The organism is Bradyrhizobium macuxiense, from assembly GCF_001542415.1.
In the GTDB taxonomy this organism is placed as follows: Bacteria; Pseudomonadota; Alphaproteobacteria; order Rhizobiales; family Xanthobacteraceae; genus Bradyrhizobium; species Bradyrhizobium macuxiense.
In genome coordinates, this window is record NZ_LNCU01000080.1 from 16317 (window position 1) to 71906 (window position 55590).

Here is a 55590-nt window from a genome sequence, read left to right on the forward strand (position 1 = left end):
GTCGATTTCATCGACTAACACTTAAGGCGGCACCGTCCGGCTCGGGTGCGGATCGTGAGGTACCTCACCAAAGACGACACGCGCTTCTGATAGCCGGATCGGTGTTGGAAATACCAAGTCCTGAACACGAAGTCCTGGAAGTGTCGCCATGCATGGGCCTGGGCTGCTCAAATTGAATCGATTGGTTCTGGCCGTCGCGGCCTTGCTGCTTCTCGTCTGCCAGCCGGCCTTCGCCGAGAAGCGGGTGGCGCTGGTGCTCGGCAATTCGGCCTACCAAAACGCCCCGCGGCTGGCGAACCCGGTCAACGATGCCGGGGCGATGGCCGCGATGCTGAAGAGTGCCGGTTTCGACTATGTGGATTTCCGCCGTGACCTGCCGGCCGCCGAGACCCGGCGCGCGCTGCGCGAGTTCGCCGATCGCGCCCGCAATGCCGATATCGCGGTGGTCTACTATGCCGGCCACGGTATCGAGGTGGATGGTGCCAACTATCTGGTCCCGGTCGATGCCAGGCTCGAGCGCGATACGGATGTCTACGATGAGGGGCTGTCGCTCGACCGCGTCCTGGTCGCGATCGAACCGGTCAGGAAACTGCGGCTCGTGATTCTGGATGCGTGTCGCGACAATCCGTTCGCCAAGAGCATGAAGAGGACGCTGGCGACGCGAGCGATCGGGCAAGGCCTTGCCAAGGTCGAGCCGACCAGCCCGAACGTGTTGATTGCCTATTCCGCGAAGGCCGGCTCAACCGCGGCCGACGGCGATGGCAAGAACAGCCCGTTCACGACCGCATTGTCGAAATACCTGCCGATGCCGGGGCTCGATGTCCGCCGTGCCTTCGGCTATGTCCGCGATGATGTGCTGAAGACGACCAACAACCGGCAGGAGCCGTTCGTCTACGGCTCNCGCTCGGCGGCGAGGATGTCCCGCTGGTGCCGGCGCCGCCAAAGCCTGCTCCCGCCGTCGCCGCAGCTGCTGCGCCGGTGCCCCCAGCGCAGTCCGATGTGCGCCGCGACTATGAGCTTGCGCTGCAGATCGGCAACAAGAGCGCGATGAACGCCTTCCTCGCTCAGTATCCCAGCGGCTACTACGCAAACCTCGCCAGGTTGCAGCTCGAGAAGTTCGCGGCCGAAGAGACGCGCGTCGCCGCCACCGAGAAGGCGCGGCTTGCCGAGCAGGAGCGCGCGCGGCTGGTCGCCGAGGGCGCGCAGACAGCGCAGCAGGCAAAGGCCGAGGCGGATGCCAAGGCGGCCGAGCAGGCGCGCCTCGCGGCGGAACAGGCCAAGCAACTCGCCCAGGATCAGGCCGCCGCCGCCGAGCAGAAGCGGCTCGCCGCGGAAACGGCGCCGGCCGCGCCTGCGCCGCCGGCTGCGCCCGTGTCCGATGAAAAGACCACGACCGTGGCTGCGCTGACCACGGGATCACCACAGGCCGACGTCACCAAATCGGTGCAGACCGAATTGCGCCGCGTCGGCTGCCTGGCCGGCGCGGTCGATGGCGATTGGAACGCGGCCTCGCAGCGCTCGCTGACACTGTTCAACCGCTATGCCGGCACCAAGCTCGACATCAAGACCGCGAGTGTCGATACGCTCGATGCGATCAAGCTGAAGCCGTCCCGGGTCTGCCCGCTGGTCTGCGAGCACGGCTTCAGGGCCGATGGTGACCGCTGCAGCAGGATCGTGTGCGCCGAAGGCTCGTTCCTCAACGACGACAATGAATGCGAGAAGCGGCGTGAGAAGAGGCCGGTTGCCAAGCGCGATACGGATGACCGGCCGTCGCGGCGCGAGCGTGAACGCGCGTTCCGTCCGGAGCGCGAACCGTCGATCCCATCAGCCGCCAACCCGCGCCCGCAGGGCCGTGCGAGGGCGGAGAGCGGCAGTGGCCAGATCATGTGCGATGCCTATCTGTGCCGCCCGGTCAGGCATGGCTGTCACCTCGAATACCGCGGCGGTGGCGGCCCCGGTCTCGGCGTCGGCAATGTCGAGGTCTGCAACTAAGGCGGGATGAGTTTTGGTTGAATCGGCTTGGCGGTCTCGGTTCACCTCTCCCCGTTGGGGAGAGGTCGGATTGCGGCTGGCGATGCGAAGCATCGTCCAGTGCAAGCCGGGTGAGGGCTCTTGCTCTCTCGATAGACCGTAACCCCTCACCCGATTTGCTACGCAAATCGACCTCTCCCAAGGGAGAGGTGAACTTTCGACGGCGTTCCAGCTCAACCTAATCTCATCAGACTTTAGCGCGACGCCTTCAGGAGAGGCTGGAGGCTAGATCACGCTCGCTGCGATGTTCACCATCAACGCCAGCAGCGCTGTGTTGAACACGAATGAGATGATGCCGTGCACGGTCGCGGTGCGGCGAATGATCTTGTCGGTGATGCCGACATCGGAGACCTGCGCGGTCATGCCGATCACGAACGAGAAGTAGACGAAGTCCCAATAGTCGGCGTCGGCACGCTCGTCGCCGCTTGGAAACTGCAGGCCGCCGGGCGTCTTGCCGCGATAGAAGTCATGGGCGTAATGCAGCGAGAATGCGGTGTGAACCACCGTCCATGACAGGGCGATAGTAACGACTGCAATGGCCAGAGCCGTTGGATTGTCCTTCGCCGCGCCGAGTTCGGAGACGATGGCGGCCAGACTGGCGAACGCGCCAAGGGCCGTCAGCAGCAGGATCAGGAAGCGCCCGTCGTCCTGCACGATCGCATTGCGCTTGATGTGGCCGATATCACAGCGCAGCATCATCACATAAGCGAGCACGAGATAGAGTGCGGCAAAGGCGTCCCAGCCGGCGAGCAGGCGCGTCACGGTGTGCGCCGATCCCGGCGCCAGCAGCGCCACCAGGATGCCGAACAGGATCGAGACGAACGTGCGCGGCCGGCCCACGATCACGCGGACCGGCATCGGCAGCTTGCGGAAACGAACAAGGCGCGCTTCGAACTCCCTGCTCATTTCGCGCGTCGCATCCGGCTAGTTCTTGCGCTCGGCGACGAAGCGCGAGGTCGCCCGCAGCACGTCGCCCCGCACGCCGAAGATCGATAGCGCGGCGTCGGCACGCGCGAGCAGGTCGCGCACGCGCTGTTTCGCGCCGTCGATGCCGAGCTGGGTGACGAAGGTGGTCTTGCCGAGCGCCGCATCCGCGCCGGCCGGCTTGCCGAGCGCCGCCGCGTCGCCTTCGACGTCGAGCAAATCGTCGGCGATCTGGAAGGCCTCGCCCAGCGCCTTGCCGTAATCGTCGAGCGCCTGGTACTCCTTCTGCGAGGATTGGCCGAGGATGGCGCCGGCGATGCAACCGAAGCGCAGCAGCGCGCCGGTCTTCATCTGCTGCAGGCGGGCGACGTCGACCGGCTCGCGATCGCCGAAGCGGCCTTCGCCGGCGAGGTCGAGGATCTGGCCGCCGGCCATGCCGCCGACGCCGGAGGCGCGCGCCAGCGCGCGGGTCAGCAGCAGGCGGACATTGGCGTCCTTGTGGACAGCGTCGCGGGTGATGATGTCGAAGGCAATCGTCAGCAGCGCGTCGCCGGCGAGGATCGCGGTGGCGTCATCATAGGCCTTGTGCAGGGTGGGGCGGCCACGGCGCAGGTCGGAATTGTCCATCGCCGGCAGATCGTCGTGGATCAGCGAATAGCAATGGATGCATTCGAGCGCAGCGCCAGCCATCAGGGCGGATTCCCTGGGCACGCCGAACACGGCCGCGCTCTCGACCACCAGGAACGGGCGGAGCCGCTTGCCACCGCCGAGGCTGGAATAGCGCATCGCTTCGATCAGGCGCTTCGGGCGCACGATCTCGTCCGATTCGGTCGCGTCGGACAGCAATTTCGCGAGCAGGGCTTCGGTATCCTCCGCGGTCTGGTCCAGCCGCTTGGTAAACTCTGCAGTACCGGTCGTCATTAAGAATTGCTCCAGATCGATTTTCGGCCGGACAATCGTTGATGGCACCGGCTTCGTCAATTCCACCCTGCGACGGAATGCGCCTTAAAAGTGCTGGAAAAACCGTGAATTATCACACAGACGTCAGGTTGCGCCGGCCATGTTCTGGCGGGTGCGGGCCCCGTCCGAGCCGGAACCTCCGTTTTGCGCATCGTCCGAATTTTATTGCTGCTTTTGCTGGCCCTGCTGTTGCTGCCATATCTGGTGACGCCGTTCTACCGCACCGGCCACCCGGTCTCGGCGCTGATGGCGTGGCGGACTCTGAAGGGCGCCCCGGTCACCCGGCATTGGATCGATTTCGGTACGATTTCGCCTTATCTACCGCGGTCCGTGGTCGGCTCCGAAGACGCCCATTTCTGCACCCATCGCGGGGTCGATTGGGGGGCACTGCGCGAGGTGATCGACGACGCCGAGGACGGCGAGGCGGCGCGCGGCGGATCGACCATCACCCAGCAGGTCGCCAAGAACCTGTTCCTCTGGTCCGGGCGCAGCATGATCCGCAAGGGCTTGGAATTGCCGCTGGCGCTCTGGATCGATTTCGTTCTGCCCAAGCAGCGGATCCTGGAGATCTACCTCAACATCGCCGAAATGGGCCCGTCCGGGCAGTTCGGGGCCGAAGCCGGGGCCCAATATGCCTTCGGGCGGTCCGCCGCAGCGCTGTCACCGCGGGAAGCGGCGCTCTTGGCGGCGATCCTGCCGAATCCGGTCAAACGGAGCGCGCGGAACCCGGGTCCGGGGGTGCGCCGGCTGTCCGGCACCTACATGGCCCGGGCCAACCACGTCAGCCGCTGCTGGCGTGAAAATCGCGGATCCTGAGCTGATTTCAGGCGCATTTTGCTCCTCGGGACCCTAGATTTACGTTGGCCCTTCCTCTATAAGCGCGGCCTTACCGGCATCGCAGCTGGCGCTTTGAAGCGCTGTGCGCTCGTCCCCATTTCGGACGATGCCTCCGCAACACCCCTAGAGGACACCGTCATGGCCGTTCCCAGAAGAAAAACCTCGCCGTCGCGCCGTGGCATGCGCCGTTCGGCCGATGCGATCAAGACCCCGACCTATGTCGAGGACAAGGACTCCGGTGAACTGCGCCGTCCGCACCATCTCGACCTGAAGACCGGCATGTATAAGGGCCGCCAGGTCCTGAAGGCCAAGAAAGAGTCCTGATCGGACCTTCGGCGTGCGCCGCTAACGAAGCGATGCTGCGCCTGAATTCGGCCAACGAGTGCGGTCAAGACGGGCGCGTCTGCGGCGAAGCCAAGGCATCGCCGCATTGCATGATTCTCCCTGAATAAGGCGCAAGCCCCGATGGTCGGTTTCCCGCTGCTCCTCATTCCGCTCGCCGTCTACAACATCATCGCCTTCCTGATGCCCGGCGTGTCCTTCACGGATCCGCTGATCAAGCTGACATTGATGTCGGGCGAAGTCTGGCAGATCACGCTGAGCGACATGTTGCTCGCCGCCGGCGTGCTGCTGTTGCTGCTCGAGGTCATCAAGGGCGCGCGTCCCGGCGCGAAATATCTCACCGATCATCTGCTGTCGCTGATCGTGTTCGGCGCCGCGGCTGCAGAATTCGTGCTCTGGCCGAAATTCGGCACCTCGACCTATTTCCTGCTCGCGCTGCTTGCGCTGGTCGATTTCATCTCGGGAATTGCGCTGCGCACCCGCCGCCGCGCCGTGGCCGTGCTGGCGACGCAGAGCGCCCGCGTGAACCGGTATGATGAGCCCGCGGCTAGGGAGACGCCGCAACCCCAGCCCGCCGCGCCGGCGCCCGCTGCTGCAGCACCGCCTGCCGTTGCGCCGGCCCCCGCTGCAAATGCGCCAGCAACATCTGCACCCGCCGCGCCAACGCCGGCCGCGCCGGTTCCGCCGGCGGCATCGGTGGCGGAATCCGTGCTGCTCGACCAGGCCGCGCCAAAGCCCGCTGTTGCCTCTCCGGATTTGCAGCCGGGCAGCCATCCGCCGTCGGATACGCCGAAGACCTGACGTTAATCCCTAGATGATCTGCCGGGTCCGCCGCGCGACGCTGCGGCGCTCGTTGAGGTGCGGACCGTAGGCGGTCTGCGCATCGGCCAGTGATCCTCGCCGCAGCACGCGCGTTTGCGGTTCGTGCTCGGCGGTCGCGATCAGTTGGGTGATGAAAGAGGGGTCGGCATTGACGAGCGGGATCTTCGGCGCCCAATAGGTCGTCGCGGCAAGCGGCACCAGCGCCCGGCATTCGGCCTTGCGGTCGCTTGTGGCCTCGCCGTCCTGGACTTCCGGTTGATCGATATCGAAAATTGCCAACGGCATCCCGCTGAATCGTTGCATTTTGGGACACTGCGTCCCTCAATAATCTCCTTACGGCAAGGGTCATGCCGATCGCGGCCGATCCGTTCCCGGGCATCGCCAAATGTGGTTTCCGGATTATTTATCAACTTCACCTAGCGTTGGATTCGCCGGAACCACTATGTTTGAGACGTAGAATCAGCGAGTGCTGTTCCGAATTGAGGCAAGCCTGATGCCCTCTGTCCCGCCAGCTGCCAGCATCCTCGCCTCGCTCGGCCAGGCGACATTCGCCTGGGATCTCGCGACCGATGCGATCGCCTGGAGCGACAACGTCGCGGCGGTCTTTCCCGACATCCCCGCGGCGGCGCTTGCCAGCGGCGTGGAGCTTGCGAAGCTGATCGAGCCGTCGCGCACCGTGCGCCGCGACGCGCTCGGCCAGGCCGCGCCGGCGCAGAGCGGTGAGGTGGTTTCCTACCGGATCGAGTATGGCGTGCGCGCCGTCACCTCCGCGCCCGTGATCTGGGTCGAGGAAACCGGTTGCTGGTTTGCCGGTGCCGACGGCAGGCCGGTGCGCGCGCAGGGAATCGTTCGCGTCAACAACGAACGCCACGCCCGCGACGAGCAGCTTCTGAAGCTGTCGCGGCACGATCCGCTGACCAATGAACTCAACCGCACCCATCTGATCGCCTCGCTTGCGGAGACGATCGAGGAGTGCACGCGCTTCCGCACCTCCTGCGCCTTCATGCTGATCGGCATCGATCATCTGGCGCGGGTCAACGACGCCTTCGGCTTCGACGTCGCGGACGCCGTCATCGCCGAGGTCGCGAAGCGGATTCGTGCACGGCTGCGCAGCGGCGACATGCTCGGCCGTTTCTCCGGCAACAAATTCGGCCTGATCCTGCGCAATTGCACGGTCGACGACACCAACGTCGCGACCGAACGATTCCTGGCCGCGGTCCGCGACGAGGTGGTGCCGACCCGATCCGGCCCGGTGTCGGTGACGGCCTCGATCGGCGCCGTCACCATCCCGCGCCATGCGAGGTCGGCGGAGGAGGCGGTCAATCGCGCCCAGGAGACGCTGGACGCCGCCAAGAGCCGCCGCGCCGGGTCGTTCGCGTTGTGGAAGCCGAATGTCGAGCGCGACGCCCAGCGCCGCGTCAACATCCGAGTCACCGACGAGATCGTCACCGCGCTGAACGAGCGGCGAATCGTGATCGGCTTCGAGCCCGTCGTCGATGCGCGCTCGCGCCAACCCTCATTTTACGAATGCCTGGTTCGGATGGAGCAGGATGACGGCCGTGCGCTGCTCGCGCCTGATATCGTGCCGGTCGCCGAGCGGCTCGGTTTGATCCGGCTGGTCGATCACCGTGTGCTGGAGCTTGCGATCTCCGAGCTTGCCGCCGCGCCCGGCGTTCAGCTCAGCCTCAACATCTCGCCGGATACCACGATGGATCCGGACTGGTGGACCACGATCGAATCGCTGATGCGCGCGCATCCCGGCGTCGGCGAGCGGCTGATCGTCGAGATCACCGAGACGGTCGCGATCCAGGATATCGATGACGTCCGGGGCTTCGTCACCCGGCTGAAGAATTTCGGTAGCCGCATCGCGATCGACGATTTCGGCGCGGGCTACACCTCGTTCCGCAACCTGCGCAAGCTCGGCGTCGATATCGTGAAGATCGACGGCGCCTTCGTGCAGAACATCGTGCACTCGGCCGACGACCGTGCCTTCGTGCAGACGCTGATCGATCTCGCGCGGCGGCTCGGGATCAAGACCGTCGCCGAATGGGTGCAGGACGAAGAGGCCGCCGTGATGCTGCGCGAGTGGGGCTGCGATTTCATCCAGGGCCGCCTGATCGGCCTCGCCTCGCCCGAGCGGCCGTGGAGCGCGAACGCCGAGAAGGCCGTGCCCGCTGCGAGCTGAAGCGCGACGAAGCTCCAAGCTGATCTCGTCGCGCTCACGTCGCCCGTTCGTCAGCTATCGCCGCCGGCGAAGACGTCCTTGCGGATCACGGCATGGACGCCCCAATTGCCGTCGACCACCTGGGTCACGCCGAAGTCGACGCCGAGCGAGATCAGGGAGATCGCCTCGTCCTCGGTCAGCTTCTTCGTCGTCATCAGGAATCGGCGCATTTTGCGGAAGGCATCGCGCAATGCGAGGTCGACCGACGACTTCTTGTAGATGTCGGTCTGCGCGCTGGACCCCAGCTCGCCGAGATAGTTGGCGTAGCTGAAGCCGTGCACCAGCCATTCGTCCTGGGTCTCGAGCATCGGGTAGTCGAGTGACTCGAGCGCGGTGCCTGCGAGGTCGGCCTTCTTGTGCAGAATGATCTGGAAGGTCCCGTTGAGCGAGCATTCGATCGCGGTGCCGCACAATTCGGAATCGCCTTGCGAGGCGTGGGAGTCGCCGACCGACAACAGGCCGCCTTCGACCGCGACGGGGTAGTACATCGTCGCACCCTTGCCGATGCGCCAGTTGTCGATGTTGCCGCCGGTGTAGCTCGGCGGGATGGAATCAACGAAGTCGGCCTCCTTGGGCGCAAGGCCGATCACGCCGAAATGCGGACGCACCGGGATGCGCACGTTCTTCAGGATGCCGTGGTTCTCCTTGACCGTCGAATGATCGACGGGAACGCCGGGATAGTCGATGGTCTTGTGCACCACGCCGAACGGATCGGTCTGCGGCGTCCAGGTGAAATTATAGACGGCCCGCGCCCAATTGCGTTCGCCGGTGGCGTCGACCTCGTAGATGGTGACGACTTCGCGCGGCTTCGGTTCGGTGAGCAGGTCCTTGTAGTGGAAGCCCCATGATGCGGCGGCGTTGCTGCCGAATGCCTTGCCTGCATATTTCGGGTTGGCGCTGGGCCGCGGCGCCACGTCGATGATGCGCACTTCGAGTACGTCGCCTTGCTCGGCACCGCGCACGAACACCGGCCCGGTGCAGATGTGCACGCCGAGACCTTCGCCGGCGCCACGCCCGAAGAGCGAAGCATCCATCGGGCCGGCGCCGCGCCGGTTGACGCCCTTCTTGTCCTTGGTCCAGAGGTACACGCTCTCGACGCCGGGGTCGCCCTTGACCATGCGCTCGGCATCGTCATTGGCATGGTGCGTCAGCGCCTCGATCGTGATGAAGTCGCCGGAATCGATCTCGACCTGAGGCTTTAGCGTCTTGCTGAAATAGCCCCAATGCACGGTGTCGGCATTCGCCGGCAGGTGGTGATAGGAGCGCTGCGCAGGCTGATGCTTCTCCGCCGCGGCCGCCATCTTCGGCGTTACCAGCGAGATGCCGCCGGCAGTCATTGCGGCGGCGCCACCGGCCGCCGCAAAGCTCGAGCGCAGGAACGAACGGCGTTCCCGGTCGAGCGTGTCCTTGAATTGTCGATGATGCAGTTCGAAGTCCGGGCAGTTCTTATCGTCGCCAGCACACATCTCGCTCTCCTGCGGTTCGATGAGTGCTTGCGAGACTGCCGCGCACGGCGCGGCTTCGACATGACCACGCGCGCCCAATAATTTGCCGGCAGCATGCTTTCATTGCTGCGCACAACGCGCTGTGGCGTGCAGCGCAAAGCGCTGGCGATAGCTGGGTTGGCATCGCAGTACGGCCGCCGTGGTCAAGATTTTGGGCGTATTCGCGCAAATCCGGCAGCGTCCGTTTGCGGGCGGCCCATCGTCAGCCGGAGATCGTCGCGGCGTCTTGCACGAATGCTGGGCATTGTGTGCTGCTGCAACACGCTTGCCGCCTCACTGCAATCGGTGCACGCTGCTTTCACGGCCATGTGACTTGAAGACCGCGGTGCGACGGCCTGGAGGGGTGATGGTCGCCACGACCTATCGGATTTCGATCGATGCGATCCCGCGGCAAAACCAGCGGGAGGTTTGGCGCGAGGCGCTGGCCGGGCTGTTGCTTGACTGCAGATTGCCGGAAACCGGGCCGTTCCAGTTTGGCGAACTGACCGCGAAGCGCTCATCGACCGGCGCGCAGTTGGCGCTGCTGCGTTCGAGCGCGCAGCAGATCGTCTGCAACGGCCATCCGGCGTCACCGGCGGCACCCGCCCGGGTCGCCATCATCTTCCATGGTTACGGACGCGGCAGCATCGCGACCGGCCAGCGCAGTTGCGAGCTCGCCGACAACGACGTGTCGGTGTGCGACCTGCAGTCGGCGTGGTGCATGACGTTGCGCGAGGATTTCGAGATCCTGCTGCTCGAGCTGCCGCGCGAACGGCTGCTCGGCCGGCTCGGGCACAACCGGCTGCGGCTTCCGATCGTGCTTGGAGCGACGATTGCCGCCGCGGCCGTGCGCCCGGTGATGCGGACACTGGCCGGGAACTTTTCGATTCTGGACAAGGCCGATCTCGCCACCACCGAAGTCGCGGTCACCGAGCTCGTCGCCGGTGCGGTGCTGGGCGAAACACGGCTCGATGCCGAGGCCATGACGCAGGTTCAGGCCGGGCATTTGCGGCGGGTCGATGCCGCGATCGAGGCGCAGCTCGGCAATCCCAATCTGGCGATCGCCGACATCGCGCGCCAGGAGGGCCTCTCGCAGCGCTATCTGCAGCGGCTGTTTGAACGCCAGAGCACGACGTTCTCGGCCTATGTGCGCGAGCGGCGGCTGGAGCGTTGCTGCAACGATCTGATTGACCCGAACTATGCCGACCAGCGCATCGCCGAGATCAGCTACCGTTGGGGATTTACCGACCAGGCCCATTTCAGCCGCATGTTCAGCGCAACCTACGGCACCTCGCCGCGCGAGTTTCGCAAGGCGGTGCCGCGCGATCCGGAAACCGAACGCACGCGGGGCCGGCCGCGGCTGGCGCGCAGCACCGCGACGGTGCTGCGGCTCGCGCCGGGTCCCGTGCTGCGGGACGTCGCAGCGCCGAGCGAATCGAATGCACTGACCGAGCCGGCGACAGCGCCGCCGGAAATGCGAGTCTCATCGCATCATCTCGAGGTTTCGAAAGAGACCACCCATTGGGGCTATCTCAGCCGCGCAATCCCGCCGGTGATGTGCGTGGAGCCCGGCGCAGTGGTGACCATCGAGACACTGACCCAGCACGCGTTCGACGATTACGAACGCATGATCAAGGGCGATCCGGGGGCCGAGAGCGTGTTCCGCTGGACCGCCGAGGGAAAAGCGGTCGAGCGGCGCGGCGCCGGTCCGATGGACGGCTCGATCTTCGGCCGCGGCGCCGGCGAGGGGTTCGGCGTGCACATTTGCACCGGCCCGGTCTATGTCCGTGGCGCGGAGCCGGGCGATGTGCTCGAGGTGCAGATCCTCGATATCTGGCCGCGGCCCTGCGCCAATCCGGCCTTCGCCGGCAAGTCATTCGGCAGCAACGCCGCTGCCTGGTGGGGTTTTCAGTACAACGACCTGATCGATCCGCCGGCGAAGCGCGAGACCATCACCATCTTCGAGACCGATGCGCGCGCCGAGTGGGCGCGTGCGGTCTATTCCTATCGCTGGACGCCGCAGACCGATCCGTTCGGCGTGCGTCACGACACCATGGATTATCCCGGCGTGCCGGTCGATCACACAAGCATCGAGAAGCGGCCCGGCGTGCTCGCCGGTGTGCGCATTCCGTCGCGGCTGCACTTCGGTTTCATGGCGGTGGCGCCGCGCGAGTCCGACATCATCGATTCGATTCCGCCCGGCTATTTCGGCGGCAATGTCGACAATTGGCGGGCGACCAAGGGCACCACGCTCTATCTCCCGGTCGCCGTACCGGGCGCACTGTTCTCGATCGGCGATCCGCATTTCGCGCAAGGTGACGGCGAGGTCAACGGCACCGCGCTGGAGCTTTCGCTCACCGGCCAGTTTCGCTTCGTCCTGCACAAGAACGGGCAGGGGTCCAAGCCGCATGTGGAAGGACTTGCGCATCCGCTGCTCGAAACCGCGGATGAGTGGATCCTGCACGGCTTCAGCTACGGCAATTATCTGCGTGAGCTCGGCCGGAATGCGCAGTCCGAGATCTACCAACGTTCGTCGGTCGATCTCGCACTGCGCAATGCGTTCCGCGCGACGCGCAAATTCCTGATGGAGGGTTACCACCTTAGCGAGGATGAGGCGCTGGCGCTGATCTCGCTGGGTGTCGATTTCGGCGTCACGCAGGTCGCCGACGGCAATTGGGGCGTGCACGCGATCGTGCGCAAGAAACTGTTCGATCAGGCCGCCGACGCGTGACGTCGGCGCGAGCCTGCGTGGTCAGGATATTGCGACAGCAACGACGATCGGTCGGCCTTGCCGACCGGCAGCGTTACTCGTCCTTCTTCGGCTGCGACATGCGCTCGAGGCGTTCCTGCATGTCCCTCATCTGACGACGGAGGTCGTCGATGTTGTTGTCCTCCGCTGCGGGCTCCGGCACCTTCTCCGGCTCGGTGCCGCCACGCTGCGGCACGAATGGCTTGAACATCGAGAAGGTCTGCTGGAACAGCTCCATGTTGCGGCGGACCTGCTCTTCCAGCGGCGCAAACGGCGTGCCGCTCAGGGCGCCCGCGATCTGCTTGCGGAACTTCTCCTGCTCCCTGGTCAGCGTCTCCAGCGATTGCTCGAGATATTTCGGCACCACCATCTGCATGCTGTCGCCGTAGAAGCGGATCAGCTGCCGCAGGAATGTGGTCGGCAGCAGGTTTTGCCCGGCCTTGTTTTCCTGTTCGAAGATGATTTGCGCCAGGACGGAGCGGGTGATGTCGTCGCCGGTCTTGGCGTCATAGACGAGGAAATCCTCGCCTTCCTTCACCATCGCCGCGAGATCCTCAAGCGTCACATACGTGCTCGTACCGGTATTATAGAGCCGCCGGTTCGCGTATTTCTTGATCGTGGTCGGTTGTTCAGATTTTGCCATGGGCTCTCACTTCAACACCGAAGGACCTGGAACCCGGCAGCATTGCCGCAGGGCTAAATGCAACGCATCGCAGCAAAGGAAAGCACTTTCAAAGCGGTTCGGCTACCGTTTTGTGCTGTAGGGTTAAACCCAAAGCATAGGGATTGCTCAGGAAACTGCCAAGAGCGTCATTTTGAGTGCGTCGCGGCGCAATTTGGCCCACTGTTCGATTGACAGGTCCCGCGCAGCTTTACAGGATGAGTAACTAAGAGACAGGCCCGCCAACCGGCCGCCCGCCGTCGAAAAAACCCAAGCTATAACCAACAGGAGATGTCCATGTCAGACGATGTCGTCATCGTCAGCGCCGCCCGCACCCCGGTAGGCAGCTTCAACGGCGCGTTCGCGACCACGCCGGCCCATGACCTCGGCGCAATCGCCATCAAGGCGGCCCTGGAGCGTGCAGGCGTCGAGCCGGGTCAGGTCTCGGAAGTCATCATGGGCCAGATCCTCACGGCAGCGCAGGGCCAGAATCCGGCCCGCCAGGCCTCGATCGCGGCCGGCATCCCGGTGGAAAGCCCGGCCTGGGGCGTCAACCAGCTCTGCGGCAGCGGCCTGCGCTCGGTCGCGCTTGGCTACCAGGCGCTGGTCAATGGCGACTCCTCGGTCGTCGTCGCCGGTGGCCAGGAATCCATGAGCATGGCCCCCCACGCGCAATATCTGCGCGGCGGCGTCAAGATGGGCGGCCTCGAGCTGGTCGACACCATGATCAAGGACGGTCTGTGGGATGCCTTCAACGGCTATCACATGGGCAACACGGCGGAGAACGTCGCCAAGCAGTACCAGATCACCCGCGCGCAGCAGGATGAGTTCGCGGTCGGTTCGCAGAACAAGGCCGAGGCGGCGCAGAAAGCCGGCCGGTTCAAGGACGAGATCGTCCCTGTCACCATCAAGAGCCGCAAGGGCGATATCGTGGTCGACGCCGACGAGTATCCGCGCCATGGCGCCACCCTCGATGCGATGGGCAAGCTCCGCGCGGCCTTCGAGAAGGACGGTACCGTGACCGCCGGCAACGCCTCGGGGATCAATGACGGCGCTGCCGCCGTGGTGCTGATGACCGCCAAGGAAGCGGCGCGGCAGGGCAAGAAGCCGATCGCCCGCATCGTCTCCTGGGGTCAGGCCGGCGTCGATCCCAAGATCATGGGCACCGGTCCGATCCCCGCTTCGCGCACCGCGCTGAAGAAGGCCGGCTGGAACGTCGCCGACCTCGATTTGATCGAGGCCAACGAGGCGTTCGCGGCGCAGGCCTGCGCGGTCAACAAGGACCTCGGTTGGGATGCCGCCAAGGTCAACGTCAACGGCGGCGCAATCGCGATCGGTCATCCGATCGGTGCGTCAGGTGCGCGCGTGCTGGTGACGCTGCTGCACGAGATGCAGAAGCGCGATGCCAAGAAGGGCCTCGCGACGCTCTGCATCGGCGGCGGCATGGGCATCGCCATGTGCGTTGCACGCGACTGAACAAAAGGCAGCGAGGCGGGTTAGTTGATGAAAAGATCATCTGTCCACCCCGGCGCGAGCTGATAAATAAAATGCCCGGCCACGCGCCGGGCATTTTTGTTTTTGCGGTGCGAGTGAGTGCAAGAAAACCGGCATCATTCCGGTTTACAAAAGGCGGCCAAGGAGGAGACGTACATGGCACGTGTTGCATTGGTGACGGGCGGTACCCGGGGAATCGGAGCTGCGATCAGCAAGGCGCTGAAGGCGGCTGGCTACAAGGTCGCGGCGAGCTACGCCGGCAACGACGCCGCGGCGGAGAAGTTCAAGGCAGATTCCGGGATTCCCGTCTACAAGTGGGACGTCGCATCATTCGACGCCTGCGCGGCGGGCGTGAAGCAGGTCGAGGCTGATCTTGGCCCGGTCGACGTGCTCGTCAACAATGCCGGCATCACCAAGGACACTGCATTCCACAAGATGACGGTGGAGCAGTGGAACGCGGTGATCAACACCAATCTCGGCTCGCTGTTCAACATGACGCGCCAGGTGATCGAGGGCATGCGTGCCCGCAAATTCGGTCGCGTCATTTCGATCTCCTCGATCAATGGCCAGAAGGGTCAGTTCGGCCAGGTCAACTACTCGGCGGCAAAGGCCGGCGACATCGGCTTCACCAAGGCGTTGGCTCTGGAGAATGCGAAGGGCGGCATCACCGTGAACGTGATCTGCCCCGGCTACATCAACACCGAGATGGTGCAGGCGGTGCCGAAGGACGTGCTCGAGAAGAACGTGATCCCGCAGATTCCGGTTGCCCGGCTTGGCGAGCCTGAAGAGATCGCGCGCGCCGTGGTGTTCCTTGCTGCCGACGATGCCGGTTTCATCACCGGCTCGACACTGACCGTGAACGGCGGCCAGTATCACGCCTAAATGCTTCGCGTCGTCGCGCCGCAGGCGCTGACAACAAAGTGGTGATGCCCGGCCTTGTGCCGGGCATTCACGTCTTTACAAGGGTGAGCCGAAAGCGACCCCCGTGCATGATTGCGGCACATCACGCGAAGATGCGCTTCGCGCCTGGGCCGGGCCACCGGAAATGTGCTGATGACGACCCGTACCGCAACCCTTGTTGGATTGACCGCCATCCTGATGTGGTCGCTGCTGTCGGTCATGACTGTTGCGACCGGCCGGATCCCGGCGTTCCAGCTCGCCGCCATGACGTTTGCGATCGGGGCGGCGGTGGCGTTCACAAGTTTCCTGTTTCGCCCGTCCGCCTTTGCCGCATTGAAGCAGCCGCTGGTTGCCTGGGTCGTCGGCGTCGGCGGGCTGTTCGGCTATCACGCGCTGTATTTCCTGGCGCTGCGCTTCGCGCCGCCGGCTGAAGCGGGACTGCTCAACTATCTCTGGCCGCTCCTGATCGTGCTGTTCTCCTCGCTGCTGCCGGGCGAGCGGCTCGCGATCCATTACATCGTCGGCGCGTTGCTGGGCCTCGTCGGCACAGTGCTGCTGTTCGCCGGCAATACCGGCAGCTTCGCGCGGAGCCAGATTCCGGGATTCGCGGCCGCCTTTGTCGCGGCCTTTGTCTGGGCGACCTATTCGGTGATGTCGCGCCGCCTCAAGGCGGTGCCATCAGATGCGGTGGCGGGTTTTTGCCTCGCCACCGCAGTACTCGCTGCACTCGTGCACATGATGGTCGAGACCACGGTGTGGCCGGCGACGTCGCTGCAATGGCTCGCTGTCGTCGGCCTGGGCATCGGCCCGGTTGGAGCTGCGTTCTTCGCCTGGGACATCGGCATGAAGCGCGGCGACATCCGCGTGCTCGGTGCGGCGTCCTACGCCACGCCGCTGTTGTCGACCGCCTTCCTGATCCTTGCAGGCTTTGCAAAGCCCAGCGCCAACATCGCCATCGCCGCGATCCTGATCGCCGGCGGCGGCCTGATCGCGGCCAAGGATATGGTGTTGAGGAAGCGAGGGTAGAAAGTAGGATAGGTAGAGCGCAGCGAAACCCCATCGATCGTCACATGCGGAAGCATGATGGGTTTCGCTGCGCTCTATCGATCCTACAAGCTACCAAGAAGGCTCCCAGCCCTTTGGCGCCAGCTCGAAACTCGCGAACTCGAATCCCGGCGCGACGGTGCAGCCGACCAGCGTCCAGTCGCCGCTGCTTTCGGCGGCCTGCCTGGCATCCGCGGGCACGATCGCCTGCGGCCGTTCGCCGCTGGCGACATCCGGACCAAGCGTGACCGTGTGCCTGCCGCAGGTCTCATGAGCGATCTGCAGCGTCAGCGGCGCGCCAGCGTAATGGTGCCAGACCTCGACTGCGTCGATGCGATGCCAGTGCGAGCGCTCGCCGCGGGCGAGCAGGAAGTAGATCGCGGTCGAGCAGGAACGACCGCTGTCGTCGCAGCGCTTGTCGCGAAACGTCTCGCGATAATGTCCGCCTTCCGGATGCGGCTTCAGCTCGAGCCGCGCGATGATCTCGGCAGCCGAGGGCTGTGGCATCAGGACTTGTTCTTGCGCTCGCGGAGTTCGCCGAACACCTGGGCCGGGTCGGCGCCCTTCATGTGCAGCTTCGCCGCGACCACGGGCTCGTCGGCACGCAGGAACACGTTGGCCTTCTTCTCGTCGCCGAGCAGCACCGGAATCGTCGGCTTGTTCTCGGCGCGCAGTTTCGTCACTTCCGCCGCGCGCGCTTGCAATGCCGGATTATCGGGCTCGACGGTGAGTGCGAACTTGACGTTGGAGGCGGTGTATTCATGACCGCAATAGAGCCGGAAGTCGTCCGGCAGCGAGCGCAGCTTCAGCAACGAATCCCACATCATGAGATAGTTGCCTTCGAACACCCGGCCGCAACCGATCGAGAACAGCGTGTCGGCTGCGAACACCGCCTTCTCGCCGTCGAACACATAGGAGATGTGGTCGAGCGTGTGGCCGGGTGTCTCCACCACGCGCGCCAGCAGGCTGCCGACCTTGATCACGTCGGCATTGGCGGCACGCAGGTCGACATTGGCGATCTTCGCCGATTTGTCGTGGGGGGCGACGACGCGGCAGCCGTATTTCTGCTTCAGCTCAGCGACGCCGCCGACATGGTCGCCATGGTGATGGGTGATCAGGATGTCGGTCAGCGTCCAGCCCTCGCGCTCCAGCGCCTTGATGATGGGCGCGGCTTCCGGCGCATCGATCGACGCCGTGGCCTTGGTCGCGGGGTCGTGGATCAGATAACCGAAATTGTCGGTGAGGCAGGTAAAGGTGCGAATTTCGGCGGCCATGATATCTCCACGAAGTGCTTAGGCGAGGACGCCGGAGCATGCTCCGACCGCGAGGGATCGCGTCATGCTCCAACTTATCGATAGGTGAGCATGATTTGATCGAAAAACCGGGTTCCCACTTTTTCGGATCATGCTCTAACACGCCAAATGTAGGTGTGAAATATGGCGTTAACGCTCATGCGGCAACGCAATTTTCCGCGCGCCGGGGCCGCGAGCGGCATGTTAGGTTGGAGCCATGGACGTCATTGACCTCCGGGACTTCTATTCGCAGCGCCTCGGCATTGTGGCGCGGCAGCTGATCAACCGCGGAATCCGTGGGCGCTGGCCCAATGCGGAGGGGCAGCGCGTGCTCGGGCTGGGCTATCCGACGCCCTATCTCGGCCTGTTCCGCGAATCCTGCGAGCGCTGCATCGCCTTCATGCCGGCGACCCAGGGCGTGCTGAAATGGCCGACCGGGCGGCCGGCGCTTGCGACCCTGGTCGATGAATTCTCGATGCCGCTGCAGGATGCCGCGGTCGACCGCGTGCTGCTGGTGCACGCGCTGGAGATGTCCGACGATCCGGAGCGGCTGCTGCGCGAGGTCTGGCGGGTGCTGGCGCCATCCGGGCGGCTGATCGCCGTGATCCCGAATCGCCGCGGTGTATGGACGCGCACCGACAACACGCCGTTCGGCCACGGCCGGCCCTATTCGCGCGCGCAGATCACGCAACTGCTGCGGCAGACCTGGTTCACGCCGACGGCGTGGAGCGAAGCGCTGTTCATGCCGCCGGTTCAGGGCGGCTGGTTTCTGCGCTCGGCGATGGCATGGGAACGAGTCGGCGCGGCGCTGTCGTTGCCCTTCGCCGGCGTGCATATCGTCGAGGCCAGCAAACAGGTCTATCGCGCGATCCCCGCGCACCGCGAGCGCACGCGGCTGATCCCGTCGCTGCGGCCGGTGCTGGTGCCGTCGTCAACGGCGACGCGTGGATAGCGCGCTCTCGAGCGAGGTGGATATAACTTCGCGTGAAGAGCTTCGGTCCTGATTCGATCAGAACCGAAACTGCTCTCGCAAAAAAGCAAAAGGGCGGGCCGCCTGCAGCGTCGCCCGCCCTGTCTTCAGAACTAAGCCGAAGCTTTACTCGCTGCCCGGATTGGCGTCTTCGTTCGAACCGGGCTGTGCGGCAATGTCGGGACGCGGGCCGTGCGGCCGGCGACGACGGCGCGGGAAGCGTTCGGCACGCTCGCTGCGCTCTCCGCCGCCATTGTTGTTCTCATAGCCGCCATTGACCTGCGGCTGCGCGCCCCCGGTGATGAAGGACGGCAGACGATCGACGCCGCCAGCGTCAGCCATTGCAGGCTGCGGCTGATTCTGCGGTTGCGGCTGTGGCTGATATTGCGGCTGCTGACGATGCTCGCGCTCTCGGTGCTCGCGCTGCTCACGCGGCTGCTGCTGATCACGCTGATACGGCTGCTGGCCGTTGTCGCGCATGAAGGGCTGCGGCACGAACCCCGGCTCCTGGCCGAAGCTCGAATAGCCGTCGCTATCATCATCGCTGTCATCGGACGGCGTTGCTTCCGCATCGGGGCGCGGCTGCTGCTGATTCTGCCGGAATTGCTCCTGGGCGGCAGCGATGATTCGGTAATAGTGCTCCGCGTGCTGGTAGTAGTTTTCGGCCGCAACCGGATCGCCTGAGGAGCGCGCATCGCGGGCAAGCTGAACGTATTTCTCGGCTACGTGGGAAGCCGTGCCGCGGATCTTGATGTCAGGTCCGTTCGATTCGTACACCCGTGTCAGGGGATTCTGGCCGCGCCGGTTGTTATTGTTGTTATTGTTGTTGTTATTCCGGTTGCGCATCCGCTTGTTGTTCTGACCGTTTCTCATCTGTCGCCTTTTATTCCAGCCCTGAAGTTATTTCCGTCCATTGCTTCGTTCGACTCGGCGCGCATTTGAGCGCACGGAATCGCACTACCGTTTGAATTGGCTTCGATGTCGCCGACCATCGCGTTCAGCAAAGACGCGTTCCCCAACCGCCGGCAGCCTTCGCCGGCGACCAAATCATTCCGCCCGTCGAGACAGGCCCAGCTCTCTTGCGTAAGTCTTCAAGCGCAATAACAGGCTTTCGTTCGCTTGGCGGTCGAGAGCAGCACAGCTCCGGCTATTGCGCTCAATATGACCTGCGTTTTGGAACCCTTCGATCGGCGGGCTCTCGTCGAGAACCCTGGTCATCACCCGTAGGCTACGGGGCCAGCACCGATGTTGTGCCCGGAACGTAGTCGTTCCCGGGGGATATTCCAAGAGGTTTTTTTGCGTTCCAATAGGACTTTATCTAGGCAGCCGGCAGGCGGAAACGGCCCTCGGAATGCCCCCAAGATCGGCTTTTGGCGGCCCGGCTGGGGATAATCCCGCGGCCGTCATCAGGGCTTCAATGTCCCCGCTTTGGCCCTGTCCGGCCTCCACAACAAGGCTGCCATTCGGGCCCAGAAGGCTCACGGATTGCGCGATCAGGGCGCGGTAGGCATCGAGACCATCCGGGCCTCCATCAAGCGCGGCGTGCGGATCGTGGTCGCGCACCTCGATCGCAAGACCTGCGATATCGGCCGAGCGGATATAGGGCGGGTTCGAGACGATCAGGTCGAGGGGACCGGTCAGGCCGCTGGCGTAGTCGCAGGCGATGAAGGTCGCGCGATCGGCGAGCCCGAGCCGGCTGGCGTTCTCGCGCGCCGTCTGCAGCGCGGCTTCCGAAATATCGGTGCCGAAGCCGTGCGCGTTAGGCAGCTCCGAGAGCAGCGCCAGCAGGATCGCGCCAGTGCCGGTGCCGAGGTCGGCGATCTGCAAAGTGCGATCGATCGGGCCGCCGGCGCGCAGCAGCTCGAGTGCACGCTCGACCACCGTCTCGGTATCGGGCCGCGGCACCAGCGTTGCCGCCGAGAGAGTGAGCGGCAGTCCCCAAAACTCCCGCATGCCGAGAATGCGGGCCACCGGTTCGCCGGCGAGGCGGCGTTGCGCAAAGCCGTCCAGGCGATTCGACTCGTCGCGCGTGATCGCGCGGCCTGCCGCCGTGATCATGCCGGTCAGGTCGAGACCGAGCGCGGCGCCGACCAAGAACCGCGCATCGAGTTCGGCCGAGTCATTGCCGGCAGCCTGGAGGCGCGCGGACAGCGCGCGCCTGGCGGCCTCGACGGTCTGGCTGCCATTGTCAGCAGGTTCGCTCATCGCGCGTTGTTAGCCGATGGTCGCTGCGGCGTCGATATCACTTGCGCCTTGCATCGCCGGCGCGCACGGTTGAACGTCCAAGCATCCCGATCCGGAAGCACACGACCATGACGGCCTATGACGACCAGAACATCTTCGCAAAGATCCTGCGCGGCGAGATCCCGAGCCTCAAGATCTATGAAACCGACCGGACCTTTGCCTTCCTCGACATCATGCCGCGCTCGCCGGGACATACGCTGGTCATTCCCAAGGCGCCCGCGCGCGGGATCTTCGATATCGCGGACGACGATCTTGCAGAAGTCGTCAAGTCGGCCAAGCGCGTCGCCATCGCCGCGAAGAAGGCCTTTGCGGCCGACGGCATCATCATCCAGCAGTTCAGCGAACCCGCCAGCGGCCAGGTGGTCTTGCACCTGCATATGCACGTGATGCCGGTCAACGAAGGCGTGGCGCTGCTGCCGCCGCAGACCCGCGCGGAAGACATGGACGTGCTCGCCGACCATGCCCGGCGGATGATCACGGCGCTCGGAAGCTGAGCGGCCAGGCGATCCAGCGCATGATGAGTTGGATCGGACGGCAACCTCAAGCGAGCAACCCGTATATGGGCTCGGTCGCTCCACAAACTCGTCATGCCCGGGCTTGTCCCGGGCATCCACGTCTTAGGGTTCGCGAGACAAGGAAGACGTGGATGGCCGGGACGGGCCCGGCCATGACGATGGGGAGACGTCAACGCCAAAGTCTCCCGGGAGAGATATGTGATAGCCCTGCCGGCAAGCGGGAGAGGTGCAGCCAGCCTGCCGCGAGATCGATACGACCTTACCTTGACTAGACGCCGAGATAGCGCTGCAGCACGTCGGGCTGCGCCTTGATCTCCTGCGCCGGCCCTTCATGGACAATGTGTCCATTGTTGATGATGTAGATGCGCTGGGCGAGCGCGAGCGTCGCGGCGAGATTCTGCTCCACCAGCACGATGGTCTGTCCGGCCTCGGCAAGGTCGCGGCACGCTTTCATCAGGTCGCGCACGATGACCGGCGCCAGTCCCTCGAACGGCTCGTCGAGCAGGATGATCTTGGGATCGCGCACCAGCGCGCGCGCGATCGCCAGCATCTGTTGCTCGCCGCCCGACAGGTCGGTGCCGCGATTGGCCCGGCGCTCCCTCAGCCGCGGAAACATCTCGTAGATGCGGTCGAGCGGCCAGCGCTGCGAGGCGGTCAATCCCGCGATGACGAGATTCTCCTCGACGCTCAGGCTGCCGAAGATGCGGCGCTCTTCATGGACCAGTTGCATGCCGGCCTGCGCGATCTTGTGGCTCTTCCTGCCGGCGATCTCGGCGCCGTCGAACATTACCGAGCCGCTCTGCGGGGTCACGACGCCCATCAGGCTTTTCAGCGTCGTGCTCTTGCCGGCGCCGTTGCGGCCGAGCAGCGCCACCACCTCGTTGCGTTCGACGCGCAGCGCAACGTCGAACAGGATATGGGAATCCCCGTAATAGCTGTTCAGTCCGGTGACCTCGAGCAGGCTCATGCGGCGAGCTCTCCATGCACGCCGCCGAGATAGGCTTCCTGGACGGTCGAGTTGTTCTTGATCTCTTCGGGGGTGCCTTCGACGAGGACGCGGCCCTCCTGCAGCACGGTGACGCGTTCGGCGAGCTCGAACAGCGCGTCCATGTCGTGATCGATGATGATCATCGTGCGGCCCTGGCTGATCGACTTCAGCAGCTTCACGGTCTCGACGCGTTCGCGCGGGCTCATGCCGGCCAGCGGTTCGTCGAGCAGCAGCAGGCTCGGCGAGGTCGCGAGCGCCAGCCCGATCTCGAGCCGGCGCTTTTCACCATAGGCGAGCTCGGATACCGGGGTGTCGGGCCTTGCTGCGAGATTGACCAGTTCGAGCGTGTGCTGAACCTGCTCGGACAGGCCGGGAATGCTGTCGATGCTGCGGAACAGATCGAGCTTGAACTTGCCGCGCAGCGCCGACAGCGCCGCGATCACCAGGTTCTCGCGGACGGTCAGGCCGGCGAACAGCTGGTTGACCTGATAGCTCTTGGTCAGGCCGAGCTGGCAGACGTCGGTGACGTTCATTCCAGTGATGTCGCGGCCCTCGAACATGATGCTGCCTGAGGTCGGATGGACCTCGCAGGTCAGCATCTTGAAGAAGGTCGATTTGCCGGCGCCGTTCGGGCCGATGATGCCGCGCAGCTCGCCGTGGTTGACCGTGAAATCGATGTTGCTGTTGGCGACCAACCCGCCGTAGCGCTTGGTGAGGCCCTTGGCCTGCAGGATCGGTCCGGACGGATCGGCGCCGGCGCGCTGCCTCGCCGGCATCGGTGCGGCGGCGGTTTGCCGGGCCGGGGGCGCTTCCGCGGCGACTGCGTCGTCCTGCGCCGCGCTTTCGTCCGGCGCCTTGCGGCGTTGCCCGGTCAGCAGCCCGTAGAGATCGACGAGGCCGCCGACGATGCCGCGGCGCAGGAAGCACACCAGCAACACAAAGACGATGCCGAGCACGAGTTTCCACGCCGCGCCGAGCCCAAGGGTCGCCTGCAGGAAATCCTGCAGCGACAGCCAGACGGCGGCGCCGACCAGCGGCCCGAACAGCGTGCCGCGGCCGCCGATCGCCGTCTGCATCACGAGCTGTCCTGACGTATCGAAGGTGAATGCGTCGGGCGGCATGAAGGCCTGCAGCACGCCGAGCAGGCCGCCGGCAAATCCGGCATAGGCGGCGGCGATCACGAACGCCGCCAGCTTGTAGCCGTGGATGTTGTGGCCGACCGCGGTTGCCCGCAGCGGGTTGTCCCTGATGGCGCTGAAGATGGCGCCGACCGGCGAACGCACGATGCGCAGCGCGATCACGACGCCGATGAAGTAGCACAGCGCCAGGAACTGGTAGAGCGACCAGCCGGTGGTGAAGTGCAGCGTGGTGAAGCCGAGATTGAAGCTCGGGGTCGGGACGCCGGGCAGCCCGTTCTCACCGCCGGTGTAGTCCGACAGCGGATTGAACTCCACGAAGAAGAATACCTCCGCGATCGCGACCGTGATCATGGCGAAGTAGATGCCGGTCCGGCGCAGCGCGATCAGGCCGATCAGATAGCCGGTGGCAGCCGCCGCGATCATGCCGATGACGAGCGCGAGCAGGACGTACGGGAAGCCGGCCTGGGTCAACAGATAGGCGGCGACGAAGCCGCCGGTGCCGTAGAATGCGGACTGGCCGAACGACAACAGGCCGGTGAAGCCGAACAGGATGTCGAAGCCGAGACCGAACAGGCCCCAGACCAGGATCCGGTTCACAGTGTTGGGCGCAAAGCCGAGCAGCGGCAGCACGAAGGGGGCGGCGATCAGGCCGATTGCCGTCAAGGTCTCGATCAGGAATGGGCGCTGTTTCAGCATTGGTGATCCGTCGTCATTCGCGGCCCTGCGTGCCGAGCAGGCCGTGCGGTCGCAGCACGAGCACGAGCGTCATCGCCGCGAACAGCATGACGTAGGCGTAGCCGGGGTTGAACATCGAGGTGATGCTGATGATCTCGCCGGCGATCAGGCCGCCGAGGATCGCGCCGGGAAACGAGCCGACGCCGCCGATCACCACCACCACAAAGGTCTCGACCAGGATGTCGTCGCCGACGCCGGGTGTCAGCGAGACCACCGGCGCATTGATGATGCCGGCAAAGCCCGCGGCCATCGCGCCGATGCCGAACACGATCATGAAGACGCGGTAGACGTTGATGCCGAGCGAATCGACCATCACCGAATCCTCGATGCCGGCGCGCACGATCATCCCGAGCCGGGTGCGGTACAGCACCAGGAACAGCGCGCCGAGCGCCACCGCGACGATGCCGACGACCGCGAGGCGATAGGTCGGATAGAACAGGAAGCCGAGCGAGGTGATGCCCTGCAGCGCCGCCGGCGGCGGCACGACCTGCGACTGGCTGGTGAAGATCAGCCGCACGATCTCGACGAAGCAGATGCCGAGGCCGAAGGTGACCAGAAGCTGGTCCTCATGCGGGCGTTGATAGAAGTGGCGGATGATGACGCGCTCCATCACCACGCCCAGAACCATCACGAACAGCGATCCGGCGATGACCGCGATGATGAACGAACCCGTGTAGGTGTAGGCGACGTATCCGGCGTAGCCGCCGATCATGAACATCGCGCCGTGAGCGAGATTGAGCACCCCGAGGGTGCCGTAGATGATGGTCAATCCGGAGCTGATCAGCGCCAGCAGCGCGCCGAGGGCCAGGCCGTTAAACAGTTGCGAGACGAAATTCGGCCAGTTGATCATGGAGACTCTTCACATGGCCTGCACAATGAATGTGTGCCGTCGCAAGCGTTCCGGCACAACAAGCGCTCTGACACAAAACGGCGCCGCGGGCGAGTAACTCCGCCCACGGCGCCTAGGTTCCCACGCTTAATCAGGTGTAGTCGCCGAGATGGCAGCCGAATTCGTCCGGCTTCTGCATCAGGCTTTCGCCGGGGACGATCTCGACCACCTCGTAGTAGTCCTCCTTGTTCTTCATTTCCTTTTCCATCTTGCCCCGGACGATGATCACGGGACGGACGCACTGGTGATCTTCCGGGCGATAATGGACGTCGCCGACCAGCGACGGGATGGTCTCGCCCTTCTCATAGGCCTTGATCACGTCGGGCGGATAGAAGCTGCCGGCTTCCTCGACCATGCGGGCCCAGTGCGCGAAGCTGACATAGGCGTTCTCGGCGCCCCATTCCGGCTTGTAGCTGTACTTCTTCTCGAAGGCATCGTTGAACATCTTGGCCAGCGGATATTTGTCCTCGATGGTCCACCAGTAGTCGGTCGCGGCGTAGACGCCCTGCATCAGGCCGCCGGTCTCGCGGGCGATGAACGGCACCTGGTAAGGCACCACGAGCTTCATCTTGTCGAGCACGCCGAACTGCTTGGCCTGTTGCGTCGACAGCACCGCGTCGTGGCCCCAGTTGACGTTGATCAGCACGTCGGCGCCGGAGTTCGCGACGTTGAGCAGGTACGACGAATAGTCGGGCGCGCCGAGCGGCGACACCTGGTTGGTGGTGGTGGTCCAGCCCGCCTCGGCGAGGTGGTCCTGCATCGACTTGGTGACGGTGTGGCCGTAGGTATAGTCCGGTGTCAGGTAGGCAGCCTTCTTGTTCTTGCCGAACTGCTTGATCAGCACCGGCGCAATCGCGGCGGCGGCGGTCTGGCCGAAGAAATTCTGGCGGAAGCCGTAGCGCACGCAATCCTTGCCGGTGGTGTCGTTCGAGCCGGAGATGCCGCAGACGAAGATCACCTTCTCGCGCTGCGCCAGCTTGTTGAGCGCGACCGCGACGGCGCTCGAAGTGCCGCCGGTGATCATCACGGCCTTGTTCTCGGTGATGAAGCGCTGCTGCGCCTGCACGGCCTCGTTCGGTTTCGCCGCGGAATCAGCGACGCCGAACTTCAATTCCTTGCCGAGCACGCCCTTGGTGGTCTTCGGCGAGATCTTCTTGATCAGGTCATGGCCGCTGTTGATGTGCTCGATCGCGAGCTGATAGCCCTTGAGCTCGTCCTCGCCCTGCACCGCATAGGTGCCGGTGCGCGGCACCGAGATTCCGATGAAGACCGAGGAGCCGGATGAGCCGGCGGGATAGGTCCCGATCGCCGGATGATCCTCGGCGAAGGCCGGTGCGGTGAGAGAGACCGGAAGCACGGTGCCGCCGATCAAGCCCGCGCCGGCCTGCAGCAGGGTACGACGCGATACGTTCAGTCCTCTGCCCGGCCGAAACTCCTTGGTGCTCATCGCTCAATATCCTCCAAAAGCATGTTTATTGACACGCATAACCACCCGTCGCGGGATCGGTCGACCCGCGGCGAGATGCGCCGGCTGCGATTGGCGCAGCCTTTCAGCCTAGCATTGTCCTCCCGCACATTTAGTCAATGTGCCTTTCGTCGAACTGTATCGGCCCACGATATATGTAGCATTTACCGATCAGGTGCCGGTCCTGTAATGAGTGGACATGATCGAAGAAGCTTCGGATCGGAAGGAACGTCCCGGAGGCGGCGGTGCTGCGGACCACGGCATCGCGCCGGAGTCGTGCTGTCTGAGCGTTCGCGCGATGAACGTGCTGAAAGAACTGGCAGTCGAGCTCACCGGCGAGGTGCCGCCGAAGACGGGATGGTCGCCGTCGGACGAGTTGCTCCGCGGGTTGACGGCTCGTCATCTCGCAACCGCGCGCAATTGCGGGCCGCAAACGATGCGCGAGATCGTCGACTGGGCGGAGGCGCGCGGGATATCGATTCCGTCGCCGCATCATGCCGGCAAATCGCTGTCGGAGGTATGGGGCGACCTGATCGAGCGTGCGTCGGCCGGACGCCTCACCAAGAGCGAGATCACCGAGGCGCTGGAGAAATCGATCCGCCGCAGGAGCCCGCGCATTCCGGTCGCCTTCCAGATCATTCTCCTGAAAATTCTGAGTTCGAGCTACGATCAATGGCCGCAGCCCTGAGGGCGTAACGGCCGGGCCGACGGCTAAGTCGTTGAAAACGTGAGCTGCGACACAGCGCGGGATAGCCGGTTCCGCCGGGGCTTGCTAACGTCATCTGGTTACCGCCATGCGGCGGGCTGAGCCAGGACAGGACGACTGAATGCCTCCATCGAAGCGACGAGCAGCGCCAACCGGGACTACGAAGCGCGGTGCGGCGGTCGGGGCGGTCGATTACGAGGCGCTGGCCCGGTTCCGGTACCGGCTGCGGGCATTTTTGGCGTTCAGCGAGAACGCCGCCAAGAAAGCCGGGCTGACGCCGCAGCAGCATCAGGCGCTGCTCGGCATCAAGGGGTTTGTCCATCCGGGCCCCGCGACCGTCGGCGACATCGCGCGGTTCCTGCTGATTCGGCACCACTCCGCCGTCGAGCTGATGAATCGCATGGCGAAGCTCGGGCTGATTGCCCGCGTTGCCGATCCCGCGGATGCCAGGCGCGTTCAGCTCAAACTGACCAGGAAGGGCGAGCAGAAGCTCCAGGCGCTCTCGCGGAAGAATGTCGAGGAGCTTCGGCGTGCCGCGAGCCCCGCGCTGCGCCGCCTGCTGAAGTCGTCCCCGCCGCCCGGCGAAGCGTGAGCCACGCGGCTCCGGAATGATGCGTGGTGCGCGTTATGCCGCCGCGCCCTGCGCCGCGAGCTGGGCGGCCTGGTGCTCGGTCGTCAGCGCGTCGATCAATTCGCCGAGCGCCTCGCCCGCAATGACCTGCGGCAATTTATAGAGCGTCAGGTTGATGCGGTGGTCGGTGACGCGCCCCTGCGGGAAATTGTAGGTGCGGATACGTTCGGAGCGGTCGCCGGAGCCGACCTTCTCCTTGCGGTCGGCCGAGCGCGCGGCCTCGACGCGCTGGCGCTCGGCGTCATAGATGCGCGAGCGGAGGATGTTCATCGCCGAGGCGCGATTCTTGTGCTGCGAGCGGCTGTCCTGCATCATCACCACGATCCCGGTCGGGATATGGGTGATGCGGATCGCCGATTCCGTCTTGTTGACGTGCTGACCGCCCGCGCCCTGCGCGCGCATGGTCTCGATCCGCAGATCCTCGTTCTTGACGTCGACGTCGACGTCCTCGACCTCCGGCAGCACGGCGACCGTCGCCGCCGAGGTATGGATGCGGCCCTGCGTCTCGGTGTCGGGCACGCGCTGCACGCGGTGCACGCCCGATTCGAACTTCAGCTTGGCGAACGCGCCGCGGCCCTGCACCTCGGCGATGATTTCCTTGTAGCCGCCGACGGTACCCTCGCTCGCCGAGATCACCTCGACCTTCCAGCCCTGCAGGCTGGCGAAGCGCTCGTACATCCGGAACAGGTCGCCGGCGAACAGCGAGGCCTCGTCGCCGCCGGTGCCGGCGCGGATTTCCAGCATCACGTTGCGGTCGTCCATCGCGTCCTTGGGCAGCAGCGCGACGCGGATCTTCTGCTCGAGCTCGCCGATCCGCGCCTGCAGCGTCTCCAGCTCGGCCTCTGCCATGCTGCGCATCTCGGCATCGACAGCCGGATCCGCCAGCAGCGCCTCGGTGCCGGCAAGCTCGCTGCGGGCAGAGCGATACGCCTTCACCGCGTCGATCAGCGGGTTGAGCTCGGACAATTCGCGGGTGATCGCGACGTAGCGATCGGAATTCACCTGGCCCAGCAGCTCGGCCTCGAGCGAGGCGTGGTGGGCAAGCAGGATGTCCAGTTTGGCTTCGGGTAGCATGGGAAGGTCTCGGGAATTGCGGAATGACGGAAGCGGGCAAGGCGACGACAGCGTCGCTACAACGCCAGCCCCTCGGCTTCGGCAAACTTCGTCAGCGCCTCGCGGATCGACACGCTGCCGGACGGCGCATCGAGCAGCGGGTTGATCATCGTCGCGGCCTTCTTGGCGTCGAGGTCGAGGATCATCGCCTTGACCGGGCCGTGCGCCGTTGCCGACAGCGACAGCGAGCGATAACCGAGCGCGATCAGCGCCAGCGCCCCGATCGGTTTCGACGCCATCTCGCCGCACAGCGAGGCGACCTTCTTGGCGGCCTGCGCCTTGCGCACGATGTCGCGCAGCGCGCGCAGGATCGGCGCCGACATGGTGTCGAAGCGCTCCGAGACCTTGGCATTGCCGCGATCGACCGCGAACAGGAACTGGAACAGATCGTTGGAGCCGACGGAGACGAAATCGACCCGCTTCAAGAGCTCGTCGAGCTGATAGAGCAGGGCCGGCACCTCGACCATGGTGCCGACATCGATGCGCTCCGGCAGCGAATGGCCGTGCTGGCGCAGATAGGTCAGCTCGCGCTCGACGATGGCTTTGGCCTGATCGAACTCGGCGACGTCGGAGATCATCGGGAACATGATCTTCAGTGCGCGGCCGCCGCCGGCGCGCAACAGCGCGCGGATCTGGCCGCGCAACAGGCCCGGGCGGTCGAGGCCGAGCCGGATCGCGCGCCAGCCCAGCGCCGGATTCTCCTCGGTCACGGTCTCCATATAGGGCAGCGCCTTGTCGCCGCCGATGTCGAGCGTGCGGAAGGTGACGGGTTTCGAGCCAGCGGCATCGAGTACGGTGCGGTACAGCGCGAGCTGGTCGGTCGAGCGCGGCAGGGTCGGGCTCACCATGAACTGCAATTCGGTGCGGAACAGCCCGATGCCGGCGCTGCCGGTGTCGTCGATATGCGGCAGGTCGATGGTCAGGCCGGCGTTGATCAGCAGCTCGATCGGCTGGCCGTCCTTGGTCACGCAGGCCTTGTCGCGCAGCGCGGAATATTGCGCCTGCCGCCGCGCGCGGAAGCGCACGCGTTCGGCGTAGGCCGATTCGATCTCGGTGGAAGGGCGCACATAGATCTCGCCGGAAATGCCGTCGACGATGATGGCATCGCCCGGATCGGCGATGCCGGGCGCGTTCGGCACCTCGCCGACCGCGGGGATGCCGAGCGCGCGCGCCACGATCGAGACGTGGGAATTCGCGGTGCCTTCCTCGAGCACGAGGCCGCGCAGCCGCTTGCGGTCATAGTCGAGCAGCGCCGCGGGCCCCATCGCGCGCGCGATCAGGATGGCGTTGTCGGGCAATTGCTCGCGCGACGGCGCGTGATCCTGGCCGACCAATTGGCGCATCAGGCGATGGCCGAGATCCTCGAGGTCGTGCAGCCGGTCGCGCAGATAGGGATCGGTCGAGCGCAGCATGCGCGCACGGGTGTCGGACTGCACGCGTTCGACGGCGGCTTCCGCGGTCAGGCCGGTGGCCACCGCCTCATGCAGCTTGTGCGACCAGCCCTGGTCGTTGGCGAACATGCGGTAGGCTTCCAGTACCTCGCGATGCTCGCCGCCCTCGGCGACGTCGCCGCGCTCGAGCAGATGGTCGAGGTCGGTGCGCAGCTTGACCAGCGCCGCGTCGAGCCGCTTGATTTCCTTCGGCAGGTCCTCGGCGATGTAGTTGGTGATGACGACGCGCGGCTCGTGCAGCACGACATGGCCGAGCGCTATGCCGTCGGAGAGCACGGCGCCGGTCTTGTGCAGCGAGTGCCGCGCCGCCGGTTCCAGGCCGGGCTGCGCCAGCGCGGCGAGCTCGCCGGAGGCGATCATCTCCGCCAGCACCATGGCGGTGGTCTGCAGCGCCTCGACCTCTTCCTCGACATAGGTGCGCTTGGCGCGGTTCTGCACGACAAGCACGCCGAGCGTGTTGCCGGCGCGCAGGATCGGCACGCCGAGGAACGAGTGGTAGATTTCTTCGCCGGTCTCCGGGCGGTACGAGAAGGCCGGATGGCTCTGCGCGTCAGAGAGGTTCAGCGGCGTCGCCTCGCTGGCGACGAGGCCGACAAGGCCTTCATGCGCGCTGAGCACGGTGCGGTGCACGGCGTCGCGGTTCAGACCTTCGGTGGCGTAGAGCTCGAGGGTGTTATCGACGCGCAGCACATAGCAGGAGCAGACCTCGGCCACCATGTTGGCCGCGATCAGCACCACGATCTTGTCGAGGCGTTCCTGGGCGGAGACTTGCTCCGCCATGGTTTCGCGGAGCCGTCTCAACAGGACGCGGGGGCCTCCCGACGCGCTCCGCATATGCTTCAATCCCTCCCCACGAAGCCAGCGAACGAGGTCGTCGGCCCGCTGGCGCAAAACTCGTCAAAACCAACAATTTTAGTCATTCGGCGTGGCCGCAAGCATCGGTCCCCGCCGAATCGGGATCGCCACAACTGTGGCACAGTTTGCGACAGCCCACCTGGCTGGCCGTATAGCCAATCGAGGCTTGCTTTGCCAAGCAAAACGCCTGCCAGTAGCAAATAACGTCTCGTCAGCCCAATGCTGCGGCCGCTAAGAGAAATTCCAACTCCGGGTAGAGGGGGTGCCGGAGACCCTCTTCCCTTCTCCCCTTGTGGGAGAAGGTGGCGCGGACAAACGTCCGCGACGGACGAGGGGTCTTTGTCCGCGGAGGCAGACCCCTCACCCCACTTCGCTGCGCGAAGCGACCCTCTCCCACAAGGGGAGAGGGTTCCAAAGCCTACGCCTGGTCGAGCCCGTACAGCGTGTGCAGCGTGCGCACGGCGAGTTCGGTGTAGGCGGCGTCGATCAGCACCGAGAACTTGATCTCCGAGGTGGTGATGGCGCGGATGTTGATGTTGCGCTCGGCCAGCGCCTTGAACGCCTTCGCGGCGACGCCGGCATGGCTGCGCATACCGCTGCCGATCACCGAGACCTTCGCAACGTCGGTCTCGGTGTCGAGCCGCGCATAGCCGATCTTGGCCTTGGCGGAGGTAATCGTATCCTTCGCGCGATTATAGTCGGCCGCCGGAACAGTGAAGGTGAGGTCCGTGGTCTTGCCGTCTTCGGACACGTTCTGCACGATCATGTCGACGTTGATGTTGGCATCCGCGAGCGGCCCGAAGATCGCCGCGGCGACGCCCGGCTTGTCCTCGACCTGGCGCACGGAAATCTGGGCTTCGTCCTTCGAGAAGGCGATGCCGGTGACGACGTGCATTTCCATGATTTCCTCCTCGCTGCAGATCAGCGTGCCCGGCGGCTGGTTGGCGTGCGGGTCGATATCTTCCGGTTTGTCGAAGCTGGAGCGGACGAAAATCGGCATGTTGTGCACCATGCCGAGCTCCACCGAGCGGACCTGCAGCACCTTGGCGCCCTGCGAGGCCAGTTCCAGCATGTCTTCGAAGGCGATCCTGTCGAGCCGGCGCGCCTTCGGCACCACCCGCGGATCGGTGGTGTAGACGCCGTCGACGTCGGTGTAGATGTCGCAGCGGTCGGCGTGCAGCGCAGCCGCAATCGCCACCGCCGAGGTGTCGGAGCCGCCGCGGCCCAGCGTCGTGATTCGGCCGGTCTGTTCGTTGATGCCCTGGAAGCCGGCGATCACGGCGACTTCCTTGCGCTCCTTGAAGCGGGTGATGATCTCGCTGCCGTCGATATCGAGGATGCGCGCCGAGGCATGCGCATCCGAGGTCTTGATCGGGATCTGCCAGCCTTGCCAGGAGCGCGCCTGGATGCCGAGGCCCTGCAGCACGATCGAAAGCAACCCGGAGGTGACCTGTTCGCCCGAGGCGACCACCGCGTCATATTCGCGGGCGTCGTGCATCGGCGAGGCTTCGGTGCACCAGGCGACCAGCTCGTTGGTCTTGCCGGACATCGCGGAGACGACGACGGCGACCTCATGGCCCGCGTCGACCTCGCGCTTCACATGCTGCGCGACATTGCGGATACGATCGATATTGGCGACGGACGTACCGCCGAATTTCATCACGAGGCGGCCCATGACGACGCGTCTATTCCTTGAAACGAGGATAAGTAGGGCAACCCGCGCCGAAAACCGCAAGCGCGGGCGCCGAAACGCGCGTATACATAGCGCAGCGCCCGGGGGCAAGCCGGTTCCTCCGGGTCTTTGGGGGTGTTGCGGGCGAGTTGTGGCGCAGGGGGACGCGAAGGCGGATTGGATGGGACGTTACATCGAAGAAATCCTGCAGCCGGGCGAAAGGGTGCTGTATGCGACCAATGCGCACTGGATCTTCTATTGGCCGGCCATCATCGCCTGGATTGTGGCGCTGGTCCTGCTGATCCTCTCCCGCATGACGACGGTCGATGGTCTCGCTTTGGCGTGCCTGGCGGCGGCCGCCGTGGTCGCGGTCGCGGCGCTGTACTGGACCTTCTCGGCCTGGTTCCATCGCTGGACCACCGAGACCGATGTCACCAGCTTCCGCGTCGTGCACAAGACCGGTTTCATCAAGCGGCGCACCTTCGAGATCAGCCTCGACAAGGTCGAGAGCGTCGACGTCAACCAGAGCATTCTGGGGCGCATCCTCAATTATGGCGACGTGACCATCCGCGGCGTCGGCGAGGGCGTCGAGACGATCAGGACGATCGCCTCGCCGCTGGCGTTCCGCAGTTCGATCACCGCGCGATAAGGAGCGCGCGCAATCATGCAGACAACGCTTTCCAGTTCTCCCGCCAGCTCGGTCGATCCGGCCGAGGTCGCGAAATTCTCGAAGCTGTCGGACGAATGGTGGGATCCGCGCGGCAAGATGGCGCCGCTGCACAAGATCAATCCGCTGCGCCTGACCTATATCCGCGATGCCGCGTGCCGCAAGTTCGAGCGCAATGCCAAGAGCCTGGGCTGCCTGTCCGGCCTGCGCATGCTCGACATCGGCTGCGGTGCCGGTTTGCTGTGCGAGCCGTTCACGCGGCTTGGCGCCCAGGTGATCGGCATCGATCCCTCCGCCACCAACATATCCGCGGCGAAGCTGCATGCCGACAAGGGGCACCTGTCGATCGACTACCGCTGCACGACGGTGGAAGAGATGGACGCGCGCGAGCGCTTCGACATCGTGCTGGCGATGGAGGTGGTCGAGCACGTCAACGACGTCGGCGCCTTCATCAAGCGCTGCGCCGCGATGCTCAAGCCCGGCGGGTTGATGGTGGTCTCGACGCTGAACCGCAACTGGAAGAGCTTCGCGCTCGCCATCGTCGGCGCCGAATACGTGCTGCGCTGGCTGCCGCGCGGCACCCACGACTGGAGCAAGTTCGTCACCCCCGCCGAGCTCGAGCGCTATCTCGGTGACGTCAACCTCACCATCACCGAGCAGGCCGGCGTGGTCTACAACCCGCTCGCCGACAAATGGAACATCTCGTCCGACATGGACGTGAATTACATGGTGGTGGCGGAGGAGCTGTGAGTTTGGCTCCGATCCCGGCCATACGATAGGTGTCGTCCCTGCCTAGTGCGCAATTGCGCACGGGAGCAGGGACCCATAACCACCGGCCGCGATTGTTGCGCGAGGTCCGCGTTCCGACCAGTCGCAACCTCGTTTTGATGCAATAAATCGCCGTCCGCCCATTGTGCCTCGAACGATGCCCTGTGGTTATGGGCCCCTGCTTCCGCAGGGGCGACGCGGAGTTTGTGGCGCGAACGGCGGAGATATGAGACGTTCTTACCATTCGAGAGATGTCGTCCCTGCGAAAGCAGGGACCCATAACCACCGGCTCAGATGATTGGGCGAGGTCTGCGTTCCGAGCATGTACTACGTCTACATCCTCGCAAGCCGGCGCCACGGCACGCTGTACATCGGTGTCACGAATTCCGTTCAGCAGAGGCTTGAGCAACACAAGGCAGGCACTGGCTCGTCGTTCGTCAAGAGATATGGCGCCTACCGTCTGGTCCTGGTCGAATCCTATCAGCGCGCGGAGGAGGCTATCACGCGCGAGAAGCAGCTCAAGAAATGGAAGCGTGACTGGAAGATCGAGTTGATCGAACGTGATAATCCGGAGTGGCGGGATCTGAGCGATCTGCTTGTCTGACTGGTGTGCCACGAACGATGCCCCGTGGTTATGGGTCCCTGCTTTCGCAGGGGCGACAGCGAGTTTGTGGTGTGAGCTCTGGAAATACGAGACATTTGCTGACCGACAAGGCGGTGTCGTCCCTCGCGGTCGCAGGGACGACAGTGCGTTTGTGGCTCTATCGCAATCCAGTCATGCGCTGCCTCGGTTGACCGCATCGGCGGCAATCGGCACGCTGCGCGCATAGTCCCGCCCGGTACGAATTTCCTTCGCAGATGTTCACGCTCTCCTCGCTCTGGATTCCCTTCACGATCGTCGCTGCGTTCGGGCAGGTAGCGCGCAATGCGATGCAGCGGCATCTGACGGGGCCGCTCGGGACCTGGGGCGCGACCAATATCCGTTTCCTGTTTGGCCTGCCGTTCTCGATTGCGTTCTTCGCGCTCGCAATCGTCGCGACCGGCGATCACGTGCCGTGGCCGCCGTCGTCGTTCTGGCCGTGGCTGGTGCTCGGTGCGCTCACCCAGATCGTCGGCACCGGCTTCATGTTGCTGGCGATGAACGACCGCTCCTTCGTGGTGACCACGGCCTATATGAAGACCGAGGCGATCCAGACCGCGATCTTCGGCTTCATCTTCCTCGGCGACCATCTGACGATCGCCAAGGTGATCGCGATCGTGATCGCCACCGTCGGCGTCGTCATCACGGCGCTGCGGCCCGGCGGGCAGAAGAGCTTTGCCGATCTGCGCCCGACGGCGCTCGGCCTCGGCGCGGCGGCTGTGTTCGCGATCTCGGCGGTGAGCTTCCGCGGCGCCATCATCACCGTGCAGGGTACCTCGTTCGTGACGGCGGCGTCCTACACGCTGATGTGGAGCCTGTTCGTTCAGACGCTGATCCTGTCGGTCTATCTGCTGTTGCGCGCACCCGACGTGCTGGAAAAAATTCTCGGTCTGTGGCGGCCCTCGCTGTTTGCCGGCTTCATGGGCGCGTTCTCCTCGCAGTTCTGGTTCCTCGCGTTCGCGCTCACGGCGGCGGCCAACGTGCGCACGCTGGCGCTGATCGAGGTGTTGTTCGCGCAGGGTGTGGCGTATTTCTCGCTCAAGCAGCCGTTCTCGCTGCGCGAGCTCTCAGGCATCGTGTTGATCGTGATCGGCGTTGCGCTGCTGATTGCCGCTTAAACGAAATGAGTCAGCCCTTCGCCGCGATCAGCACTGCGCCGGCCGAGATCAGCGCGATGCCGATCCAGCCATAGCCCGATGGGCGTTCGCCGAGGAAGGCGACGCCGAACAGCGCCACCAGCACCACGCTCAGCTTGTCGATCGGCGCGACCAGCGTCGCGGGGCCGAGCTTGAGCGCGCGGAAATAGCACAGCCATGAGGCGCCGGTACCGAGTCCGGAGAGCAGCAGGAACAGCCAGCTCTTGCCCGAGATCGGTCCCGGATGGGTGAATTGCCCGGTTGCGAACAGGATCGCCGACAGCGTGATCAGCACGATCACGGTGCGGATCAGGGTGGCGAGATCGGAGTTGATGCCTTCGACGCCGACCTTGGCGAAGATCGCGGTCAGCGCGGCAAAGATCGCCGAGAGGAAGGCCCAGACCTGCCAGGAAGAAAATGTCTCGGGGGTCATGTGGGACGCTCGGTCGGTTTAGCGTCACCCGTCATTGCGAGCGAAGCGAAGCAATCCATAGCGCAACAAGCACGAAGCTGGATTGCTTCGTCGCTTCAGCGCAAAATTGCTCTGCAATTTTGTCGCGAGCTCCTCGCAATGACGAGGATGGAAGCGGCTCGCCTTAATTCCTGTCTTCCGGCAGCGTCGGCAGCGGCGACACCTCGACGCCTTCGTCGATCAGCGCGCGCGCCTCTTCCGGCGACGCTTCGCCATAGATCGGCCGATGCTCGATATCGCCGTAGTGCATCTTGCGCGCTTCGTTCGGGAACCGGTCGCCGACATTGTCGGCATTCTGCACGATGTGGTCGCGCAGTTCCTTCAGCTTGGCGCGCAGCTCGCGCTCATGCGCCATCATCAGCGGTGTCGATGCGTTGGCCGATGCCTCGGCCGGCGCCTGTGCCGGCGTTTCGGTTGGTGCCGGTGCGGCGGTCTCGCGGCCCTTCTTGCCGATGATCTGCGGGGCCATGATCGCGCGCTCGACCTTGGCCGAGCCGCAGGACGGGCAGCTGATCAGCTGGCGCCGCTCCTGCGATTCATAGGCCGACGAGCTCTGGAACCAGCTCTCGAACTGGTGGCCACGCTCGCAGCGCAGGGTGTAGCGGATCATGCGGATCCCCGGACGAGGTGCAGATGCTCCGGGCCCGCCTTCGGGTCGGCAATGCCGAAGCGCCGGCCATGCTGCAGCGAAGGGATGGTCCTGCGCGCGGCCTCGACCTTGGCCGGATCGATCTCGGCGAGGAACACGCCGGGCTCGCCGCCGCCCTCGGCGATGATCTCCCCCCAGGGGTCGACGATCAGCGAATGCCCGAAGGTCTCGCGCTTGTTCTCGTGCAGGCCGGCTTGCGCCGCCGCGAACACGAAGCAGCCGGTCTCGATGGCGCGGGCGCGCAGCAACGTGTGCCAATGCGCTTCGCCGGTCTTGCGGGTGAAGGCGGACGGCACCGTGAGGAACGAGGCGCCGGCTTCGGCCAGCGCGCGATAGAGCGCGGGGAAGCGCACATCGTAGCAGATCGTCAGCCCGATCCGGCCCCAGGGCAGGTCGGAGATCACGGCGGTTTCGCCGGGCTGGTAATTGGCCGATTCGCGATAGCTCTCACCGCCCGGCAGATCGATATCGAACATATGGATCTTGTCGTAGCTCGCGAGCACATTGCCCTCGGGCCCGATCAGGAACGAGCGGTTCACCGCCTTCTCGGGTGAGTAACGCAGCGCCAGCGAGCCGATATGCAGATGGACCTTCAGCTCGGCGGCGAGCGCGCGATAGGCCTTCAGCGACTTGTCGTCTTCCTCGCTCGCCAAATGCTCGAACAGCGCCTTGCGGTTCAGCTGCATCATGTTGCTGACTTCAGGGGTCAGCACGTAGTCGGCGCCCTGTGCGACCGCCTCGCGGATCAGCCGCGTGCCCTGCTCGAGGCTCGGCTCGGGCAAGAGGCCGGTGCGCATCTGCACCATCGCGGTGGTGAAAGTGGTGTCCGTGCTCATCAGGCGCCGCCTCCGTTGGCCAGGAGACCGTCAAGCTTGCCCTCGCGATCGAGCGCATAGAGCTCGTCGCAGCCGCCGACATGGGTCTTGCCGATGAAAATCTGCGGGAACGTCGAGCCGGCACCGGCGCGGCTGTACATCTCGTCGCGGTAGGTCGGGTTGGTGGCAACGTTGAATTCGGTGAAGGCAGCGCTCTTGCGCGTCAGCAACGATTTGGCCGCGCTGCAATAACCGCAGCCCGGGCGGGTGTAGATTTCAATGGCAGCGGTCATGGTGCGCTCGGTTGAACAAGAATGTGAGATTATATGGGAGCGCGGTGGTGATCGACAACCCGTGCAAACACCAGCACGTCGACCTGTGCCGCTTTGGCGCGCAGCAGGGCCCGCGTGCAGGCCGTTACCGTGGAGCCGGAGGTCAGGACGTCGTCGATCAGGATCACGCGGCGACCCTGGACGTCAGCCTTGCGTTCATCGGCGACCTTGAATGCACCCTGAACATTGCTGGCCCGCTGCGCTCGCGACAGCCCGATCTGCTGTTCGGTGGCGCGGACGCGCCGTAGCGCGCCGGAGGCCATCCGGACGCCGCTCTGGCGCGAGATCACCTTGGCCAGCGCAGCGGACTGGTTGTAGCGCCGGCTCCAGCCGCGCTGCCAATGCAGAGGAACCGGAACCAATATGTCGGCATTCGCCAGCAATTCCTTCCCCGCCCGCGCCATCCAGCGGCCCATGGTTGGGGCAAGGTCGGTGCGGTCCTGGTATTTCAGCGCGTGCACCAGCGTGCGCGCGACGTCGTCATAGCGCACCGCCGCGCGGGCGCGGCTATAGGCCGGCGGATTGGCGATCGCCTCCATCGACAGCAAATCGGGCCCGGGATCGTAGACGAAGGGAATGCCGAGCCGCGGGCAATAAGGCTGTGCGATGAACGACAATTTGGCCCAGCATTCCGCGCACACGCCCTCGCCGGCGACCGGCTCGCGGCAGGAGACGCAAAGCGTCGGCAGCGCGATGTCCAGCACCAGCCGTGCCGTCTGCGCGCACGCCCCGCCGACCGCGCCGAGCGCGGTGCGCAGATGGCCGGCGATGGAGCGTGATGGTGATGCGGCGGCGTCCATGGCGCGAGGCTAGCGTTTGAGCGATGCAGGCTCAAGGCGCATTGCCTGCGGCCGCCGTCCGGCGTAACCAGCCGGCATGGCTTCGAACCCGACCACGCCCCCGATCCTGTTCGACCGCGCGCTGCTTGGTGCGCGGCTCTTGCGCGCGCGGCGTGATGGCGCTGCGACATTTTTGCTCGAGCGTGCCGCCGAGGATATGGCCGACCGGCTGCTGGCGGTGTCGCGGCAATTTTCCTCCGGCGTCGATGTCTGGACACCGGGCGACGGGCTCGCCGAGGCGCTGCGCGGCCGCGTCGGGTCGATCAGGCAGATTGAATTCGCAGTGCCGGAGGCGCTGCCGCTTGCGCCTGAATCGCTCGATCTCGCCGTCTCCGCGCTGGCCTTGCAGTTCGTCAACGACCTGCCCGGCGTGCTGGCGCAGATCCGCCGCGCGCTAAAGCCGGATGGGCTGCTGCTCGCGGCGATGCTCGGCGGCGACACGCTGACCGAACTGCGGCAGAGCTTCGCCGCCGCGGAGGCAGAATGCGAGGGCGGCGTCTCGCCGCGCGTCGCGCCGTTCGCCGATTTGCGCGACATCGGCGCGCTGTTGCAGCGCGCCGGCTTTGCGCTGCCGGTCACCGACGTCGATCGCGTCGTGGTGCGCTATGCCAGCGCCTTCGCGCTGATGGCCGATCTCAGGCGTATGGGTGCGACCAACATTCTGCGTGAGCGGCGCCACGCTCCGACCCGCCGTGCCACCATGCTGCGCATGGCGCAAATCTACGCCGAACGCTTCGCCGACGCCGACGGCCGCATCCGCGCCACTTTCGACATCGTCTGGCTCTCAGGCTGGGCCCCGCATGAGAGCCAGCCGAAGCCGCTGAAGCCGGGCTCGGCGAAGGCGAGTTTGGAGGCCGCGGTGAAGGGAAGCAAGCGTTAGGGACCCGCTGCTACGGTTCCCTCCGCCCCTCTGGGGGCAAGCGTGCGTCTGCGTGATTTCGGAATATTGGAAAAATATCCGCGAGTTGCCCGACGTGTCAAGCAGCCTGGCCCGAACGCCGGCTACTTTGCATGGGGTTGTTTTCGATGTTTTGGCAACGCGCCTGCCCCGCGAGTGGGAGAGGCAAAGAAGGTCACAACAACAAGTCCATCAGATGCGGCAGCAGCGGGATGTCGGCGGGCGGCATCGGGTAGTCGCGGAGCTTGCTGGCGCGCACCCAGGCGAGGTTCTGACCCTCGCGTGCCACCGCCAAGCCCTCCCAGCGCCGGCAGATGTAGAGCGGCATCAGGAGGTGGAAGGTCTCGTAGGCATGGCTGGCAAAGGTCAGCGGTGCCAGGCACGGCTCGCTGACGGTGATGCCGATTTCCTCATGCAACTCGCGAATCAGGGTCTGCTCCGGCCGCTCACCCGGCTCGATCTTGCCGCCGGGGAACTCCCACAGGCCGGCCAGCGCCTTGCCCTCCGGGCGCTGCGCCAGCAGCACGCGCTTGTCTGCGTCGATCAGCGCGCAGGCAACGACGAGTGTCAGCTTGATGTCAGCCATATGAACGGTCCGGATCGTTTGGTCGCGGTTCATTAGCCAACTAACCGCTTCTTCGCCAACCGATTACCGGTATTTTGGAACCGCGCTAAGTCATTTCTTAATTCCAGCCGGGGCAGGATCACCGAAATTTATATGTCGGTAGATTGTTATGACCCCCCTTCGTCCCTTCAGACGTTTTCTTCACGACCGATCGGGCAATATCGCGATCATCTTCGGCCTTGCCCTGATTCCGATCGTCGTCGCCATCGGATGCGCCGTCGACTATTCCCGCGCCAATCAGATCCGGGCCAAGCTGTTGTCCGCGGCCGACGCGGCGAGCGTCGGCGCGATCGCCAAGGCGTCGCCCGGCTTCATCGCCGCAGGCTCCATGACCTCGGATGGTCCGATCCCGGCCGGCATCGCCGATGCCAAGAGCATTTTCAACGGCAACGTCTTCAATCAGAACGGCTTTACGATCGACAGCGTGACGCCGAACGTGACCAAGACGGGCGGCGTGCTCACCTCGACGGTTCAGTTCACCGCCGATGTCCCGACCATGTTTCTCAGCATGATCGGTCGCAACAAGGTGACGGTGACGGGCTCGTCGACCGCGACCGCCAACATGCCGCTCTACATCGATTTCTACCTGCTGCTCGACAATTCGCCGTCGATGGGCGTCGGAGCGACGCCGTCGGATGTGTCGGCACTGGTCTCCGCGACCACCGGCAACAGCTTCAAGCCGAACGATCAGTGCGCCTTTGCCTGTCACGACTACAACGATCCAAACAACTACTACAATCTCGCCAAGACGCTCGGCGTGACGACGCGGATCGATGTGCTGCGCAGCGCGACCCAGCAGTTGATGGACACCGCGGCCTCGACCCAGACCTATTCGAACCAGTTTCGCATGGCGATCTACGATTTCGGCGCGTCGTCGGCGACCTATGGCTTGCGAAGCCTGTTCTCGCTGTCGTCGAGCCTGTCGAGCGCGAAGTCGGCGGCCGGCAACATCGATCTGATGGGCGTCTACGGCAACAACGATGCCTACACCGGGGACAAGGACAGCCAGTTCACCACGGTCTTTCCGCAGATCAACAACACGATTGCCAATCCGGGCGCGGGCACGGCGTCGGCACCGCTCAAATATCTGTTCTTCGTGTCCGATGGCGTGGCCGACGAGCCCAATTCGGCCTGCCTCAAGCCGATCACGGGCAGCAACCGCTGCCAGTCACCGATCAATCCGGCGCTGTGCGCGACGCTCAAGAATCGCGGCATCAAGATCGCGGTGCTGTACACCACCTATCTCGCGCTGCCGACCAACAATTGGTACATGACCTGGATCGATCCGTTCAACCAGGGTCCCTTCGGTCCCTCGCCGAACAGCCAGATTGCTCAGAACATGCAGAGCTGCGCCTCGCCGGGGCTCTATTTCGAGGTCAGTCCGACCCAGGGCATCTCGGCGGCGATGACCGCGCTGTTCCAGAAAGCCGTCTCCGACGCGCGGATCAGCAGCTGACGCTCCCCATTCGGCATTGCGAGGAGCGACAGCGACGAAGCAATCCATCTCTCCGATCATGAGGAGGAATGGATTGCTTCGCTTCGCTCGCAATGACGGCTACGACCGATAGTCGCCGTTGATCGTGATATATTCCTTGGTGAGATCGCAGGTCAGCACGCGGTCGCGGCCCTTGCCGAGGCCGAGGGCGACCTTGATCTCGATCTTCGGCGCCTTCATCGCCTCCGATACTTCCTTCTCGTTGTAGGACGGATCGCGCGCGCCGCTCTTGGCGACGCGGATGCCGTTGAAGGAGATCGACAGCTTGTCGCGGTTGGCGGGCTCGCCGGCCTTGCCGACCGCCATCACCACGCGGCCCCAATTGGCGTCCTCGCCGGCGATCGCGGTCTTCACCAGCGGCGAGTTGGCGATCGACATCGCGATCTTGCGCGCCGACGGCTTTGTCGTCGCGCCCTCGACCACGACCTCAACCAGCTTGCGCGCACCTTCGCCGTCGCGCGCCACCTGTTCGGACAGGTCGGCGAGCACGCCGTAGAACGCCTTGGTGAACGCCTTCAGGCGGGGGTCGCTGGCGCGGGTGATCTTCGGCGCGCCGTTTGCCGCCGCGGCGCCGGTCGCAAAGGCGAGCAGCGTGTCCGATGTGGAGGTGTCGCCGTCGATGGTGAGGGCATTGAAGGTGTCCTCGACGCCGGTCTTGAGCAGTGATTGCAGCACGGCCGCCGACAGCGGCGCGTCGGTGAAGATGAAGGACAGCATGGTGGCCATGTCGGGCATGATCATGCCGGCGCCCTTGGCCATGCCGTTGATCGTCACCCTGGCCTTGCCGAGCTTGACGGTCGCGGTCGCGACCTTCGGGAAGGTGTCGGTGGTCATGATGGCCTTGGCCGCATCCATCCAGTGATCCGGCGTCGCGGTCTCGGCGAGCGTCGCCAGCACGCCGTCGAACTTGGTGGCATCGAGCGGCTCGCCGATCACGCCGGTGGAGGCGAGGAACACTTCCTCGGTCGAACAGCCGACTGCCTTCGCCGCGATCTGGGCGGTCAGCGCGGTCGACTGCTTGCCTGTCTTGCCGGTGAAGGCGTTGGCATTGCCGGAATTGACCACGACGGCGCGCGCCAATCCTTTAGAAGATCCCGCGCCCTTGAGCTTGGCGCGGCACCATTCGACCGGCGCCGACGGGCATTTCGACTTGGTGAAGACGCCGGCCACCGTGGTGCCCTTGTCGAGCAGCGCCAGCAGCACGTCGGTACGCCCCTTGTAGCGGATGCCGGCGGCCGCGGTCGCAAGCTTCACACCCGCGATCACGGGCATGTCGGGAACATCGGTCGGGGCGAGGGGAGAGACGGCGGTGGACATGGGAAGGATCATCCAGGGCACGAGTAAGCGTCATGGCCGGGCTTGACCCGGCCATCCACGTCTTCAGCACTGCTCGATGAAGGTCTTAAGACGTGGATGCCCGGCACGAGGCCGGGCATGACGTCAAACTACTGAAGTCCGCGTGCGAAGTCGATTTACTTCTTCGCCGGTGGCGCCATCTTGTTGTCGGCGGGCTTCGGCGCGTCCTTCGAGGCGTCCGCCGGCTTGGTGGCGTCGGGGGCGGCCGCCGGGGCGTCCGTCTTGGCGACTTCGGTGCGCTCGATCTTGGCGGCCTCGCGCAGCTTGGCGACATAGTCGGCCTGGGCCTTGCGGGTCACATAGGTCTCGATCTGGCCCTTCACCTGGTCGAAGTCCGGCGCCTTGCGGTTGCGCTTCTCTTCAACCTTGATGATGTGCCAGCCGAACTGCGACTTCACCGGATCCGAGATCTTGCCCGGCTCGAGCGAGAAGGCGACCGCGGAGAATTCCGGCACCATCTGTTCCTTGGTGAAGAAGCCGAGGTCGCCGCCGTCGGAGGCGCCGGGATCCTTGGACTTCTTCTTGGCGAGCTCGGCGAAGTCGGCGCCCTTGTCGAGCTCGGCCTTGATCGCCTTGGCCTCGTCCTCGGTCTCGACCAGGATGTGGCGCGCGCGCACCTCCTGCTCGCCGGTGATCTGCTTGGCGGCCTCGTCATAGACCTTCTTCATGGCCTCGTCGGTGGTCGCCGCCTTGCCCTCGGTGGCGAGCAGGCTGTCCATCAGCAGGCGGTTGCGGGCGAAGGCGAGGCGCTTCTTGAAGTCGTCGGAGTTCTCGACCTTCTTGTCCTCGGCAGCCTTCGACACGATCTTCATGTCGATCAGGAAGGACAGCACGTTGTCCTTGCGGGTGGCCGGGTCCATCTGCTGCAGGCTCGGGCCCAGTTCCTCCTCGGCAAGCGCCACGTCACTGGCGCGGATCTCGGAACCGTTCACCTTCGCGAGCACCGGGTCGGCGTCGGCGGCCCGGGCCGGAACGCCGGCGGCCAGCAGTGCGACAAGACAGCCCGTTGCGGCCAGGGCGGCCAGGCCGAAGCGCAGGCCAGTTTTCGTTTCCGGGAGCGAGGTGGTCATGCAATTTCCTTGTCTCAAAGGGAGGAAGCTTGAGCGGGGCGGACACTCGCCCAATCATACGGCGTTGGCAACGCGAAACTCTGTCAAAATGATGAATTCCTTGACATCTTGCGAGCGTTGACAACCCTCTGACCGGGCCATATCTCTGGCCAATCGTGTCAACGGCGATAGCGCTTATTTTGCTGCGTTTTTGGCCGTTGAACCTTGGATGGCCCGTTTCCCACTCAATTGGCGGATGAGCCCCCGGTTCGGGGCCCGACCCGCAGCGCGTCACGGTGAGTTGATAGGCGATCCGGTGGACCATTTCTGGCTGTAACGCAAGACCGAAGAACAGGAATTACGCATGATCGGCGCGCTCGCCCGCAAGTTTTTCGGCTCCGCCAACGACCGTCGGGTCAAGGGCTATCAGGCCCGCGTCAACGCCATCAACGCGCTGGAGCCCGAGGTCATCAAACTGTCAGATGACGAGCTGAAGGCCCGCACCGCCGAATTCAAGCAGCAGCTCGCGAGCGGCAAGACGCTGGACGACATCCTGGTTCCGGCCTTCGCGACCGTGCGCGAGGCGGCCAAGCGCACCCTCGGCCAGCGCCATTTCGACGTCCAGCTGATCGGCGGCATGGTGCTGCACGAGGGCGACATCGCCGAGATGAAGACCGGTGAAGGCAAGACGCTGGTCGCAACGCTTGCGGTCTATCTCAACGCGCTCGCCGGCAAGGGCGTTCACGTCGTCACCGTCAACGACTACCTCGCCCGCCGCGACTCCGGCTGGATGGGCCAGATCTATGCATTCCTCGGCCTGACCACCGGCGTGATCGTGCACGGCCTCGACGATGCCGAGCGCAAGGCCGCCTATGCCTGCGATATCACCTACGGCACCAACAACGAATACGGCTTCGACTATCTGCGCGACAACATGAAGTACCGCCTGGAGGACATGGTCCAGCGCGGGCACTATTACGCGATCGTCGACGAAGTGGACTCGATCCTGATCGACGAAGCGCGCACGCCGCTGATCATCTCCGGACCGCTCGACGACCGTTCCGATTTCTACAACACCATCGACACCTTCATGCCGAAGCTCGATAAGGTCGCCGACTACGAGGTCGACGAGAAGCAGCGCACGGTGACGCTGACCGAAGGCGGCATGGAGAAGCTCGAGAACCTGCTGCGCGACGCCGGCCAGCTCAAGGGCGACTCGCTCTACGACGTCGAGAACGTCTCGGTCGTGCATCACGTCAACCAGGCGCTGCGCGCGCACACGCTGTTCACCCGCGACAAGGACTACATCGTCCGCGACGGCGAGGTCGTGATCATCGACGAGTTCACCGGCCGCATGATGCCGGGCCGCCGCTATTCGGAAGGCCTGCATCAGGCGCTGGAAGCCAAGGAGCACGTGCAGGTCCAGCCCGAGAACCAGACGCTCGCCTCGATCACCTTCCAGAACTATTTCCGGATGTACGAGAAGTTGTCGGGCATGACCGGCACGGCCGCAACCGAAGCCGACGAACTGTTCGACATCTACAAGCTCGAGGTCGTGGAGATCCCGACCAACCTGCCGGTGGCGCGCCTCGACGAGGACGACGAGGTCTACCGCACGCAGAACGAAAAATACGCCGCGATCCTCGCCGAGATCGAGCGCGCCAACAAGCGGCTGCAGCCGGTGCTGGTCGGCACGGCGTCGATCGAGAAGTCGGAAGTGCTGGCCGAGTATTTGCGGAAGCACGGCTACAAGCAGATCGACTTCACCTCCGAATCCGGCATGGAGAAACTTTATGCGGCGGCTCGCGCCGGCAAGCCGGCCAAGCTGTTCGCGGTGCTGAACGCGCGCTTCCACGAGCAGGAAGCCTATATCGTCGCGGAAGCCGGCGTGCCGGGCGCGATCACGATCGCGACCAACATGGCCGGCCGCGGCACCGACATCAAGCTCGGCGGCTCGCTGGAAATGCGTCTCCAGCAGGAGACCGCCAACATCACCGACGAGGCCGAGAAGGCCAAGAAGATCGAGCAGATCAAGGCCGACATCGAGCGCTTCCGCGAGATCGTGCTGAAGGCGGAGGAGGATTTCGAGGTCGAGGCCGCGAAGGGCAGCAAGCCGGCCAAGACCGTGAAGAAGCCGGGCGGCCTCTACATCATCGGCTCCGAGCGCCACGAATCCCGCCGCATCGACAACCAGCTGCGCGGCCGCTCCGGCCGCCAGGGCGACCCCGGCCGCTCAAAGTTCTTCCTGTCGCTGGAAGACGACCTGATGCGCATCTTCGGCTCCGACCGGCTCGACAGCATGCTGCAGCGGCTCGGTCTGCAGGAAGGCGAAGCCATCATTCATCCCTGGATCAACAAGGCGCTCGAGAAGGCGCAGCAGAAGGTCGAGGCGCGCAACTTCGACATCCGCAAGAACCTGCTCAAGTTCGACAACGTCCAGAATGACCAGCGCAAGGTGATCTTCGATCAGCGCGTCGAGCTGATGAAGGACGACAGCGTCGCCGAGACGGTGGCCGACATGCGCCATGCCTTCGTCGAGGATGTCGTCGCCAAGCACATCCCCGAGCACGCCTATGCCGAGCAGTGGGACACCGCCGGCCTCAAGGAAGAGCTGAAGCGCGTGCTCGACGTCGAGCTGCCGGTCGACGACTGGGCCAAGGAAGAGGGCATCGCCGACGAGGAGCTGCTCGCGCGTATCGAGAAGCATGTCGACGAGCACATGGCGGCCAAGGTCGCGCAATGGGGCCCCGACGTGATGCGTTACGTCGAAAAGACCATCCTGTTGCAGACGCTGGACCACCTCTGGCGCGAGCACCTGATCATGCTCGACCATTTGCGCCAGGTGATCGGCCTGCGCGGCTACGGCCAGCGCGATCCGTTGCAGGAGTACAAGACCGAAGCCTTCAACCTCTTCCAGGAAATGAGCGCGCATCTGCGCGAGGCGGTCACCGCCCAGCTGATGCGGGTCGAGATCGTGCCGCCGGAAGAGCAGCAGCCGGTGCTGCCGGCGATGGAAGTGCACAAGCTCGATCCGAACACCGGCGAGGACGAGTTCTCGCAGGCCAATTTCGCCCACGCCAATTTCGCTCAAGCCTCACTGGTGCCGAAGACCCCGGCCGAAGACCGCGATCCGAACAACCCCGCAAGCTGGGGCAAGATCGGCCGCAACGAGGACTGCCCCTGCGGGAGCGGCAAGAAGTACAAGCACTGCCACGGCCGGTACGCGTAAGGCGCGAAACTCCCGGCTGAGATCGGTCGCGGACTGATTCACCTCTTCCGCGTGCGGAGGTCATCGCATGTGCTGATCGCGCAGCGCACGCGATGCGTGAGGTTTGGTTTCAACTACAAATTCGTTATGCCCGGGCATCCACGTCATTGGTTCTCCATGTGAAGGAAGACGTGGATGGCCGGGACAAGCCCGGCCATGACGATGTGGAAACATCAGGCCGGAGTCCGGTGACGTCCGTATGCGATGTCCCTGCCGCAAGCGGGAGAGGGAGCGCATATTCGCCGGTCAGCCCGCAAACGCCTTGTCGAGATCGGCGATCACGATCTTCTTCATCTTCATCATGGCCTGCATGGCGCGGTCAGCCGCCTTGCGGTCGGGGTCGCCGAGGTAGCGGCCGAGCGCTGATGGCACGACCTGCCAGGACAGGCCGAACCTGTCCTTCAGCCATCCGCAATTGCCGCCCTCGCCGCCGTCGGCGGTGAGTTTGCTCCAGAAATAGTCCACCTGCTCCTGGGTCTCGACGCTGATGAAGAACGATACCGCCTCGTTGAACTTGAACTTCGGGCCGCCGTTCAGGGCGTGGAAGCGTTGTCCCTCGAGCTCGAAGCTCGCCATGAAATCGTTGACGGTCTCGATCTTGGCGTTGGGAAACACCGATTTGTAGAAGGTGACGGCGTCGCGGACGTTGTTGTCGAGCCAGAGGAACGGTGTGATCGAAGTCATCGGCGAGGGTCCTCGTTAACTGGGGAGCGGGTGGGCCGGAGCCGTCGCATTTTGCGTGCGAAGGCGGCTCCGCGGGCCGGACCCAAGGCGGGTAGATGGCGTCCGTCGGCGCGGGCTTGCCCTGAGGACGAACCGGCGGGCCACAGCCCGACAACACCATGCTGGTCTTTTTTCGATGGTCTGCGGAAGGCCGGCAGCACTACCACGCGATCTGGCTGTGCGCGGGCTGGTCGCTGAGGAGCGGCTTTCCGAACAGCGAGGGCACGAGGTCGTCGAGGAAAAGCAGCAGTTGCACCCTGAAGCCGGGTCCGGTCCCGCCCGCGCGGTTGAGCGGGATGATCGCCTCGGCGGCCACCTGCCAGGTCACCGCCACATAGGCAAAGCCGGGGTTCGCCGTTGCCGCCGTGGCTTGGCCGCGCGGGCTGTCGAACCGGAACTCGACCAGCGGAACCAGTTGATTCAAGGGCTCGTCCTTCGGCGGCCCGCCGTCGAAGCGCTTGGTCAAATAGAGCGTGCTGTACTGGAGCGAGAAGCCCCAATGCAGCGTCTCGACGGCCGGCGAGGAGACGGTGTTGAATCCACCGGTGACGAGATTGGGCGCAAGGGCGACACCTCCGAGCCGACCGGGACTTCGTCGACGACCGCGCCCGTGATGGCGAATGGCCGCAACCACGACAGTGAGTCCGGGAGATCGCCGAACCCCTTGCCGAAGAAGATGCCCGGCTGGATCGTATCAGGTGCATCCGCGCCGATGGCGACCGCGCCGGAGTGACCAATGCCCCAGGCGAGACCGAGCGAGACGAGCGTTTCGTGGCGGTTGTCGCGATAGGCTTCGTATTTGAGGCCGATGCTGGTCTTGTCGAAGCCTGACGTGCGGCCGGTCGGCCAGCTCTGATTGACCCATGAGCTGTCGACCGTGAAAGCCAGCGTCGGCGTGAGCAGTCGGGCGAAGGCTCCGTTGATGCGGTTCTCGACGACGTCGCTGCCTTGTGACGGATAACCGAGATAGTTGAAGTTCGGCAGGATGAGCTCATCGGCGACGGCGGGATCGTCGAACGTCATGGTGCCGGCGAAATAGCGGTTGCCGGCGATGCCGTGCGCTTGCGCGGACTGCGTCCATAGCATCGGCAGGATCATGAGCGCTCCGCTCCGGAGCCGTGTCGACTTCACGAACATGCGTGCGCCAGATTTGCTGCTTGATCGATATAGGGTACCCCCCTATATTAGGCTATCATGACGCACACCATCAAGCACAAATCCAAGCTCATCGGCCGGATCAGGCGCATCAAGGGGCAGATCGATGCGGTCGAGCGCGCGCTCGAATCCGAGCTCGGCTGCGCCGACGTGCTGATGCTCGTCGCCTCGGTCCGCGGCGCGGTGAACGGGCTGACGGCCGAGCTGCTCGAGGACCACATCCGTCATCACGTCGTCGATCCCGCGCACGAGAAGGACCCCGAGAAGGCGCAGGGCGCCGCGGACCTGATCGATGTGGTCCGCACCTATCTGAAGTGACGCGATGATTGGCCTTTCCGAACTGCTGCAGCAGGGCTCGGCCCACGCGTGGCTGTTCGTGCCGAGCGCCATCCTGCTCGGCGCGTTGCATGGCATGGAGCCGGGCCACTCCAAGACGATGATGGCGGCGTTCATCATCGCGGTGCGCGGCACCGTGTTGCAGGCCGCCCTGCTCGGCCTGTCGGCTGCGATCTCGCACACCGCGATCGTGTGGGCGGTGGCGCTCGGCGGCCTGTATTTTGGCCGGCAATGGAGCGGCGAGCAGAGCGAGGCCTATTTCCAGATCGCATCAGCCGTCGTGATCATCGGCATCGCGGCCTGGATGGCGTGGCGCACCTGGCGCGAGCAGAACGGCGAAGATCATCATCATCACCACGATGAGACGCAGCGCATCGACCTCGGCGATGCCGCGCTGATGCTGTCGATCGTCGAGGACGGCGTGCCGCCGCGCTGGCGGATTGAAGCCGAGCGTGGCGCGCTGCCGTCTCCCGACGAGGTGGTCGTGGAGACGCAAAGGCCCGACGGGACGAAACAGTCGTTCGCCTTTGTAGCCAAGCAGGGCTTCCTCGAAAGCATCGACGAGATTCCCGAGCCGCATGAGTTCCAGATGCGGCTGTCGCTGCGCGGACGCCCCGATGCGTTCGAGGCCGCCTATGAAGAGCATGATCATTCGCACATGAATCTGGGCGACGAAGACGACGCGCACGCCCGCGCGCATGCGGCTGACATCCGCAAGCGCTTTGCGGGGCGAACCGTGACGACGTGGCAGATCGTGCTGTTCGGCCTCACGGGCGGCCTGATCCCGTGTCCGGCGGCGATCACCGTGCTGTTGCTCTGCATCCAGCTCAAGCAGTTCAGCCTCGGCTTCACGCTGGTGCTGTGCTTCGGGATCGGCCTTGCCATCACGATGGTCTCGGCCGGCGTGCTCGCCGCGCTCAGCATGCGCCACATCGAGCGGCGCTGGACCGGCTTCAGCCAGTTCGCGCGCCACGCGCCTTATGCGTCGGCGGTGCTGATCGTGTTCGTCGGGCTCTACACGGGATGGCTGGGCTGGAGCGCGATCTAGATGTGAGCTTGATCCGGAAAAGTGTGAAGCGGCTTTCCCTCGCGACAAACGCGGAACGCGTTTGCGCGGAGATCATGCTCAAGCAAAAACTAAAGCTCGCCGCGGCGACGCGAATAACGCGCGGCCTCAATTGGCGCTGCCGATCAGGTTTTCCAAAAGGCGCTTGAGCTCGTTGGTCGACTTGTCGCCATAGCTCTCGACGATGTGCTCTTCCTGGCTCACGGCCAGCGAGTTCAGCCGGCGGCTCAGCGCCTTGCCGCGGTCGGAGACGAACATCAGCACCTTGCGGCGATCCTTCGGATCCTGCACGCGGTAGACCAGCGCGTCCGACACCATGCGGTCGATCATCTTGGTCAGGGTCGGATGGTTGAGCAGCACCGCTTCCGCGAGCTCGCCCATCGAGTGCCCGTTGCCGTCGGACAGCACCTTCAGGATGCGCCATTGCTCGACCGGAACGCCTTCCTTGCTCAGGCGCGTTTCCAACTGCCGGTTGATCTCCCTGTTCGCTTGCGCGAGCAGGTAGGCGAGATGTTCGGTGATCGGGGAATTTTCTTTCGGCGGTTTGGCCACGGCTAAGACCTGGGATCCTGACCCGGTTGAATGAATGTCCGGCAACGCTTGCCATTTCTATATGCACTTCAAATGTTGAATATTCAATATTTTCACCTAGGATAATCCCCCAACCAAAGGGGCGGGTGCCGCGGACCGCCCCGCTGGCTGCGTTGCGTAGTGCTTCCCAGACAGGAGTTGGCGTGCTTTCGACGGTTGCTTTCCAGGCATATGGCGGTCTGCCCGTCGCGCCGCCGCTGCTGTTCAGGGACCCGTCGTCATGCGCGGCTGAGTTCGACCTGTCGACCGGATGGCACGGCGCGTTCCGGCGCCGCGGCGCCAACAGCAAGCTCAAGGTCGGTAATTTCATCACCTTCTCCGGCTCGCCGGGGATCTGGGGGCCGAGTTCCACCAACAGCGTGCTGCTGGCGGTTTCCGAGATAAACAAGCGCGGCGGCATCCTCGGCCGCGAGATCGAGCTGTCGATGTACGATGCCGGCGGCTCGATCGAGGAGGTGACGCGCCGCGCCGAAGCCGCGATCGCCTTCGACGAGGTCGACCTCCTGATGGGATCGCATATCAGTGCGGTCCGCGTCGCCTTGCGCAAGGTCACCCGCAACCGCGTCCCCTATGTCTACACGCCGGTCTACGAAGGCGGCGAGCGAACGCCGGGCGTGATGGCGATCGGCGAGACCCCGCGCTGGCAGATGCGGCCCGCGATCCACTGGCTCGCCGACGTGAAGAAGGCTTCGCGCTGGTATCTGATCGGCAGCGACTACGTCTGGCCCTGGCAGTCGCATCGCGCGGTGAAGTCCTACATCGCAGAGGCCGGCGGCCATGTCGTCGGCGAGGAGTTCGTCCCGCTTGGCGAGGACCATCACGAGCCGCACCTGGCGCGGATCCGCGCCGCAAAGCCGGATGCGGTGCTGATCTCGCTGATCGGGACCGACAGCATCACCTTCAATCGCGCCTTCGCCGAAGCCGGGCTTGCCGCGACGACGCTCAGATTCGCCGGTGCGATGGATGAAACCGTGCTGCTCGGCATCGGCGCCGACTACACCGAGAACCTGTTCTGCGCCTCCGGCTATTTCGCCTGCGTCGGCTCGCCCGCCAATGATGATTTCATGGATCGCTATCGCGCGATGTTCGGGCCGCATGCGCCGCCGATCGGCTCGGTCGGACAGTCCAACTACGAAGGCCTGCGCTTCCTGGAGGCGGCGGCCGAGCGCGCGGGAACCCTGGCGATGGAGCCATTGTCCGCGGCCGCACGCAACGTTGTCTATCGCGGCGCACGCGGGCCCGTCACCATCCGCAACGGCCGCGCCGAAATGCCGATGTATCTCGCCGAGGCCGACGGTCTCGATTTCAGGCTGGTCAAGGCGATCTGAAAGACGGCATCATGGCCCGCAAGAGGGCGAGTGCCGCGGTTGCCGGCGGAACGTCCCGGGCCCCTGATGCCAGACAGGAGTGGGAGTGCACGCGACGGTCAATTTCCAGGCTCGCGGCGGTTTTGCCGCTCCGCCTTCCCTGCTGCTGCGGAACCTGTCGGCCCCGGCGGCCGATCGGGTGCTGTTGCCGGGCGATCGTGCCGCCTCGCGGCAGCGCGGCGCCGACAAGCGGCTTCGTGTCGGAGCCTTCATCTGCTGCACCGGCTCGCCAGGAGTCTGGGGGCCCTGCGGAACCAGCAGCGCGCAGCTTGCGGTGGCCGAGATCAACAAGCGCGGCGGCATCCTCGGCCGTGAGGTCGAACTGTCGGTCTACGACGCCGGCGGCCCGCTCGATGATGTGCTGGATCGCGCCGAGCAGGCGATCGACATCGACCAGGTCGACCTGATCATCGGCCTGCACACCAGCGCGGTTCGCCTTGCGATGCGCAAGGTCACCCGCAACCGCATCCCCTATATCTACACGTCAGTCTATGAAGGCGGTGAACAGTCGCCGGGCGTCGTTGCGATCGGCGAGACGCCGCGCTGGCAAAGCCGGCCGTCGATCCACTGGCTGGCCGAGGTCAAGAAGGCGGCGCGCTGGTACCTGATCGGCAGCGATTATGTCTGGCCCTGGCAGTCGCATCGCGCCGTGAAGCGATACATCGCCGAGACCGGCGGACAGGTGGTCGGTGAGGAATTCGTGCCCCTCGGCGAGGACAATCACGAGCCGCATCTGGCGCGCATCCGCGCCGCCAAGCCCGATGTCGTGCTGATCTCGCTGATCGGAACCGACAGCATCACCTTCAATCGTTCCTTCGGCGAATGCGGCCTCGGCGCCACCACGCTGCGGTTGGGCGGCGCGATGGACGAGACCGTGCTGCTCGGCATCGGCGCCGACAACTCCGAGAACCTGTTCTGCGCATCGGGCTATTTCCCGTGCGTCGGCTCGCGTGCCAATGACGACTTCCAGATCCGCTATCGCGCGATGTTCGGCCCGAATGCCCCGCCGGCCGGCTCGCTCGGTCAATCCAGCTACGAAGGCCTGCGCTTCCTCGAGGCCGCGGCGAACAAGGCCGGCACGCTGTCGATGCGGCCGCTGCTCGCGGCGGCGCGCAACGTCGTCTATCACGGCGCCCGCGGCCCGGTCACCGTTCGCGACGGACGCGCCAGGATGCAGATGTATCTTGCCGAGGCCGACGGCCTCGACTTCAGGGTGATCAAGACGGTCTGAAAGCGGTGCAGCATCAGACCTGCGCCGACTTTTGAAATAATACTTGAAAAGGAAAATATTTCCGTTTTGAATATGGCGGCGGGGTGGATGGTTCGCGCACATCGAGCGCGCCCCACGCCTCGCGCCCAAGTGAATGCCCAAAGGGAATCAAGAAGCTTCAGGAGAGCGCCGTGACAGTTGTCCTTCCCACACCAACGCAACTTCGTGCCGTCGCCGAGCAGTGCGGCCTCTCACTCACCGATGAGGACGTGACCTCGTTCCGTGGCCTGATGCAGGGCTCGATCGACGCCTACAATCTCGTCGCCGCAATGCCGGACGAAGTGCCCGAGGTGAAATATCCGCGCACGCCGGGCTACCGGCCGGCGCCGGAGGAAAACAAGCACAACGCCTGGTATCGCAAGTCCACGGTGAAGGGCGCGTCCTCCGGCAAGCTCAAGGGCAAGACGATCGCGCTGAAGGACAACATCATGCTGGCCGGCGTGCCCATGACCAACGGCTCGTCGACGCTCGAAGGCTACGTGCCTGATTTCGACGCCACCATCGTGACCCGCATGCTCGATGCCGGCGCGGAGATTGCCGGCAAGACCCACTGCGAACATTTCTGCCTGTCCGGCGGCAGCCACACCAACTCCTACGGAGCGGTGCACAATCCGCACAAGATGGGCTATTCGGCCGGCGGCTCGTCGTCGGGCTCCGGCGTCGTCGTCGCGCTCGGCGAGGTCGACATGGCGATCGGCGGCGACCAGGGCGGCTCCATCCGCATGCCGTCCTCGTTCTGCGGCACCTACGGCATGAAGCCGACCTGGGGACTGGTGCCCTACACGGGCATCATGCCGATCGAGATCTATGTCGACCACACCGGCCCGATGACGGCGACGGTGGAAGACAATGCGCTGCTGCTCGAGGTCATCGCCGGCGACGACGGCTACGATCCGCGCATCAAGGCGCCGAAGGTCGAGCAGTACACCAAAGCGC

At 64.7% G+C, this 55590-nt stretch carries 53 protein-coding genes and 1 pseudogene (1 of these 54 cut by a window edge); 26 read left to right on the forward strand and 28 right to left on the reverse strand.

The window, feature by feature from the left end; genetic code table 11:
* Positions 1-148: 148 nt before the first annotated feature.
* Both AS156_RS44795 and AS156_RS44800 read left to right on the forward strand, forming a co-directional pair.
* A partial coding sequence (locus AS156_RS44795) for a caspase family protein (protein ID WP_245313017.1) occupies positions 149-900 on the forward strand: 752 nt, incomplete at its 3' end.
* Position 901: 1 nt separating this feature from the next.
* Positions 902-1992: pseudogene (locus AS156_RS44800) on the forward strand (caspase family protein); the annotation flags it as partial.
* A gap of 264 nt (positions 1993-2256) precedes the next feature.
* Here the strand turns inward: AS156_RS44800 and AS156_RS22800 are convergent.
* Positions 2257-2937: a DUF1345 domain-containing protein gene (locus tag AS156_RS22800; RefSeq protein ID WP_066508908.1), complete on the reverse strand. Its 681-nt coding sequence runs from the start codon at positions 2935-2937 to the stop codon at positions 2257-2259.
* 18 nt (positions 2938-2955) lie between these two features.
* A complete protein-coding gene (locus AS156_RS22805; RefSeq protein ID WP_066508909.1) occupies positions 2956-3876 on the reverse strand; it encodes a polyprenyl synthetase family protein in 921 nt (306 codons plus the stop codon).
* Between the two features lie 183 nt (positions 3877-4059).
* Between AS156_RS22805 and mtgA the strand changes: the two genes are divergently transcribed.
* From mtgA to AS156_RS22820, 3 genes are all read left to right on the forward strand, one after another.
* Positions 4060-4731: a monofunctional biosynthetic peptidoglycan transglycosylase gene (gene mtgA / locus AS156_RS22810; protein WP_066508910.1), complete on the forward strand. Its 672-nt coding sequence runs from the start codon at positions 4060-4062 to the stop codon at positions 4729-4731.
* Positions 4732-4890: 159 nt separating this feature from the next.
* Positions 4891-5076, forward strand: coding sequence for a 50S ribosomal protein L32 (gene rpmF / locus AS156_RS22815; protein WP_021077536.1), 186 nt, complete (start codon positions 4891-4893; stop codon positions 5074-5076).
* A 141-nt stretch (positions 5077-5217) separates the two neighbouring features.
* Positions 5218-5895 carry a hypothetical protein gene (locus AS156_RS22820; RefSeq protein WP_066508911.1) on the forward strand — a complete coding sequence of 226 codons (678 nt, stop codon included), beginning with the start codon at positions 5218-5220 and terminating at the stop codon, positions 5893-5895.
* Positions 5896-5904: 9 nt separating this feature from the next.
* Here the strand turns inward: AS156_RS22820 and AS156_RS22825 are convergent, their stop codons facing one another.
* Positions 5905-6201 carry a hypothetical protein gene (locus AS156_RS22825; RefSeq protein ID WP_066509075.1) on the reverse strand — a complete coding sequence of 99 codons (297 nt, stop codon included), beginning with the start codon at positions 6199-6201 and terminating at the stop codon, positions 5905-5907.
* 208 nt (positions 6202-6409) lie between these two features.
* Here AS156_RS22825 and AS156_RS22830 point away from each other — a divergent pair, with 208 nt between their 5' ends.
* Complete coding sequence (locus AS156_RS22830) at positions 6410-8101, forward strand: putative bifunctional diguanylate cyclase/phosphodiesterase (RefSeq protein ID WP_066508914.1); 1692 nt, start codon at positions 6410-6412, stop codon at positions 8099-8101.
* Positions 8102-8151: 50 nt separating this feature from the next.
* Here AS156_RS22830 and AS156_RS22835 read toward each other — a convergent pair whose 3' ends face one another.
* A complete protein-coding gene (locus AS156_RS22835; protein WP_066509076.1) occupies positions 8152-9606 on the reverse strand; it encodes an acetamidase/formamidase family protein in 1455 nt (484 codons plus the stop codon).
* A gap of 385 nt (positions 9607-9991) precedes the next feature.
* On the opposite strand from AS156_RS22835, the gene AS156_RS22840 reads away from it, so the two are divergent.
* Positions 9992-12355, forward strand: coding sequence for an acetamidase/formamidase family protein (locus tag AS156_RS22840; RefSeq protein ID WP_066508915.1), 2364 nt, complete (start codon positions 9992-9994; stop codon positions 12353-12355).
* Between the two features lie 73 nt (positions 12356-12428).
* Here the strand turns inward: AS156_RS22840 and phaR are convergent, their stop codons facing one another.
* On the reverse strand, positions 12429-13016 hold the full coding sequence (phaR, locus tag AS156_RS22845; RefSeq protein ID WP_066508917.1) for a polyhydroxyalkanoate synthesis repressor PhaR: 588 nt from the start codon (positions 13014-13016) through the stop codon (positions 12429-12431).
* A gap of 315 nt (positions 13017-13331) precedes the next feature.
* On the opposite strand from phaR, the gene AS156_RS22850 reads away from it, so the two are divergent.
* The 3 genes from AS156_RS22850 to yddG all read left to right on the forward strand — a co-directional run bounded on the left by AS156_RS22850 (position 13332) and on the right by yddG (position 16454).
* The gene (locus AS156_RS22850; protein WP_066508919.1) at positions 13332-14510 is read left to right on the forward strand and encodes an acetyl-CoA C-acetyltransferase; all 1179 of its coding nucleotides are present in this window, start codon (positions 13332-13334) and stop codon (positions 14508-14510) included.
* 174 nt (positions 14511-14684) lie between these two features.
* Positions 14685-15410: an acetoacetyl-CoA reductase gene (phbB, locus tag AS156_RS22855; protein WP_066508921.1), complete on the forward strand. Its 726-nt coding sequence runs from the start codon at positions 14685-14687 to the stop codon at positions 15408-15410.
* Positions 15411-15581: 171 nt separating this feature from the next.
* Complete coding sequence (gene yddG / locus AS156_RS22860) at positions 15582-16454, forward strand: aromatic amino acid exporter YddG (RefSeq protein ID WP_066508925.1); 873 nt, start codon at positions 15582-15584, stop codon at positions 16452-16454.
* Positions 16455-16544: 90 nt separating this feature from the next.
* Here the strand turns inward: yddG and AS156_RS22865 are convergent, their stop codons facing one another.
* Positions 16545-16979, reverse strand: coding sequence for a cupin domain-containing protein (locus tag AS156_RS22865; RefSeq protein WP_066508927.1), 435 nt, complete (start codon positions 16977-16979; stop codon positions 16545-16547).
* Complete coding sequence (gene gloB, locus AS156_RS22870; protein WP_066508929.1) at positions 16979-17746, reverse strand: hydroxyacylglutathione hydrolase; 768 nt, start codon at positions 17744-17746, stop codon at positions 16979-16981. Before gloB ends, AS156_RS22865 begins: the two co-directional genes overlap by 1 nt.
* Positions 17747-17981: 235 nt before the next feature.
* Here gloB and AS156_RS22875 point away from each other — a divergent pair, with 235 nt between their 5' ends.
* A complete protein-coding gene (locus tag AS156_RS22875; protein WP_066508930.1) occupies positions 17982-18716 on the forward strand; it encodes a methyltransferase domain-containing protein in 735 nt (244 codons plus the stop codon).
* Between the two features lie 144 nt (positions 18717-18860).
* On the opposite strand, the gene AS156_RS22880 is transcribed toward AS156_RS22875, so the two are convergent.
* Entirely contained in the window at positions 18861-19607 is a 747-nt protein-coding gene (locus AS156_RS22880) for a DUF4167 domain-containing protein (RefSeq protein WP_066508932.1), read from the reverse strand.
* Between the two features lie 441 nt (positions 19608-20048).
* Positions 20049-20939, reverse strand: coding sequence for a peptide chain release factor N(5)-glutamine methyltransferase (gene prmC, locus AS156_RS22885; RefSeq protein WP_066508934.1), 891 nt, complete (start codon positions 20937-20939; stop codon positions 20049-20051).
* Between the two features lie 107 nt (positions 20940-21046).
* On the opposite strand from prmC, the gene AS156_RS22890 reads away from it, so the two are divergent.
* Positions 21047-21472, forward strand: coding sequence for an HIT domain-containing protein (locus tag AS156_RS22890; protein WP_066509077.1), 426 nt, complete (start codon positions 21047-21049; stop codon positions 21470-21472).
* Between the two features lie 289 nt (positions 21473-21761).
* Here the strand turns inward: AS156_RS22890 and AS156_RS22895 are convergent, their stop codons facing one another.
* The 4 genes from AS156_RS22895 to AS156_RS22910 form a co-directional block, all read right to left on the reverse strand.
* Positions 21762-22460, reverse strand: coding sequence for an ABC transporter ATP-binding protein (locus AS156_RS22895; RefSeq protein WP_066508936.1), 699 nt, complete (start codon positions 22458-22460; stop codon positions 21762-21764).
* Entirely contained in the window at positions 22457-24316 is a 1860-nt protein-coding gene (locus AS156_RS22900; protein ID WP_066508939.1) for a branched-chain amino acid ABC transporter ATP-binding protein/permease, read from the reverse strand. Before AS156_RS22900 ends, AS156_RS22895 begins: the two co-directional genes overlap by 4 nt.
* A gap of 13 nt (positions 24317-24329) precedes the next feature.
* Positions 24330-25205 (reverse strand): branched-chain amino acid ABC transporter permease, encoded by an 876-nt coding sequence (locus AS156_RS22905; protein WP_066508940.1) that lies wholly within the window; start codon positions 25203-25205, stop codon positions 24330-24332.
* A 130-nt stretch (positions 25206-25335) separates the two neighbouring features.
* Positions 25336-26691 (reverse strand): substrate-binding protein, encoded by a 1356-nt coding sequence (locus AS156_RS22910; protein ID WP_066508942.1) that lies wholly within the window; start codon positions 26689-26691, stop codon positions 25336-25338.
* 217 nt (positions 26692-26908) lie between these two features.
* Between AS156_RS22910 and AS156_RS22915 the strand changes: the two genes are divergently transcribed.
* Positions 26909-27397, forward strand: coding sequence for a hypothetical protein (locus AS156_RS22915; RefSeq protein ID WP_066508948.1), 489 nt, complete (start codon positions 26909-26911; stop codon positions 27395-27397).
* A gap of 139 nt (positions 27398-27536) precedes the next feature.
* Positions 27537-28007, forward strand: coding sequence for a MarR family winged helix-turn-helix transcriptional regulator (locus AS156_RS22920; protein ID WP_066508949.1), 471 nt, complete (start codon positions 27537-27539; stop codon positions 28005-28007).
* A 33-nt stretch (positions 28008-28040) separates the two neighbouring features.
* On the opposite strand, the gene prfA is transcribed toward AS156_RS22920, so the two are convergent.
* The 3 genes from prfA to AS156_RS22935 all read right to left on the reverse strand — a co-directional run bounded on the left by prfA (position 28041) and on the right by AS156_RS22935 (position 33140).
* A complete protein-coding gene (gene prfA, locus AS156_RS22925) occupies positions 28041-29120 on the reverse strand; it encodes a peptide chain release factor 1 (protein ID WP_066508951.1) in 1080 nt (359 codons plus the stop codon).
* 56 nt (positions 29121-29176) lie between these two features.
* The gene (gene ptsP / locus AS156_RS22930; protein WP_066508953.1) at positions 29177-31444 is read right to left on the reverse strand and encodes a phosphoenolpyruvate--protein phosphotransferase; all 2268 of its coding nucleotides are present in this window, start codon (positions 31442-31444) and stop codon (positions 29177-29179) included.
* Positions 31445-31883: 439 nt separating this feature from the next.
* On the reverse strand, positions 31884-33140 hold the full coding sequence (locus AS156_RS22935; RefSeq protein WP_066508955.1) for an aspartate kinase: 1257 nt from the start codon (positions 33138-33140) through the stop codon (positions 31884-31886).
* Between the two features lie 178 nt (positions 33141-33318).
* Here AS156_RS22935 and AS156_RS22940 point away from each other — a divergent pair, with 178 nt between their 5' ends.
* The 4 genes from AS156_RS22940 (at position 33319) to AS156_RS22955 (ending at position 36330) form a co-directional block, all read left to right on the forward strand.
* Positions 33319-33786, forward strand: coding sequence for a PH domain-containing protein (locus AS156_RS22940; RefSeq protein WP_066508958.1), 468 nt, complete (start codon positions 33319-33321; stop codon positions 33784-33786).
* Positions 33787-33801: 15 nt separating this feature from the next.
* Positions 33802-34554: a bifunctional 2-polyprenyl-6-hydroxyphenol methylase/3-demethylubiquinol 3-O-methyltransferase UbiG gene (gene ubiG / locus AS156_RS22945; protein WP_066508960.1), complete on the forward strand. Its 753-nt coding sequence runs from the start codon at positions 33802-33804 to the stop codon at positions 34552-34554.
* 340 nt (positions 34555-34894) lie between these two features.
* Complete coding sequence (locus AS156_RS22950) at positions 34895-35176, forward strand: GIY-YIG nuclease family protein (protein WP_066508962.1); 282 nt, start codon at positions 34895-34897, stop codon at positions 35174-35176.
* A 254-nt stretch (positions 35177-35430) separates the two neighbouring features.
* A complete protein-coding gene (locus AS156_RS22955; protein WP_066508963.1) occupies positions 35431-36330 on the forward strand; it encodes a DMT family transporter in 900 nt (299 codons plus the stop codon).
* 10 nt (positions 36331-36340) lie between these two features.
* Here AS156_RS22955 and AS156_RS22960 read toward each other — a convergent pair whose 3' ends face one another.
* The 5 genes from AS156_RS22960 to AS156_RS22980 form a co-directional block, all read right to left on the reverse strand.
* Positions 36341-36781 (reverse strand): EamA family transporter, encoded by a 441-nt coding sequence (locus tag AS156_RS22960; protein ID WP_066508964.1) that lies wholly within the window; start codon positions 36779-36781, stop codon positions 36341-36343.
* Between the two features lie 163 nt (positions 36782-36944).
* Entirely contained in the window at positions 36945-37430 is a 486-nt protein-coding gene (locus AS156_RS22965; protein WP_066508965.1) for a DUF1178 family protein, read from the reverse strand.
* On the reverse strand, positions 37427-38305 hold the full coding sequence (locus tag AS156_RS22970; RefSeq protein ID WP_066508968.1) for a carbon-nitrogen hydrolase family protein: 879 nt from the start codon (positions 38303-38305) through the stop codon (positions 37427-37429). Before AS156_RS22970 ends, AS156_RS22965 begins: the two co-directional genes overlap by 4 nt.
* A complete protein-coding gene (grxC, locus tag AS156_RS22975) occupies positions 38305-38577 on the reverse strand; it encodes a glutaredoxin 3 (RefSeq protein ID WP_066508970.1) in 273 nt (90 codons plus the stop codon). Before grxC ends, AS156_RS22970 begins: the two co-directional genes overlap by 1 nt.
* 29 nt (positions 38578-38606) lie before the next feature.
* Complete coding sequence (locus AS156_RS22980; RefSeq protein WP_066508972.1) at positions 38607-39416, reverse strand: ComF family protein; 810 nt, start codon at positions 39414-39416, stop codon at positions 38607-38609.
* 76 nt (positions 39417-39492) lie between these two features.
* On the opposite strand from AS156_RS22980, the gene AS156_RS22985 reads away from it, so the two are divergent.
* A complete protein-coding gene (locus tag AS156_RS22985) occupies positions 39493-40335 on the forward strand; it encodes a methyltransferase domain-containing protein (RefSeq protein ID WP_066508975.1) in 843 nt (280 codons plus the stop codon).
* Between the two features lie 193 nt (positions 40336-40528).
* On the opposite strand, the gene AS156_RS22990 is transcribed toward AS156_RS22985, so the two are convergent.
* Positions 40529-40939: a (deoxy)nucleoside triphosphate pyrophosphohydrolase gene (locus AS156_RS22990; protein ID WP_066509078.1), complete on the reverse strand. Its 411-nt coding sequence runs from the start codon at positions 40937-40939 to the stop codon at positions 40529-40531.
* Positions 40940-41087: 148 nt separating this feature from the next.
* Between AS156_RS22990 and AS156_RS22995 the strand changes: the two genes are divergently transcribed.
* Entirely contained in the window at positions 41088-42434 is a 1347-nt protein-coding gene (locus tag AS156_RS22995; RefSeq protein WP_066508977.1) for a TadE/TadG family type IV pilus assembly protein, read from the forward strand.
* Positions 42435-42533: 99 nt separating this feature from the next.
* On the opposite strand, the gene argJ is transcribed toward AS156_RS22995, so the two are convergent.
* Both argJ and AS156_RS23005 read right to left on the reverse strand, forming a co-directional pair.
* Entirely contained in the window at positions 42534-43790 is a 1257-nt protein-coding gene (gene argJ / locus AS156_RS23000; protein ID WP_066508979.1) for a bifunctional glutamate N-acetyltransferase/amino-acid acetyltransferase ArgJ, read from the reverse strand.
* A 155-nt stretch (positions 43791-43945) separates the two neighbouring features.
* Positions 43946-44899: a peptidylprolyl isomerase gene (locus AS156_RS23005; protein ID WP_066508981.1), complete on the reverse strand. Its 954-nt coding sequence runs from the start codon at positions 44897-44899 to the stop codon at positions 43946-43948.
* A gap of 343 nt (positions 44900-45242) precedes the next feature.
* On the opposite strand from AS156_RS23005, the gene secA reads away from it, so the two are divergent.
* Complete coding sequence (gene secA / locus AS156_RS23010; protein ID WP_066508982.1) at positions 45243-48107, forward strand: preprotein translocase subunit SecA; 2865 nt, start codon at positions 45243-45245, stop codon at positions 48105-48107.
* A 285-nt stretch (positions 48108-48392) separates the two neighbouring features.
* Here secA and AS156_RS23015 read toward each other — a convergent pair whose 3' ends face one another.
* From AS156_RS23015 to AS156_RS43445, 3 genes are all read right to left on the reverse strand, one after another.
* On the reverse strand, positions 48393-48830 hold the full coding sequence (locus AS156_RS23015) for a VOC family protein (protein WP_066508983.1): 438 nt from the start codon (positions 48828-48830) through the stop codon (positions 48393-48395).
* A gap of 199 nt (positions 48831-49029) precedes the next feature.
* Entirely contained in the window at positions 49030-49335 is a 306-nt protein-coding gene (locus tag AS156_RS41065; RefSeq protein WP_201456091.1) for a hypothetical protein, read from the reverse strand.
* Positions 49332-49967 (reverse strand): hypothetical protein, encoded by a 636-nt coding sequence (locus tag AS156_RS43445; RefSeq protein ID WP_136626390.1) that lies wholly within the window; start codon positions 49965-49967, stop codon positions 49332-49334. Before AS156_RS43445 ends, AS156_RS41065 begins: the two co-directional genes overlap by 4 nt.
* Positions 49968-50063: 96 nt before the next feature.
* Here AS156_RS43445 and AS156_RS23025 point away from each other — a divergent pair, with 96 nt between their 5' ends.
* Both AS156_RS23025 and AS156_RS23030 read left to right on the forward strand, forming a co-directional pair.
* Complete coding sequence (locus AS156_RS23025) at positions 50064-50342, forward strand: metal/formaldehyde-sensitive transcriptional repressor (RefSeq protein WP_066508984.1); 279 nt, start codon at positions 50064-50066, stop codon at positions 50340-50342.
* Positions 50343-50346: 4 nt separating this feature from the next.
* On the forward strand, positions 50347-51408 hold the full coding sequence (locus AS156_RS23030; protein WP_066508986.1) for a nickel/cobalt efflux transporter: 1062 nt from the start codon (positions 50347-50349) through the stop codon (positions 51406-51408).
* Positions 51409-51534: 126 nt separating this feature from the next.
* Here AS156_RS23030 and AS156_RS23035 read toward each other — a convergent pair whose 3' ends face one another.
* Complete coding sequence (locus AS156_RS23035; RefSeq protein ID WP_066508988.1) at positions 51535-51978, reverse strand: MarR family winged helix-turn-helix transcriptional regulator; 444 nt, start codon at positions 51976-51978, stop codon at positions 51535-51537.
* Positions 51979-52160: 182 nt separating this feature from the next.
* Here AS156_RS23035 and AS156_RS23040 point away from each other — a divergent pair, with 182 nt between their 5' ends.
* The 3 genes from AS156_RS23040 to AS156_RS23050 form a co-directional block, all read left to right on the forward strand.
* Positions 52161-53345 (forward strand): substrate-binding domain-containing protein, encoded by a 1185-nt coding sequence (locus tag AS156_RS23040; protein WP_066508990.1) that lies wholly within the window; start codon positions 52161-52163, stop codon positions 53343-53345.
* An 85-nt stretch (positions 53346-53430) separates the two neighbouring features.
* The gene (locus tag AS156_RS23045; protein ID WP_066508991.1) at positions 53431-54615 is read left to right on the forward strand and encodes a substrate-binding domain-containing protein; all 1185 of its coding nucleotides are present in this window, start codon (positions 53431-53433) and stop codon (positions 54613-54615) included.
* A 170-nt stretch (positions 54616-54785) separates the two neighbouring features.
* Positions 54786-55590, forward strand: the 5' portion of a protein-coding gene (locus AS156_RS23050) for an amidase (RefSeq protein ID WP_066508993.1). Its footprint extends 710 nt past the window's final position; only the first 805 of its 1515 coding nucleotides appear in the window; the start codon lies at positions 54786-54788; the stop codon falls past the right edge of the window.

Excerpts from the sequence above, each read along its gene's own strand:
- AS156_RS22800 (WP_066508908.1), bottom strand. The coding sequence starts at position 2,937 with ATGAGCAGGGAGTTCGAAGCGCGCCTTGTTCGTTTCCGCAAGCTGCCG.
- AS156_RS22805 (WP_066508909.1), bottom strand. The coding sequence starts at position 3,876 with ATGACGACCGGTACTGCAGAGTTTACCAAGCGGCTGGACCAGACCGCG.
- rpmF (WP_021077536.1), top strand. The coding sequence starts at position 4,891 with ATGGCCGTTCCCAGAAGAAAAACCTCGCCGTCGCGCCGTGGCATGCGC.
- AS156_RS22820 (WP_066508911.1), top strand. The coding sequence starts at position 5,218 with ATGGTCGGTTTCCCGCTGCTCCTCATTCCGCTCGCCGTCTACAACATC.
- AS156_RS22825 (WP_066509075.1), bottom strand. The coding sequence starts at position 6,201 with ATGCCGTTGGCAATTTTCGATATCGATCAACCGGAAGTCCAGGACGGC.
- AS156_RS22830 (WP_066508914.1), top strand. The coding sequence starts at position 6,410 with ATGCCCTCTGTCCCGCCAGCTGCCAGCATCCTCGCCTCGCTCGGCCAG.
- AS156_RS22835 (WP_066509076.1), bottom strand. The coding sequence starts at position 9,606 with ATGTGTGCTGGCGACGATAAGAACTGCCCGGACTTCGAACTGCATCAT.
- AS156_RS22840 (WP_066508915.1), top strand. The coding sequence starts at position 9,992 with ATGGTCGCCACGACCTATCGGATTTCGATCGATGCGATCCCGCGGCAA.
- phaR (WP_066508917.1), bottom strand. The coding sequence starts at position 13,016 with ATGGCAAAATCTGAACAACCGACCACGATCAAGAAATACGCGAACCGG.
- AS156_RS22850 (WP_066508919.1), top strand. The coding sequence starts at position 13,332 with ATGTCAGACGATGTCGTCATCGTCAGCGCCGCCCGCACCCCGGTAGGC.
- phbB (WP_066508921.1), top strand. The coding sequence starts at position 14,685 with ATGGCACGTGTTGCATTGGTGACGGGCGGTACCCGGGGAATCGGAGCT.
- yddG (WP_066508925.1), top strand. The coding sequence starts at position 15,582 with ATGACGACCCGTACCGCAACCCTTGTTGGATTGACCGCCATCCTGATG.
- AS156_RS22865 (WP_066508927.1), bottom strand. The coding sequence starts at position 16,979 with ATGCCACAGCCCTCGGCTGCCGAGATCATCGCGCGGCTCGAGCTGAAG.
- gloB (WP_066508929.1), bottom strand. The coding sequence starts at position 17,746 with ATGGCCGCCGAAATTCGCACCTTTACCTGCCTCACCGACAATTTCGGT.
- AS156_RS22875 (WP_066508930.1), top strand. The coding sequence starts at position 17,982 with ATGGACGTCATTGACCTCCGGGACTTCTATTCGCAGCGCCTCGGCATT.
- AS156_RS22880 (WP_066508932.1), bottom strand. The coding sequence starts at position 19,607 with ATGAGAAACGGTCAGAACAACAAGCGGATGCGCAACCGGAATAACAAC.
- prmC (WP_066508934.1), bottom strand. The coding sequence starts at position 20,939 with ATGAGCGAACCTGCTGACAATGGCAGCCAGACCGTCGAGGCCGCCAGG.
- AS156_RS22890 (WP_066509077.1), top strand. The coding sequence starts at position 21,047 with ATGACGGCCTATGACGACCAGAACATCTTCGCAAAGATCCTGCGCGGC.
- AS156_RS22895 (WP_066508936.1), bottom strand. The coding sequence starts at position 22,460 with ATGAGCCTGCTCGAGGTCACCGGACTGAACAGCTATTACGGGGATTCC.
- AS156_RS22900 (WP_066508939.1), bottom strand. The coding sequence starts at position 24,316 with ATGCTGAAACAGCGCCCATTCCTGATCGAGACCTTGACGGCAATCGGC.
- AS156_RS22905 (WP_066508940.1), bottom strand. The coding sequence starts at position 25,205 with ATGATCAACTGGCCGAATTTCGTCTCGCAACTGTTTAACGGCCTGGCC.
- AS156_RS22910 (WP_066508942.1), bottom strand. The coding sequence starts at position 26,691 with ATGAGCACCAAGGAGTTTCGGCCGGGCAGAGGACTGAACGTATCGCGT.
- AS156_RS22915 (WP_066508948.1), top strand. The coding sequence starts at position 26,909 with ATGATCGAAGAAGCTTCGGATCGGAAGGAACGTCCCGGAGGCGGCGGT.
- AS156_RS22920 (WP_066508949.1), top strand. The coding sequence starts at position 27,537 with ATGCCTCCATCGAAGCGACGAGCAGCGCCAACCGGGACTACGAAGCGC.
- prfA (WP_066508951.1), bottom strand. The coding sequence starts at position 29,120 with ATGCTACCCGAAGCCAAACTGGACATCCTGCTTGCCCACCACGCCTCG.
- ptsP (WP_066508953.1), bottom strand. The coding sequence starts at position 31,444 with ATGCGGAGCGCGTCGGGAGGCCCCCGCGTCCTGTTGAGACGGCTCCGC.
- AS156_RS22935 (WP_066508955.1), bottom strand. The coding sequence starts at position 33,140 with ATGGGCCGCCTCGTGATGAAATTCGGCGGTACGTCCGTCGCCAATATC.
- AS156_RS22940 (WP_066508958.1), top strand. The coding sequence starts at position 33,319 with ATGGGACGTTACATCGAAGAAATCCTGCAGCCGGGCGAAAGGGTGCTG.
- ubiG (WP_066508960.1), top strand. The coding sequence starts at position 33,802 with ATGCAGACAACGCTTTCCAGTTCTCCCGCCAGCTCGGTCGATCCGGCC.
- AS156_RS22950 (WP_066508962.1), top strand. The coding sequence starts at position 34,895 with ATGTACTACGTCTACATCCTCGCAAGCCGGCGCCACGGCACGCTGTAC.
- AS156_RS22955 (WP_066508963.1), top strand. The coding sequence starts at position 35,431 with ATGTTCACGCTCTCCTCGCTCTGGATTCCCTTCACGATCGTCGCTGCG.
- AS156_RS22960 (WP_066508964.1), bottom strand. The coding sequence starts at position 36,781 with ATGACCCCCGAGACATTTTCTTCCTGGCAGGTCTGGGCCTTCCTCTCG.
- AS156_RS22965 (WP_066508965.1), bottom strand. The coding sequence starts at position 37,430 with ATGATCCGCTACACCCTGCGCTGCGAGCGTGGCCACCAGTTCGAGAGC.
- AS156_RS22970 (WP_066508968.1), bottom strand. The coding sequence starts at position 38,305 with ATGAGCACGGACACCACTTTCACCACCGCGATGGTGCAGATGCGCACC.
- grxC (WP_066508970.1), bottom strand. The coding sequence starts at position 38,577 with ATGACCGCTGCCATTGAAATCTACACCCGCCCGGGCTGCGGTTATTGC.
- AS156_RS22980 (WP_066508972.1), bottom strand. The coding sequence starts at position 39,416 with ATGGACGCCGCCGCATCACCATCACGCTCCATCGCCGGCCATCTGCGC.
- AS156_RS22985 (WP_066508975.1), top strand. The coding sequence starts at position 39,493 with ATGGCTTCGAACCCGACCACGCCCCCGATCCTGTTCGACCGCGCGCTG.
- AS156_RS22990 (WP_066509078.1), bottom strand. The coding sequence starts at position 40,939 with ATGGCTGACATCAAGCTGACACTCGTCGTTGCCTGCGCGCTGATCGAC.
- AS156_RS22995 (WP_066508977.1), top strand. The coding sequence starts at position 41,088 with ATGACCCCCCTTCGTCCCTTCAGACGTTTTCTTCACGACCGATCGGGC.
- argJ (WP_066508979.1), bottom strand. The coding sequence starts at position 43,790 with ATGTCCACCGCCGTCTCTCCCCTCGCCCCGACCGATGTTCCCGACATG.
- AS156_RS23005 (WP_066508981.1), bottom strand. The coding sequence starts at position 44,899 with ATGACCACCTCGCTCCCGGAAACGAAAACTGGCCTGCGCTTCGGCCTG.
- secA (WP_066508982.1), top strand. The coding sequence starts at position 45,243 with ATGATCGGCGCGCTCGCCCGCAAGTTTTTCGGCTCCGCCAACGACCGT.
- AS156_RS23015 (WP_066508983.1), bottom strand. The coding sequence starts at position 48,830 with ATGACTTCGATCACACCGTTCCTCTGGCTCGACAACAACGTCCGCGAC.
- AS156_RS43445 (WP_136626390.1), bottom strand. The coding sequence starts at position 49,967 with ATGATCCTGCCGATGCTATGGACGCAGTCCGCGCAAGCGCACGGCATC.
- AS156_RS23025 (WP_066508984.1), top strand. The coding sequence starts at position 50,064 with ATGACGCACACCATCAAGCACAAATCCAAGCTCATCGGCCGGATCAGG.
- AS156_RS23030 (WP_066508986.1), top strand. The coding sequence starts at position 50,347 with ATGATTGGCCTTTCCGAACTGCTGCAGCAGGGCTCGGCCCACGCGTGG.